We start from the raw sequence: 57,671 nt of genomic DNA on the forward strand, positions 1-57,671 counted from the left end.
GTGATGGTAAGAGGAGATGTAGGAGCGGTTAAAGCGGCTACAGACGCAGGCGTGGCATCAGCCAAGCGGGTCGGTGAGGTCATTTCCGTTCATGTTATCCCGCGTCCGCACATGGATGTGGAAAAAATCCTGCCTAAACTGCCGGAATAAATCAGACTTGAGGTGAAACGATGGATACGGCAATTTTAAAACAAGTAATGGAAGCGGTTCAAAAAGCATTGCCAAATGCGGCTCTGCAAGCGGACCTGACGCCGGAAACCGGCAGGAAATTCCATGATTCGACGGAAGAGAGGGGAAATCCAGTGACAACAGGTAATACAAGCATTACGGAATATATCGGAAGTGCAATGGGCGATACCGTGGGCTTGGTCATCGCCAATCTGGACCGCCACCTGCATGCAAGCATGGGGCTTGATCCAAAGTACCGCTCCATTGGCATCATCAGCGCCCGGACGGGTGCCGGACCGCATATTATGGCGGCTGACGAAGCGGTAAAAGCGACCAACACCGAAGTGGTTTCCATAGAACTGGCACGCGACACCAAAGGGGGAGCCGGACATGGATGCATTATCATTTTTGCCTCCGAAGATGTCTCCGACTCGCGCAGAGCGGTTGAAGTTGTACTCAAGGAGCTTCCGCGCACTTTCGGTGATGTCTATGCCTGCGATGCCGGACATATTGAGCTTCATTACACTGCCCGGGCAAGCTTGGCCCTGGAAAAGGCTTTTGGAGCACCGGCAGGCAAATCATTCGGCATTCTCGTAGGCGCGCCGGCGGCGATCGGGCTGCTGATGGCCGATACGGCGCTGAAAACAGCCAATGTTGAAATTGTAACCTACGCAAGTCCCGAGAAGGGCACAGCCCGTTCAAATGAGATTATTGTCACCATTACCGGGGATTCGGGCGCAGTGCGGCAATCGGTTATCGCCGCTCGTGAAGTAGGAAACAGCGTGCTGAGATCCATGGGCCATAATCCGGTTTCCATGACGCAGCCTAATTTATAAACAGCAACAGCAAAACAACGTTGAGAGGTGCCAAAATTGATTACCAATGCCCTTGGCTTGATTGAGGTGAACGGATATCCCGCAGCACTTGAAGCCGCTGATACTTGTCTGAAATCTTCGAATGTCACCCTGATCGGATACGAAAAAGTCCAGGCCGGACTGGTTGTTGTGAAGATTACAGGAGATGTGGGAGCGGTCAAGGCAGCTGTGGATGCCGCCAGAATCAGCGTAGCCCGATTGGGGGAGGTTGTTGCCGCAACGGTTATCGCGCGGCCTGCTGAAGGCACCGGGAGCATGGTCTATTCGCCGGAAACGGTTATGCCGACTGATGAATCCCGGGTTTCGGAATCCGCTCCGCAAGACTTCGGTGTCTTGGCCCCGCAGCCAGAGGAGAATCATCCGCTGGACGGCGGTTTGGACGCAGCGGAAGAAGAAACCGAACCGGTAATGCCGCAGCAAGGACAGGATTTGACATCAGTTGAGGGCGAGGCGGGGGAGACCCCGCCGGACGCCCCCGATGATAAGGTTCAGCAGCCGATCATTACATGCAACTTATGCGGAAATCCGCTCTGTACGCGTAAAAAAGGCCAGCCGGCAAGCATGTGCCTTCACTACAGGCAGCATTCGCCCAAAAAAAATAAGGATGGTCAGCACTAATGGAAACCCAAGACTTAATCGATAATTTAGCAGCAGAAATTGCCGGCCTGATTCAGGTGAAGGACCGGAGCTTCAGTGTTCCGGTAGGCGTCTCCAATCGTCATATTCATTTGAACAGGGATGATCTGGATGTATTGTTCGGCAAAGGATTCGAATTAACTGTAAAAAGTGAGCTGAAGCAGCCCGGGCAATATGCCGCCGCGGAAACGGTGAGCATCGCCGGCCCCAAAGGCAGCATTAACCAGGTCAGAGTGCTGGGCCCGCTCCGCGCAAGCAGCCAGGTGGAAATTTCCCGCAGCGATGCTTTTACGCTCGGCATCAAGCCGCCGGTGCGCAATTCCGGGGATCTGGACGGCTCGGCGGGATTGTGTGTGATCGGTCCCAAGGGAATGCTGGTGATGAATGAAAGTGTGATTTGTGCCAGACGCCATATTCACATGAGTATTGACGAAGCACGGCGCTTTGGCCTGGCCGATGGGGATATCGTGAATGTGGAAACGGCCTCTTCCAAAAAAACAACCTTTCATGGGGTACTGATACGGTCCGACAGCAAATCTGCGCTTGAGTTTCACATCGATACGGATGAAGCGAACGCGGCTGAATTGAACAATGGGGATTTGGTCCGGATATCCGCCAAACGGGGGTAATCGCCATGGAAGCTGAACGGGAATTGTCGCTGGTTGATGATTTAATGGCGGAAATGCAGCGAAAAATGAATGATCAAGCGCCATGGGTCAACGAGGAATACCTTTTGCCTTACAAAGTGGGTGTGGATTTAGGCACCTCCAATATTGTGATTATCGTACTGGATCAAAATAACCGGCCTGTCGCTGGAGAGCTGGAGCCTGCCCATGTGGTAAGAGACGGGATTGTAGTCGAATATGTTCAGGCGGTTACGCTGCTTAGAAGTATGAAAGCACGACTGGAACAGCGGCTGGGCACCACACTGACCCATGCGGCAACCGCGATTCCTCCCGGCATCGGGTCCGGAAACGTCAAGGTCATCACCAATGTGGTGGAAGCGGCGGGGTTTGAAGTCACGCATGTGATCGATGAGCCCGAGGCGGCAGCGATGGTACTTGGTGTGGTCAACGGAGCTGTGGTCGATATCGGGGGCGGCACGACAGGAATTTCGGTTATCCGCGAGGGTCAAGTAATCCTTTCTGCCGATGAAGCGACAGGAGGCGTGCATATGACGCTGGTGATCGCGGGCAGCTATGGACTTGATTTTGCCGAAGCGGAGAAGCTTAAACACCAATCCGGCAATAACCGTATGCTGCTGCCGGTAGTGCAGGCTGTGGTAGAAAAAATGGCTGATATCGCCTTGAAGAATATACCTAAAGGTACCGGGAAGATATATCTGGCGGGCGGAAGCAGCTGTCTGGAAGGAATTGAACAGATTTTTGCCAAATACACGGCGCTTGAAACCGTCAAACCGGTGAATCCGCTGCTCGTTACGCCTGTCGGAATCGCCATGAGCGCTGGAGGTGCAGCAAAGCAGTGAACATGGAAACGGAACAACTAATCCGCCGGATGCTTGAATATATGCTGCTGCAGGCCAGCAGGAACATCGTGATCTTCATCGGCGGGGGTACTGGAAATGAAGGATATATTGCCGATGTGTTAGGAGCATTTCGCATCCATCAATACAGCTTCTTCGTCTCCGAAGATTGGGCGCCTGGCACCCTTGAGGACAAAATACTGGAACGTTTGCAAGGGAAACGACTGGGAAGCATGAAGGATCTGGAGGAAGCTCTCCGCCATGCGGACCTTGTACTTCTGCCGCTTGTGAATCAAAGCACATTAAGCCGGCTTGCCCTTGGAATTACGGATACCCCCATGCTGGAAGGCCTTGCGCTGGCTGTCATGATGGGCCAGAAAATTATAGCCGTACGTGACGGCTATGACGACAGGAGAGCCGTACCGCTGGACAGAGGCGCAGTTATCAATCCGGCGTACCACGCCTTAATTGCAGGATATGAAAGCACTTTGCGCAGCTATGGCATCCGGATCATTGAGCTTGGCGAATTTCGCAGTGTACTTTCCGCCGGAGAGCCGGGGGGAGAGACTGCCCCTATTCAACAAGTCCCATCGGTTTTGCAAAGCACCGTATTTAATGGAACGATTCTGACTGCGGCAGATGTGCAGCATATGCGGGAGGGATCGTTGTTGCTTCAGGCAGGAACGCTGATTACTCCGCTTGCGAAGGAATGGCTTACGTCGCAAAGAATCATAGTGAATTATCTGGAGAACAACGGCCAGCAACATAAGCAGGAGGCTAACAATGACTACATTGGATCATGATTTACGGTCTATTCAGGAGGTCCGGACCACGCTGGCTGCCGCCAAAGTGGCGCAAAAGCTGTACCGGACATTCACTCAGGAGAAAATTGACGCGATTGTCGCGCAAGTGGCGGCAGCAGCTGAAAAGGCCGCTGAAAAGCTGGCCCGTATGGCTCATGAGGAAACAGGATACGGCAAATGGGAAGACAAGATCATTAAGAATACATTCGCCAGCAGAAAGCTGCACGAGCATATCAAGGATATGAAAACTGTGGGTGTAGTCGCAAGGCATGAGCAGGAGAAAATCATCGACATTGCCGTGCCGGTCGGCGTTATTGCCGCGCTGATCCCGTCCACCAACCCTACTTCAACAGTTATTTACAAAGGGCTGCTGGCACTGAAAACGGGGAATGCCATCGTTTTCTCGCCACATCCCTCGGCGCGCCGCTGTATTACCGAGACGGTCGCCATCCTTAATCAAGCGGCACTGGCGGCGGGAGCGCCTGAAGGTGTTGTGGGCTGTCTTTCCGTACTAAGTCTGCAGGGAACCAATGAGCTGATGAAGCACCGCGATACCTCGCTGATTCTGGCGACCGGCGGTGAAGCGATGGTCAAAGCAGCCTACAGCTCTGGAACACCTGCAATCGGCGTAGGCCCTGGCAATGGTCCAGCCTTTATCGAAAGATCGGCAGATATTCCTCTGACGGTCAAGCGCATCCTCGACAGCAAGACTTTTGACAACGGCATAATCTGCGCCTCCGAGCAGTCGATCATCGTGGAACAGGATTTCAAGGAACGCATTGTAGCGGAATTCAAACGCCAGGGCGCTTATTTCCTTACCGCTGAGGAATCCGAAAAGCTGGGGGCTTTCATGCTGCGCGGCAACGGAACGATCAATCCGGTGGTGGTTGGCAAGTCTCCCGAGAAGCTTGCCGCTCTTGCCGGATTCTCCATCCCGGCCGGAAGCCGGGTACTGATCTCCTTTCAAACCACAGTATCCCATAAAAACCCTTATTCCAGAGAAAAACTGGCGCCTGTACTCGCATTTTACGAGGAACAGGATTGGGAGCGGGCCTGCGAACGCTGCATAGAGCTGCTCGAAGGGGAAGGCAAAGGGCATACCATGACGATCCACTCCAATAATGAAGAAATCATTATGGCATTTGCCCTGCACAAATCCGTTTCACGCCTGCTGGTGAATACGCCTGCAGCGCTTGGCGGCATTGGCGCAACCACCAATCTCCAGCCCGCGTTGACGCTTGGCTGCGGTGCGGTGGGCGGAAGCTCCACCTCCGACAATATCGGGCCGTTCAATTTGCTGAACATCCGCAGACTCGCCTATGGCGTAAGAGAGCTTGAAGATCTGGGGGCTCCGGCCGCAGCGTATCCTGCCGGCGACCAGCTGGAAGCCATCGTAAAGGAATTATTACGGCAGCTTAAAGTTCAAGGAGGATAGATCATGCATTTGGCAAAGGTAATCGGCAAGGTAGTTTCCACTCAAAAGAGCGAGAAGCTTATAGGTGCCAAGCTGCTGATGATAAAGTCCGTTGATGAGAATCGGAATTTGAACAGTACAGAAGTTTTCGTTGCCATCGACTTGATCGGAGCGGGGATGGATGACATCGTTCTGATCGATTGGGGCAGCTCCATGTATGAAGACATGAAAATCTCTGCGGATATGTCAATTGTCGGCATTGTCGATGATTTGCAGTCCGAGGAAGAGGCCAGGGCGGAGGGTGGACGATGAACCAATTCAGTGTAAAAACGGAAATTTACTTTGATACGGGGGCGCTCGAATACCTGACTACGCTTGACAACCAGAAGGCTCTGATGATTACAGATCCATTTATGGTGCAGTCGGGCTTCGCGGACAAGGTGACTGCAATTTTGAAAAGCAGCGTGGAGGATTATAAGGTGTTCTCCGGCATCCGGCCGGACCCTCCGGTCGAGGTTGTCGCCGCAGGAGTCAAGGAATATCTCGATTTTGGCCCCGATCTCATTATAGCTCTGGGAGGCGGCTCTACGATTGATGCTGCCAAAAGCATCATGCTGTTCGCCCGCAGACTTATGGAGGCAGAAGGAAGCCCGAAGAGCAAGCCGCTGTTTGTGGCGATTCCCACAACAAGCGGAACAGGCTCGGAGGTAACATCTTATTCCGTCGTGACGATGGGCGACGGCAAAATCCCGCTTGTAGCTCAGGAGATGGTGCCTGATGCGGCGATCATGGATTCTTCATTTCTGCGTACGGTCCCGCCGTCAATCACGGCGGATACCGCGATTGACGCGCTTACGCATGCGTGGGAGGCCTATGTTTCGACGGAAGCCTCCGATTATACAGATGCTCTGGCGGAGAAGACTTCACAGCTGATTTTTGATTATCTTTTGCGTGCTTACCAGAATGGAGAAGACATGGAGGCCAGAGAAAAGCTGCACAATGCCTCCTGCATGGCCGGCATTGCATTTACCAATGCGGCGCTTGGCATTAACCACAGCATGGCCCATACGCTGGGCGGGATTTTCCACCTCCCCCATGGCCGGGCCAATGCGGTTCTGCTGCCCTACGTAATCCGTTTTAACGCGGATCTGGAAAGTAGTGTTGCGACACGCGCAGCTGAGAAATACCGCAAGCTTGCCTATCAGCTCCATCTTCCGGCTGCTACCGCGCGGGAGGGCGTCGAAAGCCTGATTGCCGCGATCACGGCGCTCAAGCGGCTGACGGATACGCCGCTGACACTGGCGGATGCGGGTATAGCAGAGGCGGAATATGAGGCTATGATTCCGCAGCTCAGCCGGGCTGCGCTTCATGACAAATGCACAACAACCAATCCCCGTTCGCCGGATGAACTGCAGCTTGCGGAATTGTTCCGCGAGGCTTATGGCCCCCGCGCGGCAATAGGAGTGTAAAAGGATGAAGAAAACTTTATTGGGTGAGTGCCTTGCCGAATTTGTAGGAACGTATATCTTTCTCTTTATCGGCTTCGGCTCCGTTGAGGCCCTGGTTGCCGGAGGCTCCAACATTACGTGGGGTGAGCTGACGCTGACGTGGGGCCTAGCGGTTACGCTGGGAGTATTCATCGCGGGCGGTGTGTCCGGCGGTCACCTGAATCCGGCCGTTACGCTGGCGCTGGCAGTATGGAACGGCTTTGAACGCCGCAAGGTGATTCCGTTCATCGTCTCGCAGCTCATCGGAGGTTTCGCCGCCGCCGCTTCCGTCTACTTTCTTTGCCGCAGCGGCATTCTGGCCTTTGAACAGGCCGGCGGCATCGTACGCTCAGCCGATAGCGGCTGGGGCTCAGCGGGCATCTTCAGTACCTTCCCCCAAAGCGGCTTGACGTTATTCCAGGCCGGAATGGTGGAAATGGCCATGACGGCCGTACTGATGCTCGTCATCCTGGCGGTTACCGACAGCAGAAACGGCGCCGCACCAAAACTTGGGCTTGCCGCCATCTCCATCGGACTCACGGTTATGCTGCTGGGCACAAGCTTCGGGGCGATGACCGGATTTGCCATGAATCCTGCGCGTGATTTCGGCCCTAGACTGTTTCTGATGCTTGCCGGCTGGGGAAGCAGTGTGGTCGGACCTCATTATTATGGATTGATTGTGCCGATCTTCGGTCCCATCATCGGGGCGATTGTCGGCGGAGGAATTTACCACAAGCTGATAGTTCCGTATTATCCATCCGCTGTAAACGCTTCTGAAAAGGAAGAGAGCCGGGAACAAATTGCGTCCTAAGGTGGCCGGAACCAGAGAATTATCATGCAATTTCATTATGGAATGCTAATCAAGGGGGAAGCTTATCATGCTTAATGTACTCGACATGCCTAAAACCGTGGCCGCCACCGGCCGGATAACTAAACTGCTGGATCAGCTGATGTCCGGAACGCCGGAGATTGAAGCGGAAAGAGCGGTGCTGATCACCGAATCTTTCAAACAAACCGAGCATTTGCCTACTATTTTACGGCGGGCTAAGGCGCTGGAACATATTTTAAAGCATATGACCCTGGTCATCCGAGACGAGGAATTGGTTGTCGGAAATTTGACCCTGAAACCCAGAGGATGCCAAATTTTCCCTGAGTTCTCTAATAAATGGCTATACAGCGAGTTTGATACGATTGCCAAACGCACCGGCGATGTGTTCACCATTACCAGTGAGACGGTCAGCAAGCTGAAAGAGCAGTTCAGCTACTGGGATGGCCGCACTGTGCAGGAACTGGCCACCTCTTTTATGACGCCTGAAACGATTGAAGCGATGAACGCCGATGTCTTTACTGTCGGGAACTATTACAACAACGGAGTCGGCCATATTTCGGTAGATTATGCGAAGGTGCTGAACGTAGGCTTTAAAGGCATCATCGACGAAGCGGAGGAAGCCAAACGGACCGCAGACCGCTCCAAGCCGGATTTTATCAAAAAAGAGCAGTTCCTGAACGCGGTTATCGTGTCTGCCCAAGCAGCCATTGATTTTGCCAAACGTTTTGCCGATTTGGCCAGAAGCTTGGCAGCCCGCATGGCGGACTCTGAACGCCGGCGCGAGCTGGAGACGATCTCCGCCATTTGCGAGCGTGTACCGGCCTATCCTGCTGCATCTTTCCATGAGGCTGTTCAAAGCTTCTGGTTTGTCCAAATGATCATCCAGATCGAATCCAACGGCCACTCCATTTCTCCGATGCGTTTTGATCAATACATGTACCCTTTCTATCAAAAGGATCTTGCCGGCGGAGTCATCCGTCATGAACAGGTTCAGGAGTTGCTGGACTGTCTCTGGATCAAAATGAATGAGGTCAACAAGATCCGGGACGAGGGCTCGACCAAAGCGTTTGGCGGATATCCGATGTTCCAGAATCTGATTGTCGGCGGTCAAACCGAAGAAGGCCAGGATGCGACGAATGAATTGTCGTTTGCCTGCCTGGAAGCCACAGCGCATGTGAAGATGCCGCAGCCTTCCATTTCCATCCGGGTATGGAACCGCTCGCCTGAGGAACTGCTGCTGAAGGCGGCGGAAGTCAGCCGATTGGGTCTTGGCCTGCCGGCGTATTACAACGACGAAGTCATTATTCCTTCGCTGGTCAGCCGTTCCGTGAGTCTTGCCGATGCGCGCGATTACGGAATTATCGGCTGCGTGGAGCCGCAAAAAGGCGGCAAAACAGAAGGCTGGCATGATGCGGCATTCTTCAACCTGCCTAAAGTCATGGAAATTACGATTGGCAACGGCATATTAAACGGCAAAAAAATCGGCCTGCAAACCGGCGAATTCGCTTCCTTTACTTCTATCGAGAAATTCATGGAGGCTTATGCCAAGCAGATGGAATATTTCGTCTCCCTGCTGATCCAGGCGGACAACTCGGTAGATTATGCGCATGGGGAGAGAGCCCCATTACCGTTCCTTTCATCCATGGTTTATGACTGCATCGGCAGAGGGAAATCGCTTCAGGAGGGCGGCGCATTTTATAACTTTACCGGACCGCAGGGCGTCGGAGTTGCGAATGTGGCGGATGCCATGCAGGCGATCAAGAGCGTTGTGTTCGATCAAAAGAAAGTTACGCTCGCTGAACTGAAGGCTGCGCTGGAGTCCAACTTTGGCAGCTCACAGCCGTCCGCTTCCCCGGATTCATCCCAATCACCACTGAATTCACTGTCACAGGAGCATATTGTTGAGCTGATCAAGAAGCTCATTCTTGAAGGCAGCAATATCTCGCTGGATCAGCTGGGCAGTCTTGTTCCCCGCCAAGCCGCCGCACCAACCGGCAATGAGGGCTACCTGCGCGAGCTGCTGATTGCAGCGCCCAAATTCGGCAACGACATTGACGAAGTGGATGAAATTGCCCGTCAGGTCGGATTGGTCTATTGCCGCGAGGTGCAGAAATACACCAATCCGCGTGGAGGCACCTTCCAGCCGGGATTGTATCCGGTATCGGCCAACGTGCCGATGGGAGCCGCCACCGGAGCCACTGCGGACGGCCGCAAAGCCGGCGAGCCATTGGCCGACGGAGTTTCGCCCGTATCCGGACGCGATACCAACGGTCCTACGGCTGCGGCTAATTCTGTTTCCAAGCTCGATCACCATATTGCTTCGAACGGAACGCTGTTCAATCAGAAGTTCCACCCGTCCGCGCTTAACGGACCTGCGGGGCTGTCAAAGCTGGTTTCCTTGCTTCGGGGTTATTTTGACCAGAAGGGGATGCATGTCCAGTTTAACGTGATAAGCCGGGAGACCCTTCTTGATGCGCAGCGTAATCCGGAGAAATACAAGAGCCTAGTTGTGCGTGTAGCCGGATACAGTGCCCACTTTACCAATCTGGACAGAAAGCTGCAGGACGACATCATCAACAGAACCGAACAGAACATGTAAGTCAACGAACACTAACTAAGAAACGGTTCCGCTCTGTTTAGGAACGGCACGGTCTCAAATGTTGAACGAAGAGGGGCGGATTCACCGCCCTCCTCTTTGTTATCGGCATAGCACCCCTTTTAGGAGGCACTAATGATTGAATTTGATATGGAAGCCAAAGGAATAGTCTGTGACATTCAGCGGTATTCGCTCCATGACGGCCCCGGCATCCGCAGCATCGTGTTTCTTCAGGGCTGTCCGCTCCGCTGTGTTTGGTGCAGCAACCCGGAAACACAGGCGATGCAAAGCCAATTGATGTACCAAGAAGAGAAATGCCGTGATTGCCGACGCTGCGCCGCTGTTTGTCCGGTTCAGGCCATTTCTTATACACCCATGCTCCGAATTGACCGTTCACGCTGTATTTCCTGTGGCCAATGCGCCGAGGTCTGCCATACCGGCGCCCTGGCCATGTCGGGAAAGGGAATGACCGTCCGTGAAGTGATCCAAGAATTGAAAAAGGATGAGAGCTATTACCGGCGTTCGAGCGGCGGCATTACCTTTTCCGGAGGGGAGCCGTTATTCCAATCATCATACGTGATTGAACTGATGCGCGCCTGCAAATCGCAGGGCTGGCATACTGCGGTCGAAACGACCGCTTTCTGTAATCCTGACGTGCTGGAGAATGTCCTGCCGCTGCTCGATCTGGTTTTATTGGATATCAAGCATATGGATGACCGTAAGCACGAGCAGTATGTCAAGCAATCCAACGAACTGGTCCTAAGCAATGCCCTCCGGTTGGCGCAACTGGGAGCAGCCATCATCGTACGTGTTCCCGTTATTCCCGGATTCAATAACACAGTGAGGGAAATCGGAGAGATTGCCGCCTTCGCCGCCGGGCTTCCCGGCATCAAGGAGCTGCATCTGCTGCCCTTTCACCGCTTGGGTGCGAATAAATACAATTATCTTGAATCCCGGTACTCCATGGAAAATAATGAACCACCGGCTGACCAGGAAATGGAAAGCCTGCGCCGTATCGTAGTGGAGAACGGACTGTACTGCCAGATCGGGGGGTAAGTACCCATATGCTCCTCTGGCTTTCGTGAGGAAGCAAGGAGTCAAGTATATTGAGAGAAACTGCGAAAACCCAAAGGGCGATTTCTTTTTGGTTCTTGGGACCAAGTCTGAAAGTGTACACTTTGTAAAGGATATTTTAAAAAAGCTAGGCAGTTTTTAGAAGATGATCTCTGTATTGTACGAGGGCACTGAAATAGTTCCTATAGTTCAATTAAGCTAGCCCTACCTCGAGAAATCGAGGTAGGGCTAGCTGTTTTTATTATTTAATAATTGGATCAGCACCAGAATCAGTGCTAGACAAAATGTTGCATGCGGGTATACGCGGATTCGAGCCGTTGGGCGGACTGCATAGCCCTTATTATCGTGCTGATGTACTAAAAGAGAACAGGAGCGGACTGAGGTGACGCTAATTGTGGATTCAACGCCTTCTTTAGCCCGCTTTCAGCTAAATAAGGGCTTTCTCGGCTTCTGCGGAGGAGAAGACATAGCCGATGTTTCCGGCAAGCTAAAATAACTGTTGTCAAAGACTATTCCGAAGGCTTAAAAACCATCAAGCTCACGCGTGCTATCGATAAAAGCAAGAATATAAACGATATGTCTATTCACTTTAACTGGAATTTAACGGGATCTTCTGATCCATTTTTTGAAAAGTTGGCAGGTTATATTAACTCGGACCCTGGGAATGCGCTTGAATTGGCAGACACAAGTTTTCTACGCGATGACATGGTAGCCGTTGCTTATAGCTCTCCTAAATTCGAATGATCCTCTGGATCAGGTTGAGGCAGCAATTCGCAAAGCTTTAAATCCCTAATAAATAATTATGGGGACACTAGAAGCGGAAGAACGGTACATGGTCAAATTGGGAAGTAGAACCTTCATTTAGTAGTTTATCCGAGATACATTGCGAAAAACCGGCATAATTCCCATAAAGATAGAGAACGTGATTCCATCCATCCAAAAACTGTCCCTACACTCGCCCTCCGAGTGTAGGGACAGTTGGCTTATAGAAGACAATTGCAACTTCTAATCATTGCTCTTTCTGATCCCTGGGATTTCTAGTTGTCGCCCCTTCAACCCCAATCTAATGCCGAGAGGCTATTATAAGCCTGATTTTATATTTTATAAATGTAATGAATCTAGATACATTACATTTAAGGGTAAAAAAATTTAGCACCGACTTCTAATATCTTCGACAACCCGCTGTTCTTTGACCGACCTATGCAGGGGACGACATTTGGATGCGTCGACGGGTCTTAATGACGGCCGATTTTCATATACTTTAGGGAGCGTTTGTGTCGAGGAGAGCAGTCATGTGGTTATACATCGCGGACTAGCGAATCTTGACCTCGACACCGGATCATATCATCGATCGTTGGAAATAGATTGGTTGAAGGGAGGTGAACATCATTGGAGATTTATGTCGCCGACAATGGAGAAACGCTCAGAACGATTGCGAACAAGTACCGGTTTCCGCTGGAAACTTTCATTCCCCTCAACCAGCACGTTGCTGAACCTGGATCGAGACATTGCCGGCATTCTAGTACATATTCCCGATCAAGATCATACAGCTATACCGCCCGCTGCACTTCAGTCTTGTTCCCCGATCATTCCGCCGGCATTTATGGACTACTGGATTTCGTTAACCTCATTGGAGAAAATGGCGCAAACGGATTATGACGTCCTTATCGTCGGCAGCGGTGCGGAAGGTGGGGCCGTTCTCTGGAGGTTATGCGAGCAGTGGAGGGGAAACGGTAAGCGGGTTGGCGTGGTAGAAAGGGGAAATCTTTTGCTCCCGACGCACGCGCGCAACATTGCCACCTTGGACTACGACCGATTTGACCAATATTTCTATAATCTGAAAGTATCGAAACGGGGTCGATATCCCGAATTTTTAGGCACGACCGTTGCCTTGGCCATTCGTACGGCTGATCATATCATCGATCGATTGCGATAAACCTCAGGAAGGAGAACTGTTCTTCAAGCGTGTAAAATATGTATAAATATGGTATTTTGAAAGGATGTCGTATAGTGAGGATATACATAGCCAACGAAGGGGATACGCTGCACAAAATAGCAAATCGGAATCAGATCGATATAGCGGAACTGCTATCACTTAACCTGCACATTGCAGATCCAAACCGGAGTATCGCTGGAAAACAAGTAAAACTTCCTGCTATTGGCATACCGTCCACTAATTATATTCCTCCTTCCTGTCCGCCTGCAGCACCGCTGGATTATTTGAATACTTGGATTCCGCTTACCCCCCTTGAACAGATGGCGGAAACCGAATATGACGTATTGATTGTGGGCTCTGGAGCAGGAGGGGGTGCTGCTCTCTGGAGGCTATGCGAGCAGTGGAAAGCAAACGGAAAGCGGATCGGCATTGTCGAAGCCGGAGATCCCATATTGCCTACACATGCCTTTAATATTCCGACTTTGAACCAAAATCGGTTCCAAAGCTTGTTCCAGAACATAGAAATTCCCATTGGGAAAAATCTTCCTGAATTCCCGGGCGCGACACAGCTTTATGCGCTGGGAGGAAGAACGTTGTTTTGGACAGCTGTCACCCCCCGCATGCTTTCTTCCGAGATACAAGGATGGCCGATTACATCCAAAGAGATGAACCTGTACTATAATATTGCCGAACGGGTCATGAATGTGACTCAAGGCTACACGGCGGGGTCTTCGATATCCCAAATCCTTCTGGACCGCCTTCAGAGAAGCAGGTTTACTCAAGCGGCAGCGTATCCAATGGCCGTTGATCTTCAGCCGACGCAATATGGAAATGTCCATTCCAACGTATTTTTTAGTTCAATGAATTTCTTTGCTTATGCCTTAAATCTGAGGCCTTTCGATTTGGCGGTTAGAGCGCGTGCCATAAGGGTGGCAGCTGAAAATGGAAAAGTAATGGGCGTAGAAGTGATGTCACCGGACAAGAAATCGTATTTTCTTAAATCCAAGATCGTTGTTTTGGCTGCAAGCACCTTCGAAACGCCGCGGATTTTATTGTACTCGGGGATCAAAGGCAGAGCTATCGGCCACTATCTCACCAATCATTCCTTCATAACAGCCACCGGCAAATTAACCAGAAATGAATTTCCTGAGGTTTTAGGAACGCTTGGCATTATTATCCCTCAGACGGAGGAGTATCCTTATCAATTTCAAATGTTCGGGCCGGGACCCTATTTTTGGTATCATTATGAAGAGGAACCATTACGGAAGGAATGGCCAATAGTTTTCCAGGGTTTCGGCGTGGTAGAATCCCGATTCGACAATCAAGTATTTTTGAACCCTTATAAACGGGATGCATATGGCGTTCCGGAGATACAAATTCAATTCTCACATAATGAAAGGGATAAAGCTATTATCCGTCAAATGTCGCAAGACATGCGACTTGTTTCCAATGTGACAGGTGTTCCATTGATTTCAACAAACGGCGAGAATCCTATCTGTCTCATGCCGCCCGGCATTGAATACCATGCAACGGGAACGTGTCGAATGGGCGACGAATCCTACAATGCGGCAACAAATCGGTATGGCGAAATTTTTAGCGTCTCCGGTTTATTTATAGCCGATAACAGCATATTACCTACCCTTCCGGCCGCCAATCCGACATTAACGACGGTTGCCCTTGCCATTCGTACGGCGGATTATATCATTCAAACCTCGCCTCTTGGGGAGGACTAAGTCCAGGCAATAACGAAAGTGCCGGTCAAAAAAAAAGTACACGAACCCGCAAGGGCAATAAAGGTTTAAAGTTCGTGCTTTGTCAGGCCGCAAGGGCTGCAACCAAGACGAAGAACACACGACTATCTGCTTTTTATTATGCAACACACAGAACCCCAAACAACGATAATACTCCTTTTCAGTGCTTGTCTAACCACAAGTTTTGGAGAGGAGTTTTTATTATGGCTAGAATTAAACAAATCAAGAACAGTAAATCGGTGGTTTGGACAGAGGCGTTGACGCAGTTTTTGTTTTGGAAGAAGGCACATGGTGTTAGTGAACAAACACGAAAAGACTATGATCAACATGTGCGGCTTTTCTTCAAGAGGTACAGCAATTCTTTTGATACATTAGGTATCCTCAAAAACAACCTGTATGAATGCGTGGAGCAAGAGATGCTTGATTCTAACCCCATTAAAACACTGAAAAAATTAAAGATGAGGGACGAGTTGTCAACATAGAACAAGATGTATTATTTAAATTGTTGGCAATTCCCAATAAACAAACCTTTGTAGGGTTGCGAGATTTTGCTTTAATACTTCTCACCTTGGATACAGGCATCAGACCCAAAGAAGCATTAGCGCTCACAATTCCTGATTTTAACGCCAACTCACAAGAGATTTATATTACTTCTAAGGCATTAGCAGCTTTGAACCAAAAAATAAAGCGCCAACCCGTCATTCACCATAAAGGTGATGAGGGTTGGCGCTTTCAGCTGTGGAGCTATGCACAGGTCAGCCGATCCATATCCGCTGGGTAAACAGATCTCCGGAGTTTCTGCCGATCATAATATCGAATTCTCCGGGCTCGAATATAGGCTGATCATCATTGCCGTAGAACATCAGCATATCTCTGGTAATTTCGAAGGAAACCACCTGTTTCTCATGCGCTGCTAATGAAAGCTGCCGGAAGCCCTTCAACTCTTTAACCGGGCGCACGACACTTGCGCTGACATCGCGGATATACAGCTGAACGGTTTCCTTGCCGGCGCGCTCGGAAGCATTCTCTACCGTAATTGAAGCATGAATTCGATCAGCCTCCGCTTCAACAGCAAAGCCGCTGTAAGCAAAACGGGAATAGCTCAGACCATAGCCAAAGCAGAACAGCGGTTCATTGGGACAGTCCAAATACCGGGTTACATAACGTACTTGCGGATACTGGGGATCATAGGGGCGTCCCGTTTGAAAAGCATTGTAATAAACCGGAATCTGCCCCACCGTGTAGGGAAAGCTCATGGATAAACGCCCGGATGGATTGTAATCCCCGAACAGCACATCTGCGAGCGAGTTCCCCGACTCCGTGCCCAAAAACCAGGCTTGAAGCAAGGCATCACTGGCAGCAAGGATAGGCTTCAGCTCCAGCGGCCGGCCGCTGAAGACTACGGTGATGACCTTCTTGCCGGTATCCTTCAGGCGCCAGATCAGTTTCTCCTGATTGGCAGACAGGTGCAGGTTGGTCTTGCTGCCGCCTTCTCCGGTATCCTGCTGGTTCTCGCCAACCGCAGCGAGAATTACATCGCAATCCTTCAGGCGATTGAAGGCTTCCTCGACCTGATCCTCCACATCAAAAATACCCTCCAGCATGCTTCCAAGCTCGCCGGTCATTGCCGTGAGAATATCCCCGGCAGAGTTTTTTTGGAAAATACCCTTATAGAGCGATACCGCCGAATCTTTTTCCACCCCGGCCCAGCCGCCAAGCACGCGAACGGAGGTAGCGAAGGGACCGGCAAGGCCAATCTTCATGCCCCGCTTAAGCGGCAAAGCATCATTGTCATTTTTCAGCAGCACAACCGAGCCGGCACCAAGCTCCCGCGCTGCCCGCAGATGTTCCTCGCAGGGTTCAGATGCCTCATCCACTAGAGGATCAGCATCCTTGAACGGATTTTCAAACAGGCCCAGCGCGTCCTTGAGTTCCAGAACCCGGATAACGGCTTCGTCGATCAGAGCCGCATCAAGCTTCCCTTGCTCCACCAGGTCGGAGCCATTATTGAGATAGTGGGTAGACATCATCTCGATATCAACACCGGCAGCCAGGCTTTTCTCAGCTGCCTCACTGCCATCGCGCGCAGCGCCATGGGGAATCAGCTCATTTACGGAATTGAAGTCGGCGATGGTAACGCCGCCAAAGCCCCATTCCTCCCGCAGAATGCCGCGGAGAAGCTGCTCATTGCCGGTTGCCGGTATCCGGTCTACCGTATTGAACGCGGTCATGACCATGGCTACACCGGCATCTACCGCGGCCTTGTAGGCAGGCAGATAAAATTCACGCAATAAACCGGAGGACACATCCACCGTATTGTATTCACGGCCGCCCTCGGGTGCACCATAGCCGGCAAAATGCTTAACACAGGCTGCGATGCGCCCTTTTTCCCTGAGATCTTTGCCTTGATAGCCGCGAACCATGCATTCGGTAACCCGGGCATTCAGATAGGGGTCCTCTCCGGGTGTTTCCATTACGCGCCCCCAACGCGGATCGCGTACGAGATCGGTCATTGGCGAGAAGGTGACGTGAACACCGGCAGCCGCACTTTCCCTGGCAGCGATCTCGGCAAATCTTTCACAGGCCTCCATGTCAAAGGTGCAGCCCATAGCCAGGGGAATCGGCAGGATTGTCCGGAAGCCGTGAATGACATCCGCCATAAAGAGCAGGGGGATCTTCTGGCGGTTGGTTTGCAAATGCCGGGTTTGAAGTTCAATCACATTCCTGGCTCCAATGCCGTTCAGAACGCTTCCGATATTCTCAATTACACGCGGCTTAATATTGAGCTCCTTGAACGGACCCGTTAAATCCACGGTATCGTTCAAACCCCAATAGAAAGGGCCAAGCTGGGTTAATTGGGCGAGTTTTTCGTCCAGTGTCATTTCATTCAAAAGATCTCGTATAAACGGTTTAGTCATGGTAAACTCCCTTTTCGTTAACGCACTGAAGTTATTGTGATAAATAGACATGCAGTTCCCCACCTGGCAGCGCCAGCACAGTGCTTTTGGCAATGCTTACGGCACCCGGGCGATACGGATTGGGGAGGATTTGACCGGCAACAGCGCTTCCCTCTGCACGCAGCTCCGGTGTGCGGGATCGGCCCGAGCCGATGTGATAAACAAAGCTTATGGTGCGGCCAAAGCATTGGTAAGTGAAGCGCAGTCCGTCCAGGCTGGCAGGCAGAACCGGATCAATCACAAGCGTATCGGCGGTGAAGCGAATCCCCAGGATGCCCGAGATGAGCTGATTCAGGTAAATGCCGGGGCCGCTGGAATACAGCCGCCAGCCGCCTTTTACTTCGACGCTGCCGTCGCGCAGCTGTTCGAAGTTCTTCTGATAGCTGTAGCGATCCGGGAAATCTCCGTCCGAACTGCTGAAATACGTATTGCTTTGACGCAATTTAGCATTAGGGACGCTCTCGCGGATATTGATCGGATTGATTTGGAACAGCCCTTCCCAGGCGCGGTCCGCATCTCCCAGCTTGGCTGCTGCCTCAAGATAGCGGATATGGGCATGCACATATTGCAGGCTGATTTCACGGCCTACATTGGCAGCCTGTTCGGCACGCCTGAAGATTGTACTTACGCCGCCTTCATATCGGGCCGGACGATCCATCAGGCGTACACCATCCGGAAATTTGAGGTGCTCGTCGATCAGGCGCAGATTGGTTTCTGCTTGTGCAGGGTCCACCAATTCAGCAATGATGCTGCGTGTCATCGGCAGCAGGCGATAGTGGATGCCTGTGTTATTGTCCTGCGGGTGAAGCATATATTCAATGGTTTCGGCATCTTTAAAGTAAGCAAAGCCTGTAATCACATCATCTTTAATCAGCAGAGCCTGGAAAGAAGCCTTCATCCGGTCAGACATTTCAGCAAGCATAGCGGAGAATTCAGGATCAAATGCCGTGACCTGCGAAAGGTTTCGGATGACCTGGAAAGCCAGGGCAACGGTCCAGGCACTGACCAGCTTGGTCTTCATCGCTTCATCGGCAGGCTGCAGGGTATCATCCCAGTCGCCGCCAGCGTAGGAGATGAGGGCGGTTCCATGCAGGAAACGCTCCCGGATCGTTTCCACGGCTGCCTTGACATGCTCCAGAAGAGATTCGGACTCATGGCTTGGCATGGCATCAGCCAAATGATGATAGACAACCTGTTCATGGAAAATAGAGCTGTCTCCGGTAGCCATGATATAGTCGCTGATGCATTTAAGCGGCCAGAGCACGACATCCCCATGCCATTCATGAGACTGGACCGGGTGCCGGTCGAACATAAACCACTGCGGCCACTCTCGGCTTTCCCACAGCTGATGGGCGTAAATCTCCAGCAGCACGTTCCTTGCCAATTCGTAATGCTGGGTCATCAAGAAATACTCCATCGGCCCCTGGCATACGTCCCGTGTGCCCCATGCTGCCCCGCCGGGCTGCTCGAGTCCGTGCGGCACAATAAAATGAGTCATTGCGTTATGTGTATACCACCATACGGTTTCATTCAATTTATCAATCTGCGCCTGCCCGGCTCCTTCAATGGACAACTGGAACCGAGAGCTGAAGGCTTCATAGAATTGTCTGTACTCGGCTGCTTCGGCTTCAAAGGAGTAGGGGGCCAGCAGCACACTCTCCTGGTTCTCCAACCTTCCTTGCAGCACAAGCTGGAAGCATGAGGACCGCTCTACCGAGATCGTAAGCAGAGTCCCGATGCGCGGCTTGCCATCCTCAAAGAAAATCCGGTCGTCGCTGTAGGTAAATGCTGTTCCAGGTAATTGAATGTCATAGTGCAGGCCGGGATAGGGTTTGTTCTGCCAAGTGTCCGCATCCGGCAGAACCCGCAGAATCCCGTTTGCGGCACTGACTCTCACCGGATGCTGAAATTCATTCTCTCCCATAACCAGCTGGTTGGTAACCAGGCAATCGTAGGACCTGCCAAGCTGTGATTGTACCTGGAGAACGATATCCGACTGGTTGGCGGCGGCAAAGGTGGTGACCGTCAATGTATCGTCATTCAGTTTGTAATGCCATTTAGCAAAGTTAACACCCATCTCATAAGCAGCCGGCAGGGTGAGAATCCGATAGACACCATCCTGGTGGATATATAGGCGCTGTCCTGTGTTCTTGAGAATATTCAACAGACCGCGCGGTGTGGAGAGAAGCTTGTGAAAGGAGGTATTGCCCACGACCGTCTGACCGTTAAAAATACCGTACATGTAATTGGTGGATGTAATCAGGTTGTTGTCGACTACCTTGTTGTCCATGCAGGTCGTGATGATATGCCCGTGCGGGCGTTCAACCAGCAATTCCTTCGGCTGCAGAACGACATGGACGTGGTCGGAAGTGAAGAAGGACAGCAGCGTTCCCTCCTGGTATTCTTCCAGCTTGCGGTCAGGGTAAGCGGCGTCAATCTCGGCTTGCGACCACTGCGGAGAAACATAGGGCTTGCCAAATTCAGCCTTGAGTGTGACACCCTCTCCTTCCAGCAAGGCACCCGTGTCGTTCCAATCTACAGCGGCATAGGCTTCCTCCAGCTCGGATTGAAACTCAAGTGAGGTTACTGCATCAGGATGAGTTTCGCGGAACAAGCCATAGAAGGCTAAATCCACTTGTCCCGCAAGCTGAATTTGTTCTGTTTGCAGACCGGTATAGGACAGCTCATATTGATAGTTCTGGTTGGGCAGGCCGCTTTCCAATGCCTGTGGGATATTCCGGGCTTTATAGGATAAGCCAAAAAACTGCATGCCGTCCGTTGAATATCCGACCGCTTTGGTATGGAGGACTCCCTGCTGCAGGTAGGGAAATGCGTTGCCCTGCGGCTGGTTCTGGCGTGAGCATACGGCATAACCTTGAGGGCCTTCCCAAATGCTGTGGTCCAGGTACTGGCTCATATACAGCTCATTGGACAGCACGCCCCCCTTATCAGCGACTCCGATGTCCTGTCCATAAATCACATCAACCGTTTGCCCGTTTCCTGTGAGCTGAATATGCCAAAACCAGATTCCATGGGAAGCAGGAGAAAAAGTTACACGGTAGTCAATCGCCTGTACACGGCCCTGGAAGATCAGCTTTTCGTTATTATAAGAAAGCTTGGAGCTGGAACTAATTCCCAGCAGGGGGTAGCAATCCATTCCTTGCGCCGTGTACACACGCAGATAAATATTGTTAGCGGAACCATCCATTGAATTTCCCTGGAACTGATTAATAAGGAACTGCCCATTGGTGAATTCAAATATGTCGCCTGTGGGTAAGAAAGAGTATTTGAATTCATCCCGGGAAAAGGTAATCATATTCGTTTGTTGTTTAAAAATCATAAAAGCCCTCTCTTTCAAATGCATGGATATGGCATAGATTGACGCAGCGGGTAATTCATTTCATGAACAGAGGCCGAATAAAGGGTGACATGGTTCATAAAAAAGGAAAAAGAAACGTTTTCATAAATGCTATGCCTCGATTTTAGTCTCAAGACGAAATATTGTCAATTGCGCCTATAAAAATTGCCATTTATTATATTATAGATCAATAATTGTGAATATATTGTTTTAATATCTAAAAAAAATTATTTGACAGCGCATACAAAAAGGGGATATGCTGCTTTCAAGGGGAATATTGAGAGGAAAATGGAAACGTTTCTATAATATTTTCAAGCTATTTCACTGCGCTGTATAAGATCACAAACCGTTACCCGGTAAAGGTGCCGCCTGAGGCCAATAACTAGAAACTATGATATGCAAAAAGGGGATTTATCAAAGGCATGCATTTGTAGTAATGCATAGTGCAAATTGGAGGTGGACTAATTGGCAAGATTTAAGCTTATGGGTGGAAATATTGGACGGGAAGTCATGAAGAACAAAATTCTTTTTCTTATGTTGTCACCTGTAATTCTGTATTTCCTTATTTTCCACTATGCGGTGATGCCAGGAGCATACGTCGCATTTGTTGATTACAATCTCAGCAAGGGTATTTTCGGCAGCAACTTTATCGGCCTGAAGAATTTCGAGTTTTTGGTTCAAACAGGCGATCTCTGGAACATTACGAAAAATACGCTGCTGTACAACATCGCCTTTCTGGCCTTGGGGAATATCATTCAGATTGTGTTTGCCATTATGCTTTCGGAAATATCGGGCAAATGGTTCAAAAAAGTTTCCCAATCGGTTATTCTCCTTCCCAACTTTATTTCCATGGTTATCGTCGGTGTGTTTGCCTACAACTTATTCAATTTCAACTCCGGTTTTATCAACACGATGCTTAGCGGGGCCGGCCTGGACCGCTACGAGTTTTATTCCGACCCGGGCATCTGGAAGTATATTATTGTGGCCTTCAAAATCTGGGCCGGAACCGGATACGGGATGATTGTCTATCTAGCGACGATAACGGGGATTAATCATGACCTGTATGAAGCTGCTTATATGGATGGGGCGACCACCTGGCAGCGGATACGCTACATGACCTTGCCTATCCTGAAGCCAACGTTTATTCTGCTCCTGCTGTTCGGCATGGGGGGGATTCTTAAGGGCTCTTTTGATTTGTTCTATAATTTGATCGGTACGAACTCCGTGCTTTATCCACAGACGGATATCATCGATACTTATGTCTTCCGTTCCCTGGTGGGGCAATTTAACTTCTCCATGGGTGCGGCAGTGGGCTTCTACCAATCCTTATTCGGCCTGATTCTGGTGCTTGTGGTTAACTTTATTGTGCGCAAGGTCGAACCGGACAGCGCATTGTTCTAACAATTCGGAAACTACACAGGGGTGATGAAAATGAAAAAAGCAAAAGTCAGACAGGATTCGGGCAGCATCATCATTAAAACGTTCAGCTATATTTGCATCACTATCTTTGCGCTGATCTGTTTATTCCCTTTTGCTTTGATGATCTCTTCCTCTTTTATGAACGAGCAGGAAATTGTCCGCGAGGGCTACAAGCTGCTGCCCAATGAATTTTCCTTCAAGGCTTATGAGATGATGCTTAGCAGCTCCACCCAGTTGCTGAGTGCTTACAAGGTAACTATTTTTATCACCGTGGTCGGTACGGTACTGGGGCTGTTTATGATGTCGATGGCCGGCTTCGTACTCAATCGCAAAGACTTCAAGTACCGCAACTTCTTTTCCTTCCTGATTTACTTCACGACGCTCTTTAGCGGCGGCTTGATTCCGACTTATATTCTGATGGTCAAGCACCTTCATCTTAAGGACAGCCTGTTCGCCATGATTCTGCCGGCTGTGGTTGGAGCGTGGTCCATCTTCCTGATGCGTAATTTCATGAAGGCCATTCCGGATTCCTTGTATGAATCCGCCACGATTGACGGTGCCGGCGACTTCCGCATCTACTGGAAGATTTTTATTCCCCTGGCGGTTCCATCCCTGGCTACCATTGGTCTTTTCTCGGCACTCGGCTTCTGGAATGAGTGGTATAACGGGATGCTGTATATTAACAGCCCTGACAAATTTCCGTTGCAGTACTTTTTGCAGCGAATGGTCAGTCAGACCAACCTGCAGGCTTTAATCAACTCCGGGGCTGTTATCAACACCGCCGATCTTCCGACTCAATCCATCAAGATGGCTACAGCTGTGCTGGCTACCGGCCCGATTATTCTTCTGTATCCATTTGTACAGCGATATTTCGTAACGGGTCTCACCATCGGGGCTGTAAAGGGTTAATGGATGTCTCCCATCCGGGGACATTTATTATAAATGAAAATTTTACAAATAGAAAAGGGAGGCTTACCCAATGAAAGGTAAAAAGATATTGTCTTCATTAATGGCTGTTCTCATGCTTACCGGGTTATTGACAGCCTGTTCATCCAATGGAAATGATTCCATCAATTCTCCAAATGCTTCCGGGGCTCCGGCAGCTACTGCGAACACGGGCGGAGTGGATACTTCTAAGGAAGCCGAGCTGGTGTATTACCTGTGGGGCAGTGAAGGTGTACAGAACAAGGCTATTCTAGCCGAAATTAACAAAAAGCTTAAAGCGGACCTCAACGCTACCATTGAAGTGAGGTATATTGACTGGCCCGATATTGCCACCAAATATCCATTGTTATTCGCTTCAGGCGAACAGTTTGATATGTCGCACGCCTCTCCCGGAGCGCCTGTTTCCTATTTTACACTGGCCAGCGAAGGTGCTTTAGTAGATATTACTGACATGCTCGACAAAGTCGCTCCCAAGCTGAAGGCGGAAATTCCGGAAAATGCCTGGCAAAACACAAAGTACAAAGGCAAAATTTATGGAGTTCCCAGTTTATACAGTGAATATACACCTACCGGTTATACCTATCGTTCCGACCTCCTGAAGAAGTACGGAATGGAAAAAATCAACTCCATAGACGATATGGTTAAATACATGGACAATGTTGTCGCAAATGAATCGTTCCCGCCGCTTAACGGCAAGGCTGAAGATGCTGCGAATATGTTCAGAATGCTGGTGGATACCACCGGGATGTGGCTTAACGCACCTGGCATATCATTAAATGAACTTAACCTTGTGACCAAAAGTCCGGTGGACTATAAAACCGTCTTCCATCCGGCCTTCACCCAGGAATTTGAAGATTGGGCAGTGAAGATGCGTGAATGGGCGGATAAAGGGTACTGGGAGAAAGATATTCTTTCCTCAAACCTTGGCGGCAAGGATAACTTTAGAGCAGCAAACTCTGCAGGTTATATGACTCATGCCCAGGACTGGATCGGCTCATATGGAGCGGACATAAAAGCACAGCCGGAATCTGATCCTTACTTCTTTACCTTTGCTGAGGCCAACAAGAAAATCAAGCGCAAGATGGGCGTTGACAACTCGACCGTCATCAGCACAAACTCTGCAAATCCGGAACGCGCTCTGATGGTTATAGAGAAATTCATGACCGATGAAAGTTACTACAACCTCATTCAATACGGGATTGAAGGCAAGCAATATGTCATTGAAGATGGTGTCAAGAAGACTCCCGAAGGGTACAATGAAAAAACGGATGGCGGCGGCTTTGCTGCCTGGTCTTTAAGAAATGACAAATTTGTAGTTCCGAGTGATACCGAAAACCCTGTCCGCAACTCCTTGTTCGCTGAATGGGATAAAGTGGCTATTGATGACCCTTACAATGGTTTCAGCTTTGATCCGTCAGATGTGACTACGGAAATCGCCTCCATCTCCAACGTAAATTCACAGCTTGGCGTTCAGTTGATGCTTGGTAAAACAAGCAAATCTCCAAAAGAAGCGGTCGCAGAATACCGTGATCAGCTGAAGAAAGCAGGAGTTGACAAAGTCATTGCCGAAGTAGAGAAACAACTTACTGAATTTGTTCCTGTCAACTAAAGAAACGCTAAAAGTCGTAAGGGAGCTATATTTATATATAGTTCCCTTCCTTATAAATGGGGGGGTACAGTGGACGTAAACATTAAGGATATCGCGCGGATTTCCGGTGTCGGCATCTCGACGGTTTCCAGGGTGATCAACAACAAGGGACTGGTGAGCAGGGCCACACGGGAGAAAGTTATGAATGTGGTTAAGGAATATAATTATATTCCCAATTCCAACGCGCGCAATTTGAAAACTACGCAATCCAAAAATATTGCACTCATGGTCAAAGGTATTACCAATCCGTTCTTCTCCAACATGATCAGGGAAATTGAACGGCAGGTTAATTTGCGGGGCTACCCCTTTCTCATCCATCAGGTGGAGGACGGGACGGATGAAATCAAAGCAGCTGTCCAACTGGTCAAGGAAAAGAATCTTTGCGGAATTATCTTCATGGGCGGAACCTATAATCATTCCGAAGAGAAGTTCAAACAGTTGAATATTCCTTTTGTGCTGACGACGATCACGACAACCCAGGAGGTTGACCCTGCTATATTCTCCAGTGTCATTATCAATGAATTGAAGGAGGCTTATAAGGCCACCAATTATTTGATCTCACTTGGGCATACAAATATTGGCTTCCTGGCCAAGTCGCCGTTATTGGATGAAACCACGGGCAACCGCCGGTTCCTCGGCTACAAAAAAGCGTTGGAAGAGCATAATCTGCCCTACGATTCCCATCTGGTGGAGGATTGTGAATACAGCCCGAGCTCGGGATTTAATGCCACGCGCAGACTGCTCAACAAGAACAAGGGCGTTACCGCTATTTTTGCGGCGTCCGACACGATTGCCATGGGCTCGGCCAAGGCCGTGCTTAGCGCCGGCCTGTCTATTCCCGATGACATCTCGATCATCGGCTTTGACGGCATTGAGATGGCCGAATATTATCATCCCTCTCTCGATACGATCAGCCAACCGGGTACGGAGATGGCATTATCCAGCGTGGGCGTCCTCTTTGACCTAATTTCCGAACGGTCAGGCAACCAGCATATTGTCTACGATGCGGTATTGCTGAAACGCGGCTCCTGCAAGATGATCAAGGCTCGTTAGCCGATTCCTAATTCCTCAAATTATAAACCGAATATAGGAGTGGTACACAAGATGCAAGATACATTGAGAATAGGTATTTTAGTCGGTGGCGGAGATGCTGTCAGAGTCATTCCGCAAATTATCGGGCATGGATTCGAATCGTTTAACCTGAACTTTTGGCAGACAACCGGTGAAACAAATCTTGTAGAAACGGCGGCGCGATTACGGGAGCTGGCCGCGACAATGCCGATACTTTGGCCAGCTGGGAGCGGCTGATTGAGCATGCACATTTATTCGGTACGGATATAGTATCCGGTTTCACCGGACGTCTGCCCGGCTTGTCCATTGACGAGTCCATACCGAAATTTGCAGAGGTGTTCGGAGAACTGTCGAAAAGAGCGGCTGATCGCGGCCTTAGAATTGCTTTTGAGAATTGCTCCATGGGTGGGAATTGGCAAACCGGAGACTGGGATATTGCCCACAACCCTGCAGCCTGGGAGAAAATGTTCAATGCTGTTCCGGCAGACAACCTGGGACTGGAATGGGAACCCTGCCACCAGCTGATCGCGCTGATTGATCCGATTCCGCAGCTGCGCAAATGGATGGACAAAGTGTTCCATGTACATGGCAAGGATGCCACCATCGCCTGGGATATCGTCAAGGAATATGGCATTCATGGTCCAAAACCTTATGTCTGGGACCGGACGCCGGGCTTCGGGGATACCAACTGGGTTGATGTGATCACCATTTTGCGCCAGGCCGGCTACAAAGGGACGATTGATATCGAAGGCTGGCATGATCCTGTCTACCGGGATGAGCTGGAAATGACCGGACAAGTCCATGCGCTGAATTATTTGAAGCACTGCCGCGGCGGCAGCTTTGTACCTAATCCGATCTAATACAGAAAGCGGGAAACACCCATGAAGCAGTCCGCACAAAGCTTAAAGTGCTGCGTTCTCAACGCAATAACGTATCCATGGTCCGTCCGCGACATGAAAAGATTGTAGTGAAAGGAGCAGGCTAAGCGCCGCTCCTTTTTGTTTGCTGATTTGTCCATAATTTTTTACGGTTCCCCACTGATTGTTGTCTGCTTTCCTGGAAGTATATTATACTGTGAAAAAATTACTCAGGAATATAAACAGCATAACGATTCTTAGCAAGCTATATATACCTTGCCGACTGTCAAGACAATTATGCGATCCAGGCTGATTGATCTGATAAATCCGGGATTGTCCTTAAAGCTTACGCTTCTATGTGCGCCTGCAGGCTTTGGAAAGTCCACTTTGCCGGAGCAGTGGACACGCCAAGCCGCTGAACCTCCAGCGTAGTTTCCGTTGATGAAAGAGATAACGAACCGGTGCGATTCTGGCAGTATGTCATTGCAGCATATAAGATTGGCAGCTCATAAGGCATAGCCGACCCACAAAGCACCCGTATATTTCGCATTTACAAAATCCTCTTGAAGTTGCTTATTTCCTGGTACCCCGCAATCCACTTCGATCAAGTTATAATCCCGATTCAGCTATTTTAAACCGTTGCCTTCCAATAGGTTGACTAACCCTCCACAAAAAATCAGGCTGCTTTTACAATGGCATGGGCTTCATATATCTGTGGGGTAAGTGAAATGTCAGCAGACTGAAGGGTTGCAGCAGTTTTACGTTTAAAGTAATCGTTAAGCGGAAGTTTGGGAGCCAGCCAAGATGACATCCGAAAGATAAGCGCATCCAATATAGTGTTTTTTTCTTCCCGGTTCTTTCGACCCGAATAACAGCCTCCAAGGCGGTAAATAAGTCATCGCTTTTTTAGGTCATACACGAAGGGATACTAATATATTATCAATAATAAATCAAAAGTTTATCAAAACATTATTAATTTTCTTAAATCACTTCATGGAATTCGGAAAATTCACTTAACTTATAGAAAATAAGGCGAAAATGGATTTATTGTGTACGAATTTTCAAGAAAATTATGATAAAAATAGATAATAATCATAAATGTATTGACTGAAAGCGTTTTTAATAATATCATTTGATTATAAGTTAACCAAAACATTATCAATACATCATAAAACTGAATAACCAGAGGAGGAAGAAAAATGGTTCAAGTAGTAGAAGTGGAGAAACTGAAAAATTACATCAACGGTGAATGGGTGGAAAGCAAAACAACCCGTTATGAAGATGTATATAACCCGGCTACCAAAGAAGTTATCGCGAGGGTTCCGCTCTCGACGAAGGAAGATATCAATTACGCTGTAGAAGTTGCGGAGAAGGCATTTCAGAAATGGCAAAAGGTTGCCGTGCCGCGGCGAGCCAGAATTCTGTTCAATTTCCAACAGTTGATCACGCAGCATAAAGATGAACTGGCCTGCTTGATAACCATTGAGAACGGCAAAAATCTCTCGGAAGCACTGGGTGAAGTTGGCCGCGGGATTGAGAATGTGGAATTTGCGGCAGGTGCTCCGTCGCTGATGATGGGGGATTCGCTGGCGAGCATCGCCACTGATGTCGAAGCCGTAAATTACCGTTACCCCATCGGCGTTGTCGGCGGAATTGCACCGTTTAACTTTCCAATGATGGTTCCGTGCTGGATGTTCCCCATGGCGATCGCGCTGGGCAATTCCTTTATTCTGAAGCCTTCGGAGAGAACGCCGCTGCTCACCAAACGCCTGGCGGAACTGTTCACTGAAGCGGGACTTCCCAATGGGGTATTCAATGTTGTGTACGGTGCGCATGATGTGGTAAATGGCATTCTGGATCATCCGGCCGTTAAGGCGGTATCCTTCGTTGGCTCCAAGCCGGTAGGAGAATATGTATACAAGCGGGGCAGCGAGAATCTCAAACGGGTTCAAGCCTTGACCGGCGCCAAGAATCATACGATTGTTCTAAACGATGCAGATCTGGAAGATACGGTAACTAACGTCATTGCCTCGGCATTTGGTTCGGCCGGTGAACGCTGCATGGCCTGTTCGGTTGTCACGGTTGAGGAAGGAATCGCTGATGATTTCTTGGCGCTGCTGAAGGAGAGAACGGCGCAGGTTACCATCGGCAACGGTATGGATGACGGGGTGTTCCTCGGTCCGGTAATCCGTGAAGAAAATCAGAAGCGCACCGTTCAATATATCGAAAAAGGTATTGAAGAAGGTGCGACACTATTGTGTGACGGCCGTGAGCGCATCTCGGAGGAAGGCTTTTTCATCGGCCCGACTATCTTTGAGGATGTCACTACAGACATGACGATCTGGAAGGATGAGATCTTTGCTCCGGTTCTGTCGGTCATCCGCGTGAAGAATCTTAAAGAGGCGGTGGAAGTCGCCAACCTTTCGGAATTTGCCAACGGGGCCTGTATTTTCACTTCCAATGCTTCAGCGATTCGTTACTTCCGTGAAAATATCGATGCGGGGATGCTCGGCGTAAACCTGGGTGTGCCGGCACCGATGGCCTTCTTCCCGTTCTCGGGCTGGAAATCTTCCTTCTACGGTACACTGCATGCGAACGGGAAGGACAGTGTGGAATTCTACACGCACAAAAAAGTGGTAACCGCGCGTTATGTAACGCCAACCTTTGAATAGAATGCGGCGATTCGGTTAACGCGGATAATGACAGGAAATGGTGAGGAGGCCGGGTTTATGGGCAAGTTGCTGCGGAAACCGCAGAAGGGCGAAGCCGGGGACAATGTGAGGATCATTCAAGAGATTACGCGAGAGAATTCCCCGCTGCAATATATCGAATTTAAAGCGCTTGAGCTAGGCGCGGGTGCCGTATACGGCGAGACACTGGGCAAAATGGAATGCTGTATCGTCGTGCTGACGGGAACTGTGCATGTGAGCGATGGCGAAGAATCCTTCCGCAATCTGGGCACCCGGCAAAGCGTGTTTGAGAGAAAGCCGACGGACAGCGTCTATGTATCGAATGACCGGTCTTTCGAGATTGAAGCGGAAACGTCCGCACGGGTGGCACTCTGCTATTCGCCTTCACTGGAGCAGCGTCCGACCCGCTGGATCAAAGCTGCGGAGAACGGGGTCGAGCAGCGGGGCCGGAATAACAATAAACGGCTGGTCCATAATATTTTGCCCGATTCCGATTTGTCGGTGAACAGTCTGCTAGTCGTGGAGGTCTTCACGGAGAGCGGCAATTGGTCCAGTTATCCTCCGCATAAGCATGATCAGGATAATCTGCCTGCGGAATCCCTGCTGGAAGAGACTTATTATCATGAATGTGATCCGCCACAGGGCTTTGTGTTCCAGCGTGTCTATACGGACGACCGTTCGATTGATGAAACCATGACGGTGGAGAATGGAGATGTGGTTATCGTCCCGGCGGGCTATCATCCGGTCGGTGTTCCGGAAGGATATACCTCTTATTATTTAAATGTGATGGCCGGGCCGAAGCGGATCTGGAAATTCCACAATGATCCCGCCCATGAATGGATTTTGCAGCGTTAAGTTCAATATGAGGAGTTGAGTTAGTGATGAAGTACGAGTTCAAGCGTCAAGCGAAGTTCGATATCATTGCCATCGGCCGGGCCTGCATTGATTTAAATGCCACAGAGTATAACCGCCCTATGGAAGAAACCATGACCTTCAGCAAATATGTAGGCGGCTCACCGGTGAATATCGCCATCGGCAGCTCCAAGCTGGGACTTAAAGCCGGATTCATCGGCAAGCTCTCGGACGATCAGCATGGACGCTTTATTACCAATTATATCCGCAATTTAGGCATTGATATCTCCGGTGTTGTGCTGGATCAGGAGGGGCATAAATCGGGATTGGCTTTTACCGAAATTCTAAGCCCGGATGAATGCAGCATTCTGATGTACCGTCAGGATGTCGCCGATCTGTATCTGGAGCCCGGTGAGGTTCATGAGGATTACATCAGTCAAGCCAAAGCGCTGCTGGTATCGGGAACAGCTCTTTCCAAGAGCCCTTCGCGTGAAGCTGTGCTCAAAGCGGTCAGCCTGGCCCGCAAAAATGATGTCAAGGTCATATTCGAACTGGATTACCGCCCGTACACATGGACTTCGGAGGAAGAGACTTCGATTTATTATTCCCTGGTCGCCATGCAATCTGATATCGTCATCGGCACCCGGGATGAATTCGATAGGATGGAGAACCGTAAAGGGCTCAATGAACAGACCGTCCATTATTTGTTCCAGCATTCCCCGGAACTGATTGTAATCAAGCACGGGGTAAAAGGCTCCTACGCCTATACGAAATCCGGTGAAAGCTTCAAGAGCCGCGCCTATATGACTCAAGTGCTGAAGACGTTCGGTGCGGGAGACTCTTACGCCTCCGCCTTCCTCTACGCCCTGTTCCAGGGAAAAGAGATCGAAACCGCTCTGAAATATGGCAGCGCTTCCGCTTCAATAGTAGTCAGCAAGCACAGCTCATCCGAGGCTATGCCAACCGTTGCGCAGATAGAAGAATTGATAGCATCCCACGAACAAGCGATACAACACTAATCGAGGTGAAACCATGGCAACCGTTAGATTGACTACAGCCCAGGCGTTAATCCGTTTTTTGAACCAGCAGTATATTTGTGTCGACGGCAAGGAGACTCCTTTTGTCGAAGGTATCTTTACAGTGTTTGGACACGGCAACGTTGTGGGAATCGGCCACTCGCTGGAACAGGACGCAGGGCATCTGAAGGTAATCCAGGGCAAAAATGAGCAGGGCATGGCGCTTGCAGCTATCGCATACAGCAAGCAGATGCTGCGGCAGAAAATTTATGCGGTCACCACATCCGTCGGTCCGGGAGCGGCCAACCTGGCCGCGGCCGCAGGCACGGCGCTATCCAACAATATTCCCGTGCTGTTTCTGCCGGGAGACACCTTTGCCTCGCGCCAGCCTGATCCGGTGCTGCAGCAGGTGGAGCAGGAGTACAGCGCCGCCGTTACGACGAATGACGCGCTGAAGCCGCTGTCCCGGTATTGGGACCGGATTACACGTCCGGAGCAGCTGATGTCCAGTCTGATCCGCGCTTTTGAAGTGATGACCGATCCGGGCAAAGCCGGGCCGGCCACAGTCTGCATCGCCCAGGATGTCGAGGGAGAAGCATTCGATTACGATGTGAAATTCTTCTCAAGACGCGTGCATTATCTGGACCGCAAGCTGCCGACAGCACGGGAACTGGAAGGCGCCACGGAGCTGATTAAAGCCAGCAAGAAGCCGGTCATCCTGGTTGGCGGAGGAGCCAAATACTCGGAAGCCAGAGAGATTCTGATGGAGCTTTCACGGAAACATCAGATTCCGCTGGTGGAGACCCAAGCCGGCAAAGCCACGGTGGAGTTTACCTTTGCCAATAATCTGGGCGGCATGGGTATTACGGGTACGCTGGCCGCGAATAAGGCCGCACGCCAGGCCGATCTGATCATCGGCATCGGCACCAGGTATACCGACTTCGCGACTTCGTCGAAGACAGCGTTCGATTTCGAGAGAGCGAAGTTCCTGAATATCAATGTCAGCCGGCTGCAAGCCTACAAGCTGGATGCGTTCCAGGTCGTGGCCGATGCCCGGACCACACTGGAGCAGCTTGCTCCCCTTCTGGAAGGATATACTAGCGAATTCGGCGGAATCATTGGCGACTTGAAGGAAGAATGGCTAAGCGAGCGTGAGCGTTTGAGCAAGGTGGTGTTCACCCGCGAAGGCTTCGATCCGGAAGTCAAGAATCAATTCTCTCAGGAAATACTCAATGAATATGCCGATGCTCTCGGTACGGAACTGGCGCAGACGACGGCGCTGATCGCCATCAACGATACCATTCCGCCGGACAGCATCATTATCGGCTCTGCCGGCTCACTACCGGGCGATCTGCAGCGGATTTGGAATCCCACGGTGCCGAATACGTATCACCTGGAATACGGCTACTCCTGTATGGGCTATGAGGTATCAGGCACACTGGGCGTAAAGCTGGCCGCTCCGGACAAGGAAGTGTATTCCTTCGTAGGCGATGGCAGCTTCCTGATGCTTCACTCGGAGTTCATCACGGCGATTCAATATAATCACAAGATCAACATTTTGCTTTTCGACAATTCGGGGTTCGGCTGCATCAACAATCTGCAAATGGAACAGGGCGGGGGCAGTTACTTTTGTGAATTCCGCACGCATGACAACAAAATCCTCAACATCGACTATGCCAAAGTGGCGGAAGGCTACGGTGCCAAAGCCTACAAAGCCAACACGGTGGAGGAATTAAAAGCCGCTTTGGTGGATGCCCAGAAACAGACGGGATCTACTCTGATAGAAATGAAAGTGCTTCCGAAGACAATGACCGAGGGTTATGACTGCTGGTGGCATGTGGGTGTTTCAGAGGTTTCAGATAAAGAGAGCATCCGCGATGCCTATGAATCCAAGCAGGAGAAGCTCAAAATTGCAAAGCAATATTAGAACTAAAGGGGGATAATTTGTGAGTGCAAAAGAGATTGTATGGGGGATAGCTCCTATAGGCTGGCGGAATGACGATATTCCGGAAATTGGAGCAGAGAATACTCTGTCACATCTGCTCAGCGATATTGTGGTGGCAGGATTTCAGGGCACCGAGGTCGGCGGATTTTTCCCCGAACCGCAAATATTGAACAAGGAACTGGCGCTGCGTAATCTGAAGATTGCCGGCCAATGGTTCAGCAGCTTCATTATCCGGGACGGTGTGGAGACCGCATCTCAGCAGTTTCACAAACATTGTGCGTACCTGCATGAAGTGAACGCGAGCGTAGCAGTCGTATCAGAGCAAACCTATAGCATTCAATGCACTCACAAAAACGTGTTTACTGAAAAACCCGAATATACGGATGAAGAATGGAATGCGCTGGCCCAAGGTCTGAACGTGCTCGGACAAATTGCCGGACAATACGATCTTAAGCTGGTGTATCACCATCATATGGGAACGGGTGTTCAAACCGCTGCCGAAGTGGACCGCCTGATGGCTGCGACCGATCCCCAGCATGTTAATCTCTTGTATGACACCGGCCATATTTTCGTATCGGACGGCGACTATATGACACTCCTCAAGAAGCAGATCGGCCGGATCAGACATGTTCATTTCAAGGATGTCCGCCAGGATGTCATGAATCAATGCCGGAAGGATGGCAAGGCATTCCTTCAATCCTTCCTCAGCGGTATGTTCACGGTGCCCGGCGATGGAGCGATTGACTTTACGGAAGTGTTCCATTTCCTGCTGGCCCATGATTATAGCGGCTGGATTGTTGTCGAAGCCGAGCAGGACCCTGTAGTTGCCCATCCGCTGGAATATGCCTTGAAAGCACGCAAATATATCAATGAATCCTTGCTTACAGTGAAGGAGGGGAAATAGTTATGAATAAGGATACGGGTCAAAAGGCGTTTCTAACAAAAATCATTATGGTCTCGACTCTGGGCGGATTGCTGTTCGGGTATGACACCGGAGTTATCAACGGGGCACTCCCGTTTATGTCCGCCCCCGATCAGCTTAATCTTACCTCCTTCACGCAAGGTCTTGTAGCCAGTTCTCTGCTCTTCGGAGCAGCGCTTGGCGCCGTATTCGGTGGACGTCTCTCGGACCGCAACGGCCGCAGAACGAATATTATGACCCTTGCCATCATTTTCTTCATCGCTACGATCGGATGCACACTGGCACCGAATGTATACATTATGGTTGGCTTCCGTTTTCTGCTGGGTCTTGCTGTGGGCGGCGCTTCCGTAACCGTTCCTTCTTATTTGGCCGAGATGTCCCCAGTAGACCGGCGGGGGCGGATAGTCACCCAGAATGAGCTGATGATCGTAAGCGGCCAACTGCTTGCCTTTGTGTTCAATGCTATTCTGGGAACAACCATGGGAGACAACTTGCACGTATGGCGATATATGCTGGCTATAGCAGCCCTCCCGGCGATATTCTTATTCTTCGGTATGCTGCGTGTGCCTGAAAGTCCGCGCTGGCTCTTGTCGAAGGGTAAAGAGCAACGTGCCTTTGAAGTGTTGAAGAAAATTCGTCCCGAGAAGGAAGCTTTGGCAGAAATCGTGGAGATTCGAACAACTCTGAATACGGAAAGCGGTATTCAAAAAGCGGGCATGAAAGATTTGGCAGTGCCGTGGGTCCGGCGCATATTGCTCCTCGGTATCGGAATTGCGGTTGTGCAGCAAATTACCGGCGTGAATTCTATCATGTATTATGGTACGGAAATTCTCAAGGATGCCGGCTTTGCCACCAAGGCGGCACTGATTGGCAACATTGCCAACGGTTTGATCTCGGTTATCGCCACATTTGCTGGAATTTGGCTTCTTGGCAAGGTCGGACGCCGTCCAATGCTTACGACGGGTCTTATCGGCACCACTTCCGCGCTTCTGCTGATTGCGGTGTTCTCCCAACTCCTTGCCGGTACAACAGCTTTGCCGTACGTTGTTCTTGGTTTGACGGTTACTTTCCTTGCGTTCCAGCAAGGCGCGATTTCACCAGTAACCTGGCTGATGCTCTCGGAGATTTTTCCGCTGAAACTGCGTGGTCTGGGTATGGGGCTTACGGTATTCTTTCTCTGGATTGTCAATTTTGTGATCGGGCTGCTGTTCCCGGTATTGCTATCTGGTGTCGGATTGTCCGCCACGTTCTACGTATTCGCCGGACTGGGTATTCTGGCTATAACCTTCGTACAAAAATTCCTGCCGGAAACCAAAGGCCTTTCGCTTGAGAAGCTTGAAGAAAACTTCCGCAGTTTCGACCAAAAGAACGCAGTCGCTGCCCGCATCGAAGAAATTGCCGAAGCGAAATAATTGTAAGCGTTATTAGGAATATAAAGGGATATGACACTAATTTAATAGGAGGATTTAAATAATGAGTATGAAATTCGGAGTTATTGGCACGGGTGCGCTGGGCAGAGAACATATCAGACGGATTCAGAACACCTTGTCCGGAGGCGAAGTGGTTGCCGTAACGGATGTGAATCAGATGGCTGCGAAGCAGGTAGTGGAGCAGCTTGGACTGAATGCCAAAGTATTCCCTGATGATAAAACCCTGATTGCCGAAGGCGGCGTGGATGCGGTTATTATTACAAGCTGGGGACCTGCCCATAAAGACAGCGTGTTGGCCGCGATTGCAGCCGGTAAATATGTCTTCTGCGAAAAACCGCTGGCCACAACGGCCGAGGATTGCATGGAAATTGTCAATGCCGAGGTGAAACAAGGCAAGCGTCTGGTGCAGGTCGGGTTCATGCGCCGTTATGATAGCGGTTACGTAAAGCTGAAGGAAGCTTTGGACAATAACTTTATCGGCGTGCCGCTGATGATCCGAGCGGTTCACCGCAATCCCGAGGTTGGTGAGAATTACACCACCAGCATGGCGATTACCGATACGCTGATCCATGAGATTGATGTGCTGCACTGGCTGGTCAATGATGACTATAAATCCGTTCGGGTCACCTTTCCTAAGAAAACCAAAAATGCTTCTGCTCATTTACAGGACCCGCAAATCATTACACTGGAAACTGAAAGCGGCATTATCATTAATGCTGAAGTATTCGTCAACTGCAAATACGGCTATGACATTCAGTGCGAAGTGGTCGGCGAAGAAGGTGTGGTCTACCTGCCGGAGGTGCAAAGCGTCAGCTTCCGCAAGAATGCCCAGTACGGCGTGAACCTGCTGATGGATTGGAAAGACCGCTTCATTCAGGCTTACGATGTGGAGCTTCAGGATTTCATCGACTCCATCAAGAAGTCCGGTGAGCCTAACGGACCGACTTCCTGGGACGGCTACGTTGCCGCTGTTACAGCCGATGCCTGTGTGAAAGCGCAGGAGACTGGCGAGAAAGAGCCGGTCGCCCTCGGCGAGAAACCTGCATTCTACAATTCACGTACCCTGAGCGCGGTGTAAGCCGCAGCTTAAGGCCCTGTACCCTGCGCTTTACCATACCTGATGGGAGGATTACTGCATGATCTTATCACTTGACCCGGCAATGTACCGGGATATGCCTTTGAAAGATGTAATCAATAAAACAGCGGAGCTTGGCTATGAATATATTGAACTGTCGCCAAGGGATGATTTCTGTCCCTTCTATAAATATCCCAGAGTTGACAAAGCCCTGATCAAGAACATGAAGAGATGGATGTCCGATGCCGGTGTGAAAATTTCCAACCTGCTGCCGCTTCACTATTGGGCCGGCCCGGATGAACTCCGGCGCCAGGCTGCGGTGCTGAACTGGAAACGCTGCATCCAGATTGCCGTCGATATGGACATCGAGCTGATGAGCAGCGAGTTCAACGGCATCAAGCCACAGCCGGCAATCTGCGAGGAAGGGTTCATCCGGTCGATGGAGGAACTGCTGCCGATTTTCGAACGGGAAGGGGTCAAGCTGAATCTGCAGGCCCACCCTTACGATTTCATTGAAACGAATCAGGGCGCGGTCGATATGATCCGGGCGCTCGACAAGGACTGGATCAAGCTGGTCTATTCCACCGCACACACCTTCTATTACGATGATGGAAAAGGCGATATCGCCCAAATGTTCGACTATGCCGGCGATCTTCTCCAGCATGTGCTGTTCGCGGATACCTTCAACCACAAAGGCGGTCAGGGACTGCGCTATATTATGAATCCCCCGGAGACGGATGCGACCATACATCAGCATTTAAATCTGGGAGAAGGCGAAGTTGATTTCACCACCATCTTCAGAAAGCTTAAGAAAGCGAAATTTGATGGACTGGTAACAAGTTCCGTGTTCGCCTGGGTAGAGAAGAGGGATGAGTGCAGCACGAAAATGCTGCGCCAGCTTAGGGAAGAGCTCGGTATCTAGCCATATTTTATATTCATACATTATGGAGGAGAATTAAATGAAACTTTGTTTCAATCAAGCTACAACATTGGAAAATTCCAATCTGGCCAAAGACCTGGAGCTTTGCGAGAAGCACGGCTACGATTATATCGAAATCCGTACAATGGATAAATTACCGGAATATTTGCAGGACCATACCCTGGATGAATTGGCTGAATTCTTTAATACCCATCATATTAAACCGCTGGCCTTCAACGCACTGGTGTTCTTCAACAATCGCGACGAAGAGGGCTATCAGGCGATCATAACCGAATTCAAAGAAATGATGGAGACCGGCAAAAAGCTCGGTGTGGAGTATGTGGTTGCCGTTCCGCTCGTCACTACGGATAAGTTCCTTAAGCAGGATATCAAGAAAAGCTGCGTGGACGTTCTGACAGAGCTTTCGGATATCGCCAAGCCCTATGGAATTAAAATTGCCGTTGAGTTTGTCGGGCATCCGCAGTGTACGGTCAACACCTTCGGCCAGGCTTATGATATTGTCGACACCGTTGGCCGTGACAACGTGGGTTTGGTGCTGGACTGCTTCCATTTCCACGCCATGGGCTCCAACTGGGAGGACCTGGAGAACGCCGATGCTTCCAAAATCTTTATTCTGCATATTGACGATACCGAGGACTATCCTATCGGCTTCCTGACGGATGTGGACCGCCTCTGGCCGGGACTCGGCGTAATCGACCTTGATAATATTCTCTCCATCCTACAGGAGAAGGATTTCTCGGGTGCGATCTCCGTGGAGCTGTTCCGGCCGGAATATTACAAGATGGAAGCGGAAGAAACGATCCGCATCGCCAAAGAAACCACGCTTAAAGCGGTTGCGAATTACTATAATCTGCAGACGATTTAATGCAAAGCTCGCAAAGAATGTAAAGGGGGGCCGTCTCATGACATTGGTATCTATGAAAGAAATGCTTTTGGAAGCCAAAAAAGGCGGTTATGCGGTCGGGCAGTTTAATATCAACGGTCTGCAGTGGGCCCAGGCGATTCTGCAGGCCGCCGAAGAAGAGCGCGCGCCAGTCATTCTGGCCGCTTCCGATCGGTTGGTCGGTTATCTGGGCGGATACAAGGTCATCGCGACGATGACCGCCGAGCTGCTCGAAGAGATGGCCATTACCGTACCGGTGGCACTCCATCTGGATCACGGAGTTAGCGTGGAGCGCTGTAAAAAGGCCATTGATGCCGGATTCAGCTCCGTGATGATTGACGGATCGCATTATTCCATCAATGAGAATATTGCAATGACCCGTGAAGTTGTCCAGTATGCGAAGCGTTTCGGAGTATCCGTTGAAGCCGAGGTTGGAACGGTTGGCGGCATGGAAGACGGGCTGATCGGTGGAATCCGCTATGCGGACCCCGGAGAATGTTTGCGGATTGTGAAAGAAACAGGAATTGATGCTCTGGCCGCAGCCCTCGGTTCTGTCCACGGACCTTATCAGGGCGAGCCGGTGCTTGGCTTCGACGAGATGAAGCATATTTCAGTGCTGACCGATACGCCACTCGTGCTGCACGGAGGCTCCGGCATTCCGGGGCATCAAATCCGCAGAGCCATCGAACTGGGACATGCCAAAATCAATGTGAACACCGAATGCATCCAGGCATGGACCACAGCTGTCCGCAAAGTACTAGCCGCCGACAGTCAGGTGTATGATCCACGGACGATTCTTACCCCGGGAACCGAAGCCATTCTGGCGACGGTCAAGAGCAAAATGAAGGAATTCGGCACAAGCCTTAAAGTGAATACACCGAGCATACAAAAAAGGATGAGCGTATAATATGGAGCTGCGTATATCACATCCGTAGAATTAATGAAAAAACACAAGGCGCCAAGGTAGTGGCTGTCTCTGATATTAACCAGGAAGTGGCCGGGAGATTGGCGGAACGGATCGGAGCCGAATTCTTCGCGACCGGGGAAGCACTGATACAATCTCCCAATATCGATGCTATTGTCGTAACCTCATGGGACCCTACACATGAAAAATATGTGCTGGAAGCGATTCGAAATGACAAGTTCGTCTTCTGTGAGAAGCCGCTGGCTGTAGAGCTGGAAGGCTGCCGCCGGATCGTTGATGCGGAAATTGCCAAAGGCCGAAAGCTGGTTCAAGTCGGATTCATGCGCAGATATGACCGCGGCTACGAGGGGTTGAAGTCTGCTATTGACAGCAAAGAGTTCGGCGACGTAATCATGCTTCATTGTACACACCGAAATCCGCAGGTGGATGATAGCTATAATACGCCGATGGCGGTGGAGAACACGGCAGTGCATGAAGTGGATGTCCTGCGCTGGCTGCTGCAGGAAGATTTCGTATCCGCACAGGTCATCCTTCCAAGAAAACAAACGCGTCATACACATAAAGATCTGCATGACCCGCAAATTATTATTTTGGAAACGGCATCCGGCATTCATATTGATCTAGAGGTCTTCGTAAATTGCCAGTTTGGCTATGACATTAATTGCAAAGTCGTTTGTGAAGATGGAGAAATTGGATTAACCGACCCTTCGTATGTAAGTGTAAGATCCAAGGGCAAAGACTACACGGAGATTTCGCCGGTGCGCAGCACCGCGAGGCTACAGACAAAACCTTTGAGCTGGCCGGTCTGCTCGGCATTAAAAAGGTTATTATGATGAGCGGGCTGCCGCCTGCAACACCAGAGGATAAAACACCGAACTGGATCAGCTATACGGTCAGTTGGCCGCCGGTGCTCGAAGAAATGCTGAATTACCAATGGAATGATGTAGCCATCCCGTATTGGACCAAGCTTGTTGCGAAAGCTAAGGATTGCGGTGTTGAAAAAATCGCCTTGGAAAACTTCAGCGCCCAATTGGTTTACAACCCTGAGACGCTGTTCAGGCTGAGAAATGCTGTAGGTCCAATTGTCGGCCTGAATCTCGACCCTAGTCACCTCATCTGGATGGGAGCAGACCCGATTTTATCCGCAAGAGCGCTGGGAGAAGCCATCCATCATGTTCACGGCAAGGATGTAAGGCTGGAGCGCTATCTGTCGGGTGTAAACGGAGTTATTGAAACTAAGCCTGTGACTGATGTTGGCGGCCGTTCCTGGAATTATGTGGCGGTTGGCTGCGGACAGGATCTGAAATGGTGGAAAGAGTTCTTTTCGGTCGTTCGGATGATGGGTTATAACGATGAGGTCTCGCTGGAGATGGAAGATTTGACGATGTCCGTGGAAGCGGGAGTTCAAACCTCCATTGACGCACTAAAACAAACCTTAAGCTATTAATATTAGATCATTGGAAATGTAATCGGGTTGCGTATCAAGAAATAAGCTGGTTACTGTATTCAACAGGAGTCAGCTTATTTAGTTTTCGTTGTGCCGGCATAAAAAATACACCCCCAGATTTCATCGGATAAACCAGGGGTTTATTCCAATGATTTTCTAAGGGGTGCAATACAGCTATTCTCATGGGGTTTTGGATATACCCATTGGTTTTAAAGCTTTCCTGTCAAGAACTGGGCTTCTCCGAGTCCAAAGCTCCAATCCGCATCCCCGTTTTCGGAGATGGATACCATCAAGTCTTCCGGACGGATTCCGCATTCGGCCTCAAGCCTCTGGGCCAGCAGGGCATACAGTCTTTCCTTTTGGTCAGAGGTTCTCGCTTTACTGACAATATTGATAATGACAACATCGCGGGTTCTTGTGAAGCCAAGCCCCGTGTCTTCAATGATCAGCTCATGGGCCGGATGCTGGTGCACGATCTGGTAACGATCCCTCTCTGGCACACTAAATGCTTCCACCATCGCCCGGTGAGCTGTATCCAGTAATTTACGCAGATTGTCCTCGCTCCGGCCTTCAATCAGATCAAATCGCAATAATGGCAAGGTAATTCGCCTCCTGGCTTTTATTAGGTTTCATCACAAATATGCAGGGTGATATTGTTATCCCGGCAGAATACTCTGTATTCCTCGGGCAGCATTTTGGATGTTATAATCGCATCGCATTCACGCAAGGGTGCATAGGTCAGCATGGTTGATTTTCCGAATTTGGAAGCATCGGCAAGTAAATACATCTTTTGCGTTTTTTCGGCGATCCGCTTCTTGATTTCGTATTCCAGAATATCGGAGTTCGTCAGGCCGCTTGCGATGGATACGCCGGTCGCCGCCATAAACGCCTTGCTGATATTGTATTTGTCCAGAATATGCAGATCATCAATGCTTACAAAAGATTTGGTTTTGCGTTTATAACGGTTCCCGATGGTCATCAATGTAACATTATCCAGGTTTACCGCCGCATTGATTACATCCAGACTGTTCGTTAAAATCGTCAACTGCTGCAAAGGGGGGAGGAAGTCAATGATGTTCCTTGTTGTGGTACCGGAATCAATAAAAATAAGGTCATGGTCTTCAATTAATTGTGCCGCGCATTTCCCGAGGGCAACTTTCTCGGGGTGGTTGGTATGGTCTCTGTTCTCGAACGGGACCAGATTGTGGGATATGGACGTTACGCCGCCGTAAACCTTTTGAATCGTACCTTTTTCCAATATTCTGTCCACATCACGTCGCACCGTGTTTTTGGATACGTGAAATCGTTCACAAATTTCATCTAAAGATGCTGTCCCGACCGAGTGAATATATTCTTCAACATACTGCAAGCGTTTTTCTTTCATGCTTTCTTGCTCCTATCTGATAATAAATCTTGATGAAAATATAACATATTACCAAGAGTTAATCAACACATTTCCGAAAATGCGTAATTTATCGTAATATTAGCTTTATTTTAAAAGAAATATGGGATGACCTGCAACAGTTGCTCTCTTTCGGAAAGCACTACATTTGAGGATAAACTCGTATAACAGTACGGAAAGGAAGCCTGTTGGAAAGTATCTTAGCGAAGGTATATGATAAATGCTAACGATAAGTAACCAATGATGAGGTGAACCCATGGAAAATCAAGCTCAAAGGGCGAAGGAACTTTTCACTTATTACTACGGCAGCTCATTCGATATGCATCGGGAAGGCACATATGAGGAATATAAGTCCTTTTGCGTGTCAAAAGAAACCGAAATGGAATGGTTCAAAGAGCTGATTGGGGAGTATACCGGCCAACTATCCATAAGGAATTGGGACGCAATTACTTCATTGAGTTCAATATCCCGGAATTATCAAGACAGCGTGATTGTCGAGAATGTGGTCTCCTTTGCTTCACGCAATATTATGAGCGCTGACAGCATTGTCAGATTGCTTTTCGCCGAAAGACTGGTGGAGATCCTAGGAGCCAATAAAAAAGTATTATCCAAGGATCTGTTGTTCAGAGCGTGTAAAGTGACCGTAGAAGTCCTTGAAGCGATTATTTCTCAGCCTTTAGTCATTGACCCGGGGCATGAATTGCAGCAGCTTAATCTGAAGGACAAGCGATCCTTGAATAGTAGGGCTAAAAAAAGCATCGAAGATGTCATGGACATTGTTAATTGAGCTGCTCCTTGTTCCGCATTATTATTTTTGAACTTCGGTAACACCGGTAACTGTTCCTTGATCCGATGGATCGAATGAAGCTTGGTATTCATCCTTGGCGAAATATACATTACCAACACTGCTGTTAAACTTGCAAGCTTTTTCATAAAACTTCCTCCTTCAGTTATTGTCAAATCTTTACCAATCGTTCTACAAATGTTAAAATGGAGCGAGAGAGGGGGGATGACCGTTGGCCCGGAACAAAGAGTTTGATGTGGATACGGTGCTGGGTAAAGCAATGACTGTATTTTGGCGGCAGGGGTACGAGATGACCTCCATGCAGGATCTTGTAAATCATATGGGTATTCATAAAAGAAGCATGTACGATACATTTGGAGACAAGCATAAATTATTTATGAAAGTAATGGACCGATATGCGGAGAACATGCAAACTAAAATCGATCAGCGAATTCAGAGCTTGCACTCAGCTAAAGAGGCTATAAGGCTGCTGTTTGAAATGACCGTTACCAAGGATGAAAGCGAACCCGAGGGATGTCTTATTGTAAATACCGCGGTGGAGCTGTCCATTCATGACCCGGAGGCGGCCGATATGGTTAATGACAGTCTGTTGAATACAGAGAAAACCTTGCAAGAGCTCGTACGGCATGGGCAGGAAAATGGAGAAATCTCCGGCACCCTTGATGCGGCAGCCCTTTCTGAATATTTGAATAATGCGCTTGTGGGTCTGTGTGTGATGGTCAAAACCACTCCCGACACCGCGAAGCTGAAAAGAATCATAGATACTACGCTGACCGCTCTGGAACGATCATAACCGTAGTATGATGGTACATTAAATATTTATCCCTATAAATAGTAAGGAGCAATAACGATGGCGAAGCAGAAGTTTTATGTAGTATGGGCAGGCAAACAACCGGGTGTCTACAGCACTTGGGCAGAATGCCAGGCACAGACGGACCATTTTACCGGAGCTAAATATAAATCGTATGAATCGAAGGCGTCAGCCGAAGAGGCTTATAAGGCCGGCTGGAAGGGCAACTGGGGAACAGGAGCTTCAGCTTCCGGCGGGGCTAAGGCTACCAAGAGCAGCTCCTTTAAGCGTACCGCTTCTGTGGAGACTTCCGAAGAGATTGATTACTTCAGTGTTTCAGTAGATGTGGGCACACGCGGCAATCCCGGTCCGGTAGAGTATAAGGGCGTGGATACGGGTACGGGAGAAGTGATTTTTTCGTGCGGTCCGATTAAAAAGGGTACAAACAATCTTGGCGAATTTCTGGCGATTGTCCATGCCTTGGCTCTTCTTAAGAAAGAAGGCAGCAACAAGACAGTGTATAGTGATTCTGTGAATGCGATTAAATGGGTGAAGCAGAAAAAGGTAGCAACAACACTGCCGCGTGATGCTTCAACCGAAGAAATATGGGTTCTTATTGATCGTGCAGTAAAATGGCTGCAGACCCATACCTATGAGAATAAACTGCTGAAATGGCAGACGAAACAGTGGGGAGAAATCAAGGCGGACTACGGCCGGAAGTAGAAGGAATGACGAATATTCTACCTATTCGCTTACCCGGACTTATAATGAGGGTAATAAGAGGTAAAGAATGAACACTACAGAGTCAGCAGGTGAAGAAATGGAAATGTTCGGCAACGATTGGGATGAGGTTCTGCATGATGAGGTAAAGAAGCCGTATTTTAGGGAGCTGCAGCAAGCTTTGGAGAGGGAATACCGGGAGCATACCGTCTACCCGCCACAAGAATTGTTTTTCAGCGCGCTTGAGCGGACTCCTTATCAGGAGACCCGTGTCGTCATTTTGGGGCAGGACCCTTACCATGGGGCGGGCCAGGCTCAGGGCTTAAGCTTCTCTGTGAAGCCGGGTATGCGTATTCCTCCGTCGCTTCGCAACATTTATACCGAGCTGAAGGATGATATTGGGGTACAGGTTCCCAATCACGGCTCCCTTCTGCATTGGGCGGAGCAGGGAGTACTGCTGTTGAATGCGGTTCTGACCGTGCGCGAAGGACAGCCCAATTCGCATAAGGGGTTGCGTTGGGAGATATTTACGGATGCCATTATGGAGAAGCTGAATAAACGGACTGTGCCGATGGTATTTATTTTATGGGGAAGTCATGCCCAGCAAAAGGGTTTGTTCATTGACAGAAGCCGCCATCATGTCATACAGTCCACACACCCAAGCCCTTTCTCGGCCTACCGCGGATTTTTTGGAAGCCGTCCGTTTTCGGGGGCTAACCGGTTTTTGGAGTCGCATGGATTGGCAGGCATTGATTGGTCTATACCTGATACATAGGTTCGTTTGAAACGGAAGAGGGTGAAGCAATGAAGCATTGGGTAGGCAGACCTGTCATTATGTATTGCGGAGAACCGCCATACAGGATCATGAAGGGAGTGCTGCGTAAATGGGATTCGGCTCTCGGACGGGTGGTGATTGGCCATCAGGAAATTTCCGTACCTTTTCGTGACATTGCACTGATCAAGGCATTAGCCCCCAAGGAGAGAGCATTGCCTCCGGTTCTTCACTCGGTCGGATATGTGATGAGGGAACGGCAGCAGTTCGATAATGCGGTGTATTTCAAATCGGCAGTAACCGTCTGGAAGGGTGAAATGCTGATTGCGCTGAATACAACGATTGTATCGCATACGAAAGGCTCAGTTACCCTTAAGGATGGGCAGTGTCTGATGAAGGGCACTCATTTATTCGTTGTCCGCTCCCTTCGGGGGTAAGGGTCACAGCTTAAAGGAATAGACAAAAAAAACGACGAGACTCTCTCAAGGGGAGGGCCTGCCGTCGTTTTTTTGTTGTTAAGAGAGATCTTCCTTAATTACAGGGGCCTCTTCAACCCGTTCCGCTACAATGATCTCATAGATTCTCAGGAAAATAATTTTGACGATCATATATACAGGAAGAGCAATGAGCACCCCTATAATTCCGTAGAAATCTCCGCCAATCAGGACGAGCAGAACCGTGGTCAGGGGATGCACATCCAGTCGTTTCCCGTAAATAATAGGCGACAATACGTTATCCTGGATCTGCTGGGCGATAATAACAATCACCAATGCCCAGAGTGCCAGGGTAGGCGACTCTATAAATCCGACTATTAACACGGGTATGGCCGCCAGCAGAGAACCGACGAAGGGAATGAAATTCAGCGGTACTGAAATTACTGCAAGGAGAAGTGAATAAGGCAGTCCTATAATCAGAAACCCGATATACAAAAGAATCCCGAGAATGACATTCAGCAGTACGCGCGTGACGATGAAGCTGCTGAGAGCCGCATCAATATCCTTAAGGGTTTCCTGTCCTTCCTTGCGGTATTTTCTCGGAATCAGGCTTTGGACAATGGGAGACAGCTTATGCCCGTCTTTCAGCATGTAATACAGAATGATAGGCAGTGTCGCAATAACTACAACGATGCCGGAAATAACCGTAATCAGATTGGACATTGAATTGGTTACCCAGGTGATCGCATTGTTCAAATATTCCGACAGACGGGTTGCCAGATCGGATTCGCCTTGGAAAAAGCGTGAAAGCACCGGAGTCTTCCGCAACTGGTTGAATTGATCCTGCAGCCCTTGGACCAAATAAGGGGCATTCTTCATAAAGTTTTGAATCTGCTCCTGCAGCGTCGGCCAGACGAGCGCCCAGAAGAGGATAAATAAGCCGATGATTGCCAGATAGAGCAGCAGGATGGAGAGGGTGCGGTTGATCTTTTTTTTCTCCATATAATTCACCAGCGGCCGCAGCAGGTAGTACATGAACCCGGACAGCATCATGGGGACGAGCAGCAATTTGATTATAGCTACAAGCGGCATGAACAGGAACATGACCTTGGAACCCAGATACAGAATTAATAAAAAGCTGATGATGGCAAGACTTGTCCGAAAATATTTATGTTGCAGCACAGCAGCACCCCCTGGTTTGAAAAGATTACACAATATTATGTATCTATCATTTATAACCGAATTAGGACGGGTTGATTCAAATCAGCCTGAAGGAAAGCGGGGTCAAGGCGAAGGAAATATCGGTGGTGACAAAGCAGAAATTGATCGTGGATCAAATCAGTCAGGATACAGGTATTGGCAAGCCTGAGGCTGGGATAGGCAACGGGGGGTTGTTCGGTACAGCGAAGGAGCTCAGTGTAGGACTGGATATGCTCCCGGATACGGCTGTCGCAGCAGGTCCTGCAGCACGCAAACTTGCGGGGGCAGAGCTGGAAAAGGATAATCTGGACGATGGACTGGCTGTTAGTCTGGTCGGAATGGGCATTCCCAAGAAGGATGCCGAAGGGTACGCCAAGCATGCCGATCAAGAACATATCATCGTTATAGTCGCACTCGAAGAAGAGAAGAGCCAGCAGGTAAGCACTCTGTTTACACAGCATCATGCAATTCCACTGGAGTCACTTTGAACGGAAATTAGGTTTACCTCTTTTTTTGGACTGAATTAGGACAGTGGGAACAATATCAGTTTCGCCCCCGGCTTCCTTGGTTACTTCTCTCGCCTTAATGAGCGATAAAAAAGAAAAAAAGTCGCCTAACGTGACCAGAGCAGCGCCAATAATGGCATAATCTGCAGCACTAAGCTCCTGATTTTCTTCCTGGCCGCCATTTTTATTCTTGGACATCCTTTCTTCACCCGCTTTTCTTCGATCTAATATAAAATATGTAATAATCAGTGATAATGAAATGGGCTATAGGGATACAATTATTAGTAATGGGCACAATACCTGTTCGCGGCAAAGCGGATAGGTATTTTTTTTAATAAAAGCGCTTTACAGAGGATGAAAACGCTGTTAAACTCATAAGTGAGCACAAATGATCAATAATGGTCATCGAATTGAATCTAAATGATCAATTACCGATCATTGAGCTATAGATCAGCACAGATTTCTGCGGCTAACTTTTAAGGGGTGGGACACGATGCTGTTTGAGGAAGAAAGAAAAAGAAGTATCGTGCAGTTTGTAGAAAAGCATTCAAGAGGCTCGGTGCAGGAGCTGAGTCAAGAGATGGGGGTTTCAGAGTCCACAGTACGCCGGGATTTGAAGGAGCTGGAGGAGGCCAGACTGCTGAAGCGGACGCATGGCGGCGCGGTATCCCTGCAGAGTGTTAACTTCGAAGCGGCTATATCGGACAAGGAAGACCAGTATCTGGATGAGAAGCTGCGTATTGCCCGCAAGGCTGTGGAAATGATCGAAGCCGGTGATGCCATCCTGCTTGACGGAGGAACCACAACACTGCAGATAGCGAGAGAGCTCAAGACATTCTCGGACATCAAAGTAATCACGAACTCCATCATGGTGCTGAACGAGCTGAAGGATTGCCGCAATATTGAAGTATCCATTACAGGCGGTATGCTTCGACCGGATACGATGGCGTTTGTGGGGCCGATGACTGAACGTTCCCTGGAGATGGTGAGAGTGGATAAGGCATTCCTTGGAACAAACGGAATGGATTTGCATGAAGGGATTACTACGCCGAACATGCTTGAGGCTGCCACGAAGCGTAAAATGATCAGCGTTGCCAAGCAGGTTGTGCTTGTTGCGGATCACAGCAAGATCGGTCAGGTTTCCTTCGGCAAGGTAGCCGATCTTGATGAGATGGATTATTGTATTTTCGATTCGGAGACTCCGGAGAATTTTGTCCGGGAGATAACAAAAATGGGCGTTACTGTAACGCTGGTTTGAAGTGGAGGTTACCATGAGTAAATTAGTCATCACAGTCACACTGAATCCCGCTTTGGACAAAACGGTAACCATTGACGGCCTGGAGGTTGGCGGATTAAATCGTGTAGATGACATTCGTATCGATGCCGGCGGCAAGGGTATTAATGTAGCCAAGGTGCTAAAAGGCTTTCAGGTGGATGTAACAGCAGTTGGTTTTATTGGCGGACATAATGGAAATCTGATTCTGCAGGACCTGGAGCGTGAAGGAATTGAACATTCTTTTACCGAAACTGCAGCAGAGACGCGAATGAATCTCAAGGTAGTTGACAGTACTGTACAGGTTACTACTGAGATTAATGAGCGTGGCGGTACAGTCTCCAGTCAGGAGAAAGCTCAGTTCCAGCAGGCGCTGGAGGATCAACTGGAGCAAGCCTCTATTCTCGTCCTGGGCGGCAGTGTTCCGCCGGGAGTCGAGCATGCTGAGTATGCCTTGCTTATCGAGACTGCCAAGAGTAAGGGAGTCAAGACGATTCTGGACGCGGATGGAGATGCGCTCAGAGACGGTCTGATTGCTAGTCCCAACGTCATTAAGCCTAATATCCATGAGTTGGAGCAGCTGCTCGGCGTTACCCTGGAAAGTGATGAGGAGATTGTCCAGGCGGCTCGGAAATTGACGTCGCAAGGTATCGAATGGGTCATCGTTTCTATGGGCGGCGAAGGCAGTGTAGCGGTCAGCAAGGATGAAGCTCTCCGTGCACGTCCTTTTAAAATTAAGCCGGAAAGCACAGTTGGCGCTGGCGATTCTATGGTAGCGGCGATTGCATCAAGTCTGCTCCACGGACGCGGACTGGAAGAAACATTACGCTGGGCGACAGCGGCAGGGAGTGTAACCGCATCCAAGCCGGGAACCCAGGTATGCCGGTCGGAAGAGGTTGAGGAGCGTCTTGACGATGTAGGAATCACAAGAATTGAAGCATAAACAAGGTTGTAACATGACACTTATAGGAGGAATTTTAGATGAAAAAGCTATTGGCGGTAACAGCTTGTCCAACCGGTATTGCCCACACTTATATGGCAGCCGAATCCCTGCAGAAGGCAGCGGGGCAGAAAAACGTTCCGATTAAAGTTGAGACACGCGGTGCAGTAGGCGTGGAGAATGAACTAACCGCAGCAGAAATTGCTGAGGCTCATGCTATTATTATTGCAGCAGATACCGATGTGGATGAAGATCGTTTCGCCGGCAAGCCGGTGGTTAGGGTTGCGGTTGCCCAGGGCATTAAAATGCCCGCACAGCTGATTGATCAGGCCCTGGCTTTGCAGGCAGGTACTGCCGCACCGCAAGCTCAAGCTTCCCAAGGTAATGATGGCAAGCGTAAACAACCTGCATTTTACAAGCATTTAATGACAGGTGTATCCCACATGCTGCCTCTGGTAGTAGGTGGAGGTCTGATTATAGCATTATCCTTCTTTCAATTGAATCCGCCTGATGGAACCTTTTTTGCTAACTTGCTGAAAATTGGCGGCGCTGCTATGGGCCTGATGGTACCTATTCTGGCTGCATTTATCGCCTTCTCCATCGGTGGTAAACCAGCTCTTGCTTCTGGTCTGGTCGGAGGGATGTTGTCCAGTCAATTAGGCGCCGGTTTCCTCGGTGGTATCTTGGCCGGTTTCCTTGGCGGTTATATTTCCAGATGGTTGATCAAAAATATCAAGCTGCCTCGTTCCATGGAAGGGCTTAAGCCGCTTCTGATTGTTCCTTTCTTGTCCGTACTTGTTATTGGTCTTCTAATGGTTTATGTTATTGGCACACCAGTTAAATCTTTGATGGACGCTTTGACGGTATGGCTGCAAAATATCGGTTCGGGTAACAAAATCCTGCTTGGAGCTGTACTGGGCGGAATGATGGCTCTTGATATGGGTGGACCTTTCAATAAAACAGCGTATACTTTTGCTGTGGGTCTCCTGGCAAGCGGAGTATATGGCCCAATGGCAGCCGTAATGGCCGCAGGTATGACACCACCGCTTGGAATCTGGTTGGCTACGGTATTGGCTCCTAAGAAATTTGATCAGGAAGAGCGCGAAGCTGGTAAAGCTGCTGCTTTCATGGGTCTCTCCTTCATTACTGAAGGTGCGATTCCGTTCGGCGCTGCTGATCCGCTGCGTATCATTCCTGCCTTTATGATCGGTTCAGGTGTTACCGGTGCGCTGTCGATGGTATTCGACGCTACCCTGCGCGCTCCACATGGCGGTATCTTCGTACTGGCTGTTCCTAACGCTATCAGTCCGGTGTTCATGTACCTGATTGCGATTGTTATCGGTACGGTTGTAACTGCCCTGCTAGTAAACCTCTTCAAGAAAAACACATCTGTGATTGGAGCTGAAAAGTAAGTGAATATTCAAGAACTACTGACAGAAGATACTATATTCCTGCCTATGCAAGTAGGCAGCAAAGAAGAGACCATTGCGAAAATGACGGAAGGCCTTAAGCTTTCCGGCTCCGTTTCAGACGCGGAGCAGTACGTAAGCGATGTTCTCGCACGTGAAGCTACGGGTTCAACGGGTATCGGTTTTGGCGTTGCCATACCGCACGGTAAATCCTCTGGTGTAGTGAAGCCAGGTTTGGCAGTTGCACGTATGGCTGGGCCTACGGATTGGGATTCTCTTGACGGTACTCCGGTATCCATAGTATTCCTGATTGCTGTTCCGAAGGAAAATGTCGGCAACGAGCATTTGCAAATTCTGGTCGCGCTATCCCGTAAGCTGATCCATGATGATTTCCGCCAGTCCCTGCTGGATGCAGGCAGCAAGCAAGAAATTATTGATATTCTCAAAAATATTTAAGGTACAAAATAAAAGCTGCTGCGCCCTTCAGACCTTGAGTCTAAGAGGTACGGCAGCTTTTTTCGTCTGATTAACTCCACTTTTCGGGTTTATTTTTGTATAATTTGTAATATAAATAATTCACATGGGTAAAGGAGAGGGCGGGATGATACTGCACAAGGGGGAGGTCCTGTTCCGGCAAGGCGACGGCTGCCAGTCACTGTATCAGGTCAAAAGCGGGCTGTTCAAGGTAACAAGACTCCATGCAAACGGGAATGTAGTGCTGTTCAACATACTGTATCCCGGCGAAACGGTTCCTCATCATTCACTCATTTCCCCGAAGGAAGCTCATGGCACAGCCATTGCGCTGATGAAAAGTGAGGTGGAGATTATTCCGGCTGCGGAATGGTATCGGCAGCTGCGCGAAGAGCCGGGCAAGGCATTCGAAATAGCGATGCTGCTTCAGGAGAAGGTTCGATTCATGCAGATGCGGATCGATCACCTGACGGTCGGCACGCCGGGTGAGCGGCTGGAGCTGCTAACCAGCTGGCTTAATGAGTATACACACGGAGCTATGCTAACGGATCTCTTAACACAGGAAGAGATTGGACAATTGATTGGTGTCAGACGCGAAACGGTCAATCGTCTTCTGCGTAATTCTGGATAATTCCCTCTTTTTGATGGGAAATGTTTAGAGAATGCTAACTTCGTGGTATAATGTAATCAGAACATATCAAATTAGAGAAAGGATCAGGATACCATGTGTCCCCGAAGGACGATTCCCCAAAGGACGATTTGGAAACGTTATGATCTGTCTTATACTTAGCTTCCCTGTAGAAGGTGCGTAGCCGTTAATTGACGAAACCGCCTCTGCGAGGGAAGGAGTATTGTATGCGAAGGAGCAACGCCTCTGGTTCACCCCGTCGTAGAGGTTGGTGGGACGTCTAGCCACCATTTACGATAAGGGGAGACCTGTATGAGGAAACACAACAACGGAGTAAGCTTGCTGCTCCGATTGGCCGTCATTTTGTCCGGAACATTGCTGCTTGCATTTACTTATTATCACATTAATTATCAGAACCATTTGACCGAGGGCGGGTTTGTAGGCTTGTCGCTGCTCGGCAAGTATGTATTAGGGATTTCGCCTTCACTATCTATTCTAATCTTAGATATACCAGTACTCTTAATTGCCTTGATCATTAAAGGGAAAGCGTTCGTCTGCAAAACATTTGTTTCTGTAGGAGCCTTCACAATCTTCTACAGTCTGATGGAACGATACTCTGGATGGGTCATTAATCTGCATGATAATTTGCCGATTGCGGCATTGTTATCAGGTGTACTTACAGGTCTTGGCGCGGGAATGGTGCTTCGCGGTGGCGGGGCGAGCGGCGGTGATGACATTTTGTCACTGCTGATCAGTGAATGGAAGGGAATCAAGATAGGTACTGTATTTATTCTGATGGATGTAATTGTTCTGGCGCTGTCGCTTTTTTATATGCCTCTGAAAGAAACGTTGTATACCGGTATGGCAGTAGTAGTTGCCGGTTACGTCATTACGTTTACAACCTCTCTGGGCAGACCGAAGCTGCAAAAGGTGCCGAAGATTCAGCCCACGCTGGGCAAGCCGCAGGATAGTACAGTGATGTGAGAAGGATAACAACAACCAGTTACCCCTAACAGGGGGATGTTCTACATCTAGGTCAGCCGGAGTTTATGGCTGGCCTTTTTAAATTGCGGCGTACTATCTAATCTTTTATATCTCAGTGAAACCGTGGGCTGATCCCGGCCGTATATATTTGAATCGATACTATTGACACATTTGTGAATGAATAAGGAGGAAAAAAGAATGGGTGCACATGAAATTGATTATGCAATTATGGGCGAGGAAATACAATGCGTGGAGGTGCAGCTGGATCCAGGGGAAAGCGTGATCGCCGAAGCAGGAAGCTTCATGATGATGGACCCGGAGATTACGATGGAGACCATTTTTGGCGACGGCAGCGGGGGTACACGCGGCGGAGGAATGATGGGCAAGCTGATGGGAGCGGGCAAGCGGCTGCTGACTGGAGAAAGCTTGTTCATGACGGTGTTTACACACGGAGGATCGTACGGACGCAGAAGTGTGACCTTTGCAGCCCCTTATCCCGGCAAAATCATCCCGCTTGATCTGAAGCAATACGGTGGAAAAGTGATCTGTCAAAAGGATTCCTTCCTCTGTGCAGCCAAGGGCGTTTCTATCGGCATAGAATTTCAGCGCAAGCTGGGCGCGGGTTTTTTCGGTGGTGAAGGCTTTATTATGCAGAAGCTGGAGGGCGATGGCCTCTCCTTCGTGCATTCCGGAGGTTATGTGCTGGAAAGAACCCTACAGCCTGGAGAGACCATTAAGCTCGATACCGGCTGCCTTGTGGCAATGACCTCATCCGTTGACTATAATATTGAAATGGTTAAAGGTATCAAGACCGCTATATTCGGCGGTGAAGGGTTATTCTTCGCGACACTCCGCGGACCGGGTAAGGTATGGGTGCAGTCGCTGCCTTTCAGCCGGATGGCGGATCGCATTCTGTCTGCAGCCGGGAATTCTGGCCGAAAAGAGGAAGGCAGCATTCTGGGCGGACTCGGCAACCTGCTGGATGGCAGATAAAGGACCGGCAAATTGGAGCAGGAAGTCTTGATTATGCTTCTTTAATAAATAGCTGAGGATGCCGTCTCAACCGGAGCCTGCCGGTGGGCGGCTTTTTTGGCCTGTAACAATGCAATCCGTTTGTAAGTTTCAGAAATAGCTGCCGGAGTTTACATTATATATGATGATTCACTTAAAGGGGGAAGGGCATGGAACTGCTAACCATTATTAAAGCGATAATTCTCGGTATTGTCGAAGGACTTACTGAATTTGCTCCTGTATCCTCCACGGGTCACATGGTTATTGTGGATGATATGTGGCTGAAGTCACAGGGATTTCTCGGAAAATATACAGCCAATACTTTTAAGGTAGTGATTCAGCTGGGCTCGATACTGGCGGTTGTCATTATTTTCCGGAACCGGTTCATCGACCTGCTCGGGTTGAAACGATTCGGCAGAAAGGAACTTCAAGTGGAACCGGAGGGTCAGCCTCAGGTAGAGACCACAGGCCGTCTCAAGCTGGCTCAGGTTATCGTAGGGTTGTTACCGGCAGGTGTGCTTGGAATGCTGTTCGAGGACTACATTGATGAGTATTTGTTCTCCACCGCAACGGTTCTAATCGGTTTGGTCATAGGTGCTTTATTCATGATCGCCGCAGACTTTTTCGCACCGAAACAAATCAAGGTACAAAGTGTGGATCAAATTACATATAGACAGGCGCTGACTGTTGGTTTCATCCAATGCTTTTCACTGTGGCCGGGGTTCTCGCGGTCGGGTTCAACCATATCCGGTGGTGTCCTGCTGGGCATGAGCCATCGAGCAGCAGCAGATTTCACCTTTATCATGGCGGTGCCAATCATGGCCGGTGCAAGTCTGATCTCGCTGATCAAGAATTGGCAGTACTTTACACTGGATGCGCTGCCCTTTTTCATAGCCGGCTTTATCAGTGCTTTCCTGTTCGCGCTGTTGTCGATGCGTTTTTTCCTGAAGCTGATTAACAGAATCAAACTGCTCCCTTTTGCCATATACCGGATTGTGCTGGCAGGAGTCATCTATTTGGTGTTCTTCTAATAGATATAAGGATTTGTTATAAAGTAATTCCATATAATCTCTTGTGGTTTACTTGGTTTTACAGTAAGATGAACGTTATATTCATACCCGATGTAAAATTATATAACGGAAACAGGTGCTTGCCGGAAGATTAGTAATTTCGGTGAGCTTAATAGGGAAGTTCGGTTTAAATCCGACGCGGTCCCGCCACTGTAACGGAAGAGTTCCCAGCAACAATTGTCACTGGCAGATTACTACTGCCGGGAAGACAGCCGGGAATGATGACGCCGCTAGCCAGGAGACCTGCCTGTTTCGACAGCACTGCTTTACCTACGGGAGATAGGGAGGTGTTAGACGCTAGCCATCAGCATATCATGGGCGTCTTTCCCTTTGACTTTTTTAAGGGAGAGACGCCCTTTTTGCTTCCAATTTTGATTGAAAAAAAGGAATTTAAAAGGGAGAGGTACAAAATGAAGCATAAGGTAACAGTAAGCAACCTGGGATATCCGAGAATCGGAAAGAACCGGGAATGGAAAAAAACGCTTGAGGCCTTCTGGTCTGGCCGTCTTAACGAAGAAAGCTTCCGGGCTGAAATGGCTTCGATACAGCTTGCCCATTTGCATACCCAGCAGGAGGCCGGTATTGATCTAATTCCGGTTAATGATTTCACGTTCTATGACCATATGCTGGATATGGCTGTTATGTTCGGTATCGTCCCGGAGCGCTATGAATATAACGGGGGAGAAGTGGATCTGGACCTTTATTTCGCCATGGCCCGCGGTAATGCGAAGGCCACAGCCTGTGAAATGACGAAATGGTTCAACACAAACTATCATTATATCGTTCCCGAAATTGGCGAACTGCAGCCGAATCTAACGGTGAACAAACTTTTAGCCGCCTATCGTTTTGCCAAATCAGAGGCTGGAATTGATGGCAAGCCGGTTATTATAGGCCTTTATACCTTCCTGAAGCTGTCCAAAGGATTTCCGTCCTCCGACATTGCCACAATTGCCGAGCGTTTCCTCCCGGTTTATGTACAGCTGCTGCGTGAGCTTGAGGAGGAAGGGGTATCGTGGGTACAGATTGATGAGCCTGCGATTGTTACAGGGCTAGACGTTGAAGACCTCAGCCTGCTGGAGGTCATTTATAAGACCATTGCCGACTCCGTCCCGGGGCTGAAAATTATGCTGCAGACGTATTTCGAAGCGGCCGAACCGCTTGAGTCGCTGCTTCGACTGCCGGTGCATGGCCTCGGGCTGGACTTTGTCCATGATGGAGGTGCGAATCTGGAATCGATTGCCCGCATTGGCTGGCCTGAGAACAAATGGCTGGGCGCGGGTATCGTTGACGGGCGAAACATTTGGCGTTCAGATCTGGATGCCAAGCTGAAGCTGGTGGAGAGGCTGAACGTGCATGTAGGGCTTGACTGTCTGATTCTGCAGCCTTCCTGCAGTCTGCTTCATGTGCCTGTAACCGTTCAGGGAGAGGATAAGCTGAAGGCGGTTGTAAAGAATGCGCTGGCCTTCGCCGAGGAGAAGCTGGCAGAGCTAAGTCTTATCGGCTTAGCGATTGGCGGAGATCGAGCTGCTATCGAATCTCCCCTTCAAGACAGCCGGGAAGCCCTTTCTGTCTTCCGTAGCCTCCCGGAACGCGGTCGTCAGGATGTGGCGGAGCAAGTTCGCAGTCTTGCGGACCTGCCGGATAGACGCAGTCTGCCTTTTGCTGAACGAGTGAAGGTACAGCAGCAGAAATGGCAGCTGCCGCTGCTTCCAACTACCACAATCGGCAGTTTCCCGCAGACGCCGGAGGTGCGTCAGGCACGTCTGAAATGGCGGAAGGGAGTATGGAATCAGGAGCGCTATGACGGATTCATCCGTCAGCAGA

Annotated in this window: 56 protein-coding genes, 2 pseudogenes and 1 riboswitch (2 of these 59 cut by a window edge); of the genes and pseudogenes, 50 read left to right on the forward strand and 8 right to left on the reverse strand. The window is 49.5% G+C overall.

Features of this window, described 5'->3' with window-relative positions; translation table 11 throughout:
- The 17 genes and pseudogenes from pduA to PaeBR_RS09600 form a co-directional block, all read left to right on the forward strand.
- A protein-coding gene (gene pduA / locus PaeBR_RS09520) for a propanediol utilization microcompartment protein PduA (protein WP_410515134.1) crosses the window boundary here: on the forward strand, nucleotides 1–150 show its 3' portion. The gene continues 132 nt to the left of window position 1, outside the view; only the last 150 of its 282 coding nucleotides appear in the window; its start codon lies off the left edge, out of view; the stop codon is at nucleotides 148–150.
- Nucleotides 151–170: 20 nt separating this feature from the next.
- Nucleotides 171–1,004, forward strand: coding sequence for a propanediol utilization microcompartment protein PduB (gene pduB / locus PaeBR_RS09525; RefSeq protein WP_410514580.1), 834 nt, complete (start codon nucleotides 171–173; stop codon nucleotides 1,002–1,004).
- 36 nt (nucleotides 1,005–1,040) lie between these two features.
- Entirely contained in the window at nucleotides 1,041–1,661 is a 621-nt protein-coding gene (locus tag PaeBR_RS09530; protein ID WP_410514581.1) for a BMC domain-containing protein, read from the forward strand.
- Nucleotides 1,661–2,308, forward strand: a complete 648-nt coding sequence (pduL, locus tag PaeBR_RS09535; RefSeq protein WP_410514582.1) for a phosphate propanoyltransferase — start codon at nucleotides 1,661–1,663, stop codon at nucleotides 2,306–2,308. Before PaeBR_RS09530 ends, pduL begins: the two co-directional genes overlap by 1 nt.
- Before the next feature lie 5 nt (nucleotides 2,309–2,313).
- A complete protein-coding gene (gene eutJ, locus PaeBR_RS09540; RefSeq protein ID WP_410514583.1) occupies nucleotides 2,314–3,165 on the forward strand; it encodes an ethanolamine utilization protein EutJ in 852 nt (283 codons plus the stop codon).
- A complete protein-coding gene (locus tag PaeBR_RS09545) occupies nucleotides 3,162–3,965 on the forward strand; it encodes a hypothetical protein (protein WP_410514584.1) in 804 nt (267 codons plus the stop codon). Before eutJ ends, PaeBR_RS09545 begins: the two co-directional genes overlap by 4 nt.
- Nucleotides 3,946–5,400 carry an acetaldehyde dehydrogenase (acetylating) gene (locus tag PaeBR_RS09550; protein ID WP_410514585.1) on the forward strand — a complete coding sequence of 485 codons (1,455 nt, stop codon included), beginning with the start codon at nucleotides 3,946–3,948 and terminating at the stop codon, nucleotides 5,398–5,400. Before PaeBR_RS09545 ends, PaeBR_RS09550 begins: the two co-directional genes overlap by 20 nt.
- 3 nt (nucleotides 5,401–5,403) lie before the next feature.
- On the forward strand, nucleotides 5,404–5,691 hold the full coding sequence (locus PaeBR_RS09555; RefSeq protein ID WP_410514586.1) for a EutN/CcmL family microcompartment protein: 288 nt from the start codon (nucleotides 5,404–5,406) through the stop codon (nucleotides 5,689–5,691).
- Entirely contained in the window at nucleotides 5,688–6,848 is a 1,161-nt protein-coding gene (locus PaeBR_RS09560; protein WP_410514587.1) for a 1-propanol dehydrogenase PduQ, read from the forward strand. The genes PaeBR_RS09555 and PaeBR_RS09560 overlap by 4 nt, the downstream gene beginning before the upstream one ends.
- A 4-nt stretch (nucleotides 6,849–6,852) precedes the next feature.
- A complete protein-coding gene (locus PaeBR_RS09565; protein ID WP_410514588.1) occupies nucleotides 6,853–7,677 on the forward strand; it encodes an MIP/aquaporin family protein in 825 nt (274 codons plus the stop codon).
- A gap of 67 nt (nucleotides 7,678–7,744) precedes the next feature.
- Nucleotides 7,745–10,294, forward strand: a complete 2,550-nt coding sequence (locus PaeBR_RS09570) for a glycyl radical protein (protein ID WP_410514589.1) — start codon at nucleotides 7,745–7,747, stop codon at nucleotides 10,292–10,294.
- A gap of 132 nt (nucleotides 10,295–10,426) precedes the next feature.
- Nucleotides 10,427–11,347 (forward strand): glycyl-radical enzyme activating protein, encoded by a 921-nt coding sequence (locus tag PaeBR_RS09575; RefSeq protein WP_410514590.1) that lies wholly within the window; start codon nucleotides 10,427–10,429, stop codon nucleotides 11,345–11,347.
- A 1,417-nt stretch (nucleotides 11,348–12,764) separates the two neighbouring features.
- The gene (locus tag PaeBR_RS09580) at nucleotides 12,765–13,301 is read left to right on the forward strand and encodes a hypothetical protein (protein ID WP_410514591.1); all 537 of its coding nucleotides are present in this window, start codon (nucleotides 12,765–12,767) and stop codon (nucleotides 13,299–13,301) included.
- A gap of 74 nt (nucleotides 13,302–13,375) precedes the next feature.
- Nucleotides 13,376–15,034, forward strand: coding sequence for a GMC oxidoreductase (locus PaeBR_RS09585; RefSeq protein ID WP_410514592.1), 1,659 nt, complete (start codon nucleotides 13,376–13,378; stop codon nucleotides 15,032–15,034).
- Nucleotides 14,962–15,111, forward strand: a pseudogene (locus PaeBR_RS09590) (transposase); the annotation flags it as partial. The gene PaeBR_RS09585 and the pseudogene PaeBR_RS09590, both read left to right, overlap by 73 nt.
- A 144-nt stretch (nucleotides 15,112–15,255) precedes the next feature.
- A complete protein-coding gene (locus PaeBR_RS09595; RefSeq protein WP_410514593.1) occupies nucleotides 15,256–15,534 on the forward strand; it encodes a hypothetical protein in 279 nt (92 codons plus the stop codon).
- 23 nt (nucleotides 15,535–15,557) lie between these two features.
- On the forward strand, nucleotides 15,558–15,833 hold the full coding sequence (locus PaeBR_RS09600; protein ID WP_410514594.1) for a hypothetical protein: 276 nt from the start codon (nucleotides 15,558–15,560) through the stop codon (nucleotides 15,831–15,833).
- Here PaeBR_RS09600 and bglX read toward each other — a convergent pair.
- Together bglX and PaeBR_RS09610 are read right to left on the reverse strand one after the other, a co-directional pair.
- The gene (gene bglX, locus PaeBR_RS09605; RefSeq protein ID WP_410514595.1) at nucleotides 15,808–18,021 is read right to left on the reverse strand and encodes a beta-glucosidase BglX; all 2,214 of its coding nucleotides are present in this window, start codon (nucleotides 18,019–18,021) and stop codon (nucleotides 15,808–15,810) included. The two genes, PaeBR_RS09600 and bglX, sit on opposite strands and share 26 nt — an antisense overlap.
- Nucleotides 18,002–21,349 (reverse strand): GH36-type glycosyl hydrolase domain-containing protein, encoded by a 3,348-nt coding sequence (locus tag PaeBR_RS09610; RefSeq protein WP_410514596.1) that lies wholly within the window; start codon nucleotides 21,347–21,349, stop codon nucleotides 18,002–18,004. Before PaeBR_RS09610 ends, bglX begins: the two co-directional genes overlap by 20 nt.
- Nucleotides 21,350–21,832: 483 nt before the next feature.
- Here PaeBR_RS09610 and PaeBR_RS09615 point away from each other — a divergent pair, with 483 nt between their 5' ends.
- The 6 genes from PaeBR_RS09615 (at nucleotide 21,833) to PaeBR_RS09640 (ending at nucleotide 27,310) form a co-directional block, all read left to right on the forward strand.
- Nucleotides 21,833–22,768, forward strand: coding sequence for an ABC transporter permease (locus PaeBR_RS09615; RefSeq protein WP_410514597.1), 936 nt, complete (start codon nucleotides 21,833–21,835; stop codon nucleotides 22,766–22,768).
- 30 nt (nucleotides 22,769–22,798) lie between these two features.
- A complete protein-coding gene (locus tag PaeBR_RS09620; protein WP_410514598.1) occupies nucleotides 22,799–23,695 on the forward strand; it encodes a carbohydrate ABC transporter permease in 897 nt (298 codons plus the stop codon).
- Between the two features lie 70 nt (nucleotides 23,696–23,765).
- Nucleotides 23,766–25,340, forward strand: a complete 1,575-nt coding sequence (locus PaeBR_RS09625; RefSeq protein WP_410514599.1) for a DUF3502 domain-containing protein — start codon at nucleotides 23,766–23,768, stop codon at nucleotides 25,338–25,340.
- Nucleotides 25,341–25,409: 69 nt separating this feature from the next.
- Complete coding sequence (locus tag PaeBR_RS09630; protein ID WP_410514600.1) at nucleotides 25,410–26,432, forward strand: LacI family DNA-binding transcriptional regulator; 1,023 nt, start codon at nucleotides 25,410–25,412, stop codon at nucleotides 26,430–26,432.
- A 51-nt stretch (nucleotides 26,433–26,483) separates the two neighbouring features.
- Nucleotides 26,484–26,687: a hypothetical protein gene (locus tag PaeBR_RS09635; protein ID WP_410514601.1), complete on the forward strand. Its 204-nt coding sequence runs from the start codon at nucleotides 26,484–26,486 to the stop codon at nucleotides 26,685–26,687.
- Nucleotides 26,666–27,310, forward strand: a complete 645-nt coding sequence (locus PaeBR_RS09640) for a sugar phosphate isomerase/epimerase family protein (protein ID WP_410514602.1) — start codon at nucleotides 26,666–26,668, stop codon at nucleotides 27,308–27,310. The genes PaeBR_RS09635 and PaeBR_RS09640 overlap by 22 nt, the downstream gene beginning before the upstream one ends.
- Nucleotides 27,311–27,653: 343 nt before the next feature.
- Here the strand turns inward: PaeBR_RS09640 and PaeBR_RS09645 are convergent, their stop codons facing one another.
- Nucleotides 27,654–27,857: a hypothetical protein gene (locus PaeBR_RS09645; RefSeq protein ID WP_410514603.1), complete on the reverse strand. Its 204-nt coding sequence runs from the start codon at nucleotides 27,855–27,857 to the stop codon at nucleotides 27,654–27,656.
- A gap of 126 nt (nucleotides 27,858–27,983) precedes the next feature.
- A complete protein-coding gene (locus PaeBR_RS09650) occupies nucleotides 27,984–28,118 on the reverse strand; it encodes a hypothetical protein (protein WP_410514604.1) in 135 nt (44 codons plus the stop codon).
- Nucleotides 28,119–28,506: 388 nt separating this feature from the next.
- Between PaeBR_RS09650 and iolA the strand changes: the two genes are divergently transcribed.
- From iolA to PaeBR_RS09710, 12 genes and pseudogenes are all read left to right on the forward strand, one after another.
- On the forward strand, nucleotides 28,507–29,979 hold the full coding sequence (iolA, locus tag PaeBR_RS09655) for a methylmalonate-semialdehyde dehydrogenase (RefSeq protein ID WP_410514605.1): 1,473 nt from the start codon (nucleotides 28,507–28,509) through the stop codon (nucleotides 29,977–29,979).
- 57 nt (nucleotides 29,980–30,036) lie between these two features.
- On the forward strand, nucleotides 30,037–30,852 hold the full coding sequence (gene iolB / locus PaeBR_RS09660) for a 5-deoxy-glucuronate isomerase (RefSeq protein WP_410514606.1): 816 nt from the start codon (nucleotides 30,037–30,039) through the stop codon (nucleotides 30,850–30,852).
- 26 nt (nucleotides 30,853–30,878) lie between these two features.
- A complete protein-coding gene (iolC, locus tag PaeBR_RS09665; RefSeq protein ID WP_410515135.1) occupies nucleotides 30,879–31,868 on the forward strand; it encodes a 5-dehydro-2-deoxygluconokinase in 990 nt (329 codons plus the stop codon).
- Between the two features lie 13 nt (nucleotides 31,869–31,881).
- Nucleotides 31,882–33,792: a 3D-(3,5/4)-trihydroxycyclohexane-1,2-dione acylhydrolase (decyclizing) gene (gene iolD, locus PaeBR_RS09670; RefSeq protein ID WP_410514607.1), complete on the forward strand. Its 1,911-nt coding sequence runs from the start codon at nucleotides 31,882–31,884 to the stop codon at nucleotides 33,790–33,792.
- Between the two features lie 19 nt (nucleotides 33,793–33,811).
- Nucleotides 33,812–34,714, forward strand: a complete 903-nt coding sequence (gene iolE / locus PaeBR_RS09675) for a myo-inosose-2 dehydratase (protein ID WP_410514608.1) — start codon at nucleotides 33,812–33,814, stop codon at nucleotides 34,712–34,714.
- A 2-nt stretch (nucleotides 34,715–34,716) separates the two neighbouring features.
- A complete protein-coding gene (locus tag PaeBR_RS09680) occupies nucleotides 34,717–36,144 on the forward strand; it encodes a sugar porter family MFS transporter (RefSeq protein ID WP_410514609.1) in 1,428 nt (475 codons plus the stop codon).
- Nucleotides 36,145–36,205: 61 nt separating this feature from the next.
- Entirely contained in the window at nucleotides 36,206–37,240 is a 1,035-nt protein-coding gene (locus tag PaeBR_RS09685) for a Gfo/Idh/MocA family protein (RefSeq protein ID WP_410514610.1), read from the forward strand.
- Nucleotides 37,241–37,298: 58 nt separating this feature from the next.
- Nucleotides 37,299–38,159, forward strand: a complete 861-nt coding sequence (locus tag PaeBR_RS09690; RefSeq protein ID WP_410514611.1) for a sugar phosphate isomerase/epimerase family protein — start codon at nucleotides 37,299–37,301, stop codon at nucleotides 38,157–38,159.
- A gap of 37 nt (nucleotides 38,160–38,196) precedes the next feature.
- Nucleotides 38,197–39,042, forward strand: a complete 846-nt coding sequence (gene iolI, locus PaeBR_RS09695) for a 2-keto-myo-inositol isomerase (protein WP_410514612.1) — start codon at nucleotides 38,197–38,199, stop codon at nucleotides 39,040–39,042.
- 37 nt (nucleotides 39,043–39,079) lie between these two features.
- Entirely contained in the window at nucleotides 39,080–39,967 is an 888-nt protein-coding gene (gene fba / locus PaeBR_RS09700) for a class II fructose-1,6-bisphosphate aldolase (RefSeq protein ID WP_410514613.1), read from the forward strand.
- A gap of 20 nt (nucleotides 39,968–39,987) precedes the next feature.
- Nucleotides 39,988–40,818: a Gfo/Idh/MocA family protein gene (locus PaeBR_RS09705; protein ID WP_410515136.1), complete on the forward strand. Its 831-nt coding sequence runs from the start codon at nucleotides 39,988–39,990 to the stop codon at nucleotides 40,816–40,818.
- A pseudogene (locus PaeBR_RS09710) lies at nucleotides 40,743–41,432 on the forward strand (sugar phosphate isomerase/epimerase family protein); the annotation flags it as partial. The gene PaeBR_RS09705 and the pseudogene PaeBR_RS09710, both read left to right, overlap by 76 nt.
- Nucleotides 41,433–41,641: 209 nt before the next feature.
- Here the strand turns inward: PaeBR_RS09710 and PaeBR_RS09715 are convergent.
- Nucleotides 41,642–42,031 carry a tautomerase family protein gene (locus PaeBR_RS09715; protein WP_410514614.1) on the reverse strand — a complete coding sequence of 130 codons (390 nt, stop codon included), beginning with the start codon at nucleotides 42,029–42,031 and terminating at the stop codon, nucleotides 41,642–41,644.
- Nucleotides 42,032–42,054: 23 nt separating this feature from the next.
- Nucleotides 42,055–42,816 carry a DeoR/GlpR family DNA-binding transcription regulator gene (locus tag PaeBR_RS09720; RefSeq protein ID WP_410514615.1) on the reverse strand — a complete coding sequence of 254 codons (762 nt, stop codon included), beginning with the start codon at nucleotides 42,814–42,816 and terminating at the stop codon, nucleotides 42,055–42,057.
- 274 nt (nucleotides 42,817–43,090) lie between these two features.
- Here PaeBR_RS09720 and PaeBR_RS09725 point away from each other — a divergent pair, with 274 nt between their 5' ends.
- The 5 genes from PaeBR_RS09725 (at nucleotide 43,091) to PaeBR_RS09745 (ending at nucleotide 46,358) form a co-directional block, all read left to right on the forward strand.
- Entirely contained in the window at nucleotides 43,091–43,621 is a 531-nt protein-coding gene (locus tag PaeBR_RS09725) for a hypothetical protein (protein WP_410514616.1), read from the forward strand.
- Between the two features lie 229 nt (nucleotides 43,622–43,850).
- Nucleotides 43,851–44,432: a TetR/AcrR family transcriptional regulator gene (locus PaeBR_RS09730; protein ID WP_410514617.1), complete on the forward strand. Its 582-nt coding sequence runs from the start codon at nucleotides 43,851–43,853 to the stop codon at nucleotides 44,430–44,432.
- 57 nt (nucleotides 44,433–44,489) lie between these two features.
- Nucleotides 44,490–45,152, forward strand: a complete 663-nt coding sequence (gene rnhA / locus PaeBR_RS09735; protein WP_410514618.1) for a ribonuclease H — start codon at nucleotides 44,490–44,492, stop codon at nucleotides 45,150–45,152.
- A 103-nt stretch (nucleotides 45,153–45,255) separates the two neighbouring features.
- Nucleotides 45,256–45,924, forward strand: coding sequence for a uracil-DNA glycosylase (locus PaeBR_RS09740; protein ID WP_410515137.1), 669 nt, complete (start codon nucleotides 45,256–45,258; stop codon nucleotides 45,922–45,924).
- A gap of 29 nt (nucleotides 45,925–45,953) precedes the next feature.
- The gene (locus PaeBR_RS09745) at nucleotides 45,954–46,358 is read left to right on the forward strand and encodes a hypothetical protein (protein ID WP_410514619.1); all 405 of its coding nucleotides are present in this window, start codon (nucleotides 45,954–45,956) and stop codon (nucleotides 46,356–46,358) included.
- Between the two features lie 78 nt (nucleotides 46,359–46,436).
- On the opposite strand, the gene PaeBR_RS09750 is transcribed toward PaeBR_RS09745, so the two are convergent.
- On the reverse strand, nucleotides 46,437–47,537 hold the full coding sequence (locus PaeBR_RS09750) for an AI-2E family transporter (protein WP_410514620.1): 1,101 nt from the start codon (nucleotides 47,535–47,537) through the stop codon (nucleotides 46,437–46,439).
- 125 nt (nucleotides 47,538–47,662) lie between these two features.
- Here PaeBR_RS09750 and PaeBR_RS09755 point away from each other — a divergent pair, with 125 nt between their 5' ends.
- On the forward strand, nucleotides 47,663–48,043 hold the full coding sequence (locus PaeBR_RS09755; protein WP_410514621.1) for a hypothetical protein: 381 nt from the start codon (nucleotides 47,663–47,665) through the stop codon (nucleotides 48,041–48,043).
- Here PaeBR_RS09755 and PaeBR_RS09760 read toward each other — a convergent pair.
- Nucleotides 48,035–48,259, reverse strand: coding sequence for a hypothetical protein (locus tag PaeBR_RS09760; RefSeq protein WP_410514622.1), 225 nt, complete (start codon nucleotides 48,257–48,259; stop codon nucleotides 48,035–48,037). The two genes, PaeBR_RS09755 and PaeBR_RS09760, sit on opposite strands and share 9 nt — an antisense overlap.
- 295 nt (nucleotides 48,260–48,554) lie before the next feature.
- Here PaeBR_RS09760 and PaeBR_RS09765 point away from each other — a divergent pair, with 295 nt between their 5' ends.
- From PaeBR_RS09765 to metE, 9 genes are all read left to right on the forward strand, one after another.
- Nucleotides 48,555–49,319, forward strand: coding sequence for a DeoR/GlpR family DNA-binding transcription regulator (locus tag PaeBR_RS09765; protein ID WP_410514623.1), 765 nt, complete (start codon nucleotides 48,555–48,557; stop codon nucleotides 49,317–49,319).
- A gap of 13 nt (nucleotides 49,320–49,332) precedes the next feature.
- Nucleotides 49,333–50,277: a 1-phosphofructokinase gene (gene pfkB, locus PaeBR_RS09770; RefSeq protein ID WP_410514624.1), complete on the forward strand. Its 945-nt coding sequence runs from the start codon at nucleotides 49,333–49,335 to the stop codon at nucleotides 50,275–50,277.
- Between the two features lie 38 nt (nucleotides 50,278–50,315).
- Nucleotides 50,316–51,686, forward strand: a complete 1,371-nt coding sequence (locus PaeBR_RS09775; RefSeq protein ID WP_410514625.1) for a PTS fructose transporter subunit IIC — start codon at nucleotides 50,316–50,318, stop codon at nucleotides 51,684–51,686.
- Entirely contained in the window at nucleotides 51,687–52,139 is a 453-nt protein-coding gene (locus tag PaeBR_RS09780) for a PTS sugar transporter subunit IIA (RefSeq protein ID WP_410514626.1), read from the forward strand. It abuts the gene before it with no gap.
- Between the two features lie 145 nt (nucleotides 52,140–52,284).
- On the forward strand, nucleotides 52,285–52,785 hold the full coding sequence (locus tag PaeBR_RS09785) for a Crp/Fnr family transcriptional regulator (protein WP_410514627.1): 501 nt from the start codon (nucleotides 52,285–52,287) through the stop codon (nucleotides 52,783–52,785).
- A gap of 309 nt (nucleotides 52,786–53,094) precedes the next feature.
- The gene (locus PaeBR_RS09790) at nucleotides 53,095–53,766 is read left to right on the forward strand and encodes a YitT family protein (RefSeq protein WP_410514628.1); all 672 of its coding nucleotides are present in this window, start codon (nucleotides 53,095–53,097) and stop codon (nucleotides 53,764–53,766) included.
- A 198-nt stretch (nucleotides 53,767–53,964) separates the two neighbouring features.
- On the forward strand, nucleotides 53,965–54,759 hold the full coding sequence (locus PaeBR_RS09795; protein WP_410514629.1) for a TIGR00266 family protein: 795 nt from the start codon (nucleotides 53,965–53,967) through the stop codon (nucleotides 54,757–54,759).
- A gap of 188 nt (nucleotides 54,760–54,947) precedes the next feature.
- Nucleotides 54,948–55,808 carry an undecaprenyl-diphosphate phosphatase gene (locus PaeBR_RS09800; protein WP_410514630.1) on the forward strand — a complete coding sequence of 287 codons (861 nt, stop codon included), beginning with the start codon at nucleotides 54,948–54,950 and terminating at the stop codon, nucleotides 55,806–55,808.
- Nucleotides 55,809–55,904: 96 nt separating this feature from the next.
- Nucleotides 55,905–56,113, forward strand: a riboswitch (cobalamin riboswitch).
- A 144-nt stretch (nucleotides 56,114–56,257) separates the two neighbouring features.
- A protein-coding gene (gene metE / locus PaeBR_RS09805) for a 5-methyltetrahydropteroyltriglutamate--homocysteine S-methyltransferase (protein ID WP_410514631.1) crosses the window boundary here: on the forward strand, nucleotides 56,258–57,671 show its 5' portion. Its footprint extends 887 nt past the window's final position; only the first 1,414 of its 2,301 coding nucleotides appear in the window; its start codon is at nucleotides 56,258–56,260; the stop codon falls past the right edge of the window.

The sequence above is a fragment of the Paenibacillus sp. BR2-3 genome (genome assembly GCF_046529485.1).
Lineage (GTDB): Bacteria > Bacillota > Bacilli > Paenibacillales > Paenibacillaceae > Paenibacillus_AQ.

Coding starts and splice junctions, on each gene's coding strand:
- pduB (WP_410514580.1), top strand. CDS start 171: ATGGATACGGCAATTTTAAAACAAGTAATGGAAGCGGTTCAAAAAGCA.
- pduL (WP_410514582.1), top strand. CDS start 1,661: ATGGAAACCCAAGACTTAATCGATAATTTAGCAGCAGAAATTGCCGGC.
- eutJ (WP_410514583.1), top strand. CDS start 2,314: ATGGAAGCTGAACGGGAATTGTCGCTGGTTGATGATTTAATGGCGGAA.
- PaeBR_RS09550 (WP_410514585.1), top strand. CDS start 3,946: ATGACTACATTGGATCATGATTTACGGTCTATTCAGGAGGTCCGGACC.
- PaeBR_RS09555 (WP_410514586.1), top strand. CDS start 5,404: ATGCATTTGGCAAAGGTAATCGGCAAGGTAGTTTCCACTCAAAAGAGC.
- PaeBR_RS09560 (WP_410514587.1), top strand. CDS start 5,688: ATGAACCAATTCAGTGTAAAAACGGAAATTTACTTTGATACGGGGGCG.
- PaeBR_RS09565 (WP_410514588.1), top strand. CDS start 6,853: ATGAAGAAAACTTTATTGGGTGAGTGCCTTGCCGAATTTGTAGGAACG.
- PaeBR_RS09570 (WP_410514589.1), top strand. CDS start 7,745: ATGCTTAATGTACTCGACATGCCTAAAACCGTGGCCGCCACCGGCCGG.
- PaeBR_RS09575 (WP_410514590.1), top strand. CDS start 10,427: ATGATTGAATTTGATATGGAAGCCAAAGGAATAGTCTGTGACATTCAG.
- PaeBR_RS09580 (WP_410514591.1), top strand. CDS start 12,765: ATGTCGCCGACAATGGAGAAACGCTCAGAACGATTGCGAACAAGTACC.
- PaeBR_RS09595 (WP_410514593.1), top strand. CDS start 15,256: ATGGCTAGAATTAAACAAATCAAGAACAGTAAATCGGTGGTTTGGACA.
- bglX (WP_410514595.1), bottom strand. CDS start 18,021: ATGTCTATTTATCACAATAACTTCAGTGCGTTAACGAAAAGGGAGTTT.
- PaeBR_RS09610 (WP_410514596.1), bottom strand. CDS start 21,349: ATGATTTTTAAACAACAAACGAATATGATTACCTTTTCCCGGGATGAA.
- PaeBR_RS09620 (WP_410514598.1), top strand. CDS start 22,799: ATGAAAAAAGCAAAAGTCAGACAGGATTCGGGCAGCATCATCATTAAA.
- PaeBR_RS09625 (WP_410514599.1), top strand. CDS start 23,766: ATGAAAGGTAAAAAGATATTGTCTTCATTAATGGCTGTTCTCATGCTT.
- PaeBR_RS09635 (WP_410514601.1), top strand. CDS start 26,484: ATGCAAGATACATTGAGAATAGGTATTTTAGTCGGTGGCGGAGATGCT.
- PaeBR_RS09645 (WP_410514603.1), bottom strand. CDS start 27,857: ATGCGAAATATACGGGTGCTTTGTGGGTCGGCTATGCCTTATGAGCTG.
- PaeBR_RS09650 (WP_410514604.1), bottom strand. CDS start 28,118: ATGTCATCTTGGCTGGCTCCCAAACTTCCGCTTAACGATTACTTTAAA.
- iolA (WP_410514605.1), top strand. CDS start 28,507: ATGGTTCAAGTAGTAGAAGTGGAGAAACTGAAAAATTACATCAACGGT.
- iolB (WP_410514606.1), top strand. CDS start 30,037: ATGGGCAAGTTGCTGCGGAAACCGCAGAAGGGCGAAGCCGGGGACAAT.
- iolC (WP_410515135.1), top strand. CDS start 30,879: ATGAAGTACGAGTTCAAGCGTCAAGCGAAGTTCGATATCATTGCCATC.
- iolD (WP_410514607.1), top strand. CDS start 31,882: ATGGCAACCGTTAGATTGACTACAGCCCAGGCGTTAATCCGTTTTTTG.
- PaeBR_RS09680 (WP_410514609.1), top strand. CDS start 34,717: ATGAATAAGGATACGGGTCAAAAGGCGTTTCTAACAAAAATCATTATG.
- PaeBR_RS09685 (WP_410514610.1), top strand. CDS start 36,206: ATGAGTATGAAATTCGGAGTTATTGGCACGGGTGCGCTGGGCAGAGAA.
- PaeBR_RS09690 (WP_410514611.1), top strand. CDS start 37,299: ATGATCTTATCACTTGACCCGGCAATGTACCGGGATATGCCTTTGAAA.
- iolI (WP_410514612.1), top strand. CDS start 38,197: ATGAAACTTTGTTTCAATCAAGCTACAACATTGGAAAATTCCAATCTG.
- fba (WP_410514613.1), top strand. CDS start 39,080: ATGACATTGGTATCTATGAAAGAAATGCTTTTGGAAGCCAAAAAAGGC.
- PaeBR_RS09720 (WP_410514615.1), bottom strand. CDS start 42,816: ATGAAAGAAAAACGCTTGCAGTATGTTGAAGAATATATTCACTCGGTC.
- PaeBR_RS09725 (WP_410514616.1), top strand. CDS start 43,091: ATGGAAAATCAAGCTCAAAGGGCGAAGGAACTTTTCACTTATTACTAC.
- rnhA (WP_410514618.1), top strand. CDS start 44,490: ATGGCGAAGCAGAAGTTTTATGTAGTATGGGCAGGCAAACAACCGGGT.
- PaeBR_RS09740 (WP_410515137.1), top strand. CDS start 45,256: ATGTTCGGCAACGATTGGGATGAGGTTCTGCATGATGAGGTAAAGAAG.
- PaeBR_RS09745 (WP_410514619.1), top strand. CDS start 45,954: ATGAAGCATTGGGTAGGCAGACCTGTCATTATGTATTGCGGAGAACCG.
- PaeBR_RS09760 (WP_410514622.1), bottom strand. CDS start 48,259: ATGTCCAAGAATAAAAATGGCGGCCAGGAAGAAAATCAGGAGCTTAGT.
- PaeBR_RS09765 (WP_410514623.1), top strand. CDS start 48,555: ATGCTGTTTGAGGAAGAAAGAAAAAGAAGTATCGTGCAGTTTGTAGAA.
- pfkB (WP_410514624.1), top strand. CDS start 49,333: ATGAGTAAATTAGTCATCACAGTCACACTGAATCCCGCTTTGGACAAA.
- PaeBR_RS09775 (WP_410514625.1), top strand. CDS start 50,316: ATGAAAAAGCTATTGGCGGTAACAGCTTGTCCAACCGGTATTGCCCAC.
- PaeBR_RS09785 (WP_410514627.1), top strand. CDS start 52,285: ATGATACTGCACAAGGGGGAGGTCCTGTTCCGGCAAGGCGACGGCTGC.
- PaeBR_RS09790 (WP_410514628.1), top strand. CDS start 53,095: ATGAGGAAACACAACAACGGAGTAAGCTTGCTGCTCCGATTGGCCGTC.
- PaeBR_RS09795 (WP_410514629.1), top strand. CDS start 53,965: ATGGGTGCACATGAAATTGATTATGCAATTATGGGCGAGGAAATACAA.
- PaeBR_RS09800 (WP_410514630.1), top strand. CDS start 54,948: ATGGAACTGCTAACCATTATTAAAGCGATAATTCTCGGTATTGTCGAA.